Annotated in this window: 44 protein-coding genes and 2 pseudogenes (1 of these 46 running past the window's edge); 22 read left to right on the forward strand and 24 right to left on the reverse strand. The window is 70.5% G+C overall.

Going from position 1 to position 53,148, the window contains the following annotated elements; genetic code table 11:
• Positions 1-287, reverse strand: partial view of an FAD-dependent oxidoreductase gene (locus ACFZA0_RS18235; protein WP_391017467.1) — the 5' end (the start) only. 1,273 nt of this gene lie to the left of the window's left edge; the window shows 287 of its 1,560 coding nt (coding positions 1-287); it begins with the start codon at positions 285-287; the stop codon falls past the left edge of the window.
• Between the two features lie 322 nt (positions 288-609).
• On the opposite strand from ACFZA0_RS18235, the gene ACFZA0_RS18240 reads away from it, so the two are divergent.
• The gene (locus ACFZA0_RS18240) at positions 610-1,401 is read left to right on the forward strand and encodes a winged helix-turn-helix domain-containing protein (RefSeq protein ID WP_391017470.1); all 792 of its coding nucleotides are present in this window, start codon (positions 610-612) and stop codon (positions 1,399-1,401) included.
• A gap of 612 nt (positions 1,402-2,013) precedes the next feature.
• Here the strand turns inward: ACFZA0_RS18240 and ACFZA0_RS18245 are convergent.
• The 3 genes from ACFZA0_RS18245 to ACFZA0_RS18255 form a co-directional block, all read right to left on the reverse strand.
• On the reverse strand, positions 2,014-2,952 hold the full coding sequence (locus ACFZA0_RS18245; protein WP_391017472.1) for an alpha/beta hydrolase family protein: 939 nt from the start codon (positions 2,950-2,952) through the stop codon (positions 2,014-2,016).
• A 65-nt stretch (positions 2,953-3,017) separates the two neighbouring features.
• Positions 3,018-3,266 (reverse strand): hypothetical protein, encoded by a 249-nt coding sequence (locus ACFZA0_RS18250; protein ID WP_391017474.1) that lies wholly within the window; start codon positions 3,264-3,266, stop codon positions 3,018-3,020.
• A complete protein-coding gene (locus tag ACFZA0_RS18255) occupies positions 3,260-3,640 on the reverse strand; it encodes a hypothetical protein (protein WP_391017476.1) in 381 nt (126 codons plus the stop codon). Before ACFZA0_RS18255 ends, ACFZA0_RS18250 begins: the two co-directional genes overlap by 7 nt.
• Positions 3,641-3,787: 147 nt before the next feature.
• On the opposite strand from ACFZA0_RS18255, the gene ACFZA0_RS18260 reads away from it, so the two are divergent.
• Positions 3,788-4,195, forward strand: coding sequence for a MerR family transcriptional regulator (locus tag ACFZA0_RS18260; RefSeq protein ID WP_391017479.1), 408 nt, complete (start codon positions 3,788-3,790; stop codon positions 4,193-4,195).
• Positions 4,196-4,465: 270 nt separating this feature from the next.
• A complete protein-coding gene (locus tag ACFZA0_RS18265) occupies positions 4,466-4,798 on the forward strand; it encodes a hypothetical protein (protein WP_391017622.1) in 333 nt (110 codons plus the stop codon).
• A 1,056-nt stretch (positions 4,799-5,854) separates the two neighbouring features.
• Here the strand turns inward: ACFZA0_RS18265 and ACFZA0_RS18270 are convergent.
• Complete coding sequence (locus ACFZA0_RS18270) at positions 5,855-6,070, reverse strand: hypothetical protein (RefSeq protein ID WP_391017481.1); 216 nt, start codon at positions 6,068-6,070, stop codon at positions 5,855-5,857.
• 655 nt (positions 6,071-6,725) lie between these two features.
• On the opposite strand from ACFZA0_RS18270, the gene ACFZA0_RS18275 reads away from it, so the two are divergent.
• Positions 6,726-7,073: a hypothetical protein gene (locus ACFZA0_RS18275; protein ID WP_391017483.1), complete on the forward strand. Its 348-nt coding sequence runs from the start codon at positions 6,726-6,728 to the stop codon at positions 7,071-7,073.
• Between the two features lie 442 nt (positions 7,074-7,515).
• Here ACFZA0_RS18275 and ACFZA0_RS18280 read toward each other — a convergent pair whose 3' ends face one another.
• The 3 genes and pseudogenes from ACFZA0_RS18280 to ACFZA0_RS18290 all read right to left on the reverse strand — a co-directional run bounded on the left by ACFZA0_RS18280 (position 7,516) and on the right by ACFZA0_RS18290 (position 9,557).
• Positions 7,516-8,079, reverse strand: coding sequence for a GNAT family N-acetyltransferase (locus ACFZA0_RS18280; RefSeq protein WP_391017624.1), 564 nt, complete (start codon positions 8,077-8,079; stop codon positions 7,516-7,518).
• 22 nt (positions 8,080-8,101) lie between these two features.
• A pseudogene (locus ACFZA0_RS18285) lies at positions 8,102-8,602 on the reverse strand (IS5 family transposase); the annotation flags it as partial.
• 94 nt (positions 8,603-8,696) lie between these two features.
• On the reverse strand, positions 8,697-9,557 hold the full coding sequence (locus ACFZA0_RS18290; protein WP_391017486.1) for an NAD(P)H-binding protein: 861 nt from the start codon (positions 9,555-9,557) through the stop codon (positions 8,697-8,699).
• A 202-nt stretch (positions 9,558-9,759) separates the two neighbouring features.
• On the opposite strand from ACFZA0_RS18290, the gene ACFZA0_RS18295 reads away from it, so the two are divergent.
• Positions 9,760-10,611, forward strand: coding sequence for a helix-turn-helix domain-containing protein (locus ACFZA0_RS18295; protein WP_391017489.1), 852 nt, complete (start codon positions 9,760-9,762; stop codon positions 10,609-10,611).
• 156 nt (positions 10,612-10,767) lie between these two features.
• Here ACFZA0_RS18295 and ACFZA0_RS18300 read toward each other — a convergent pair.
• Positions 10,768-10,950, reverse strand: a pseudogene (locus ACFZA0_RS18300) (IS5/IS1182 family transposase); the annotation flags it as partial.
• Between the two features lie 42 nt (positions 10,951-10,992).
• On the opposite strand from ACFZA0_RS18300, the gene ACFZA0_RS18305 reads away from it, so the two are divergent.
• The gene (locus ACFZA0_RS18305) at positions 10,993-11,469 is read left to right on the forward strand and encodes a hypothetical protein (protein WP_391017491.1); all 477 of its coding nucleotides are present in this window, start codon (positions 10,993-10,995) and stop codon (positions 11,467-11,469) included.
• Between the two features lie 477 nt (positions 11,470-11,946).
• Positions 11,947-13,149 (forward strand): helix-turn-helix domain-containing protein, encoded by a 1,203-nt coding sequence (locus ACFZA0_RS18310; protein ID WP_391017494.1) that lies wholly within the window; start codon positions 11,947-11,949, stop codon positions 13,147-13,149.
• A 96-nt stretch (positions 13,150-13,245) separates the two neighbouring features.
• On the opposite strand, the gene ACFZA0_RS18315 is transcribed toward ACFZA0_RS18310, so the two are convergent.
• Genes ACFZA0_RS18315 through ACFZA0_RS18325 form a run of 3 tightly spaced genes read right to left on the reverse strand, consistent with a single transcriptional unit; the run spans position 13,246 to position 16,510 of the window.
• Complete coding sequence (locus ACFZA0_RS18315) at positions 13,246-14,154, reverse strand: ABC transporter permease subunit (RefSeq protein ID WP_391017497.1); 909 nt, start codon at positions 14,152-14,154, stop codon at positions 13,246-13,248.
• On the reverse strand, positions 14,151-15,164 hold the full coding sequence (locus tag ACFZA0_RS18320; protein WP_391017500.1) for an ABC transporter permease subunit: 1,014 nt from the start codon (positions 15,162-15,164) through the stop codon (positions 14,151-14,153). Before ACFZA0_RS18320 ends, ACFZA0_RS18315 begins: the two co-directional genes overlap by 4 nt.
• Positions 15,161-16,510 carry an extracellular solute-binding protein gene (locus ACFZA0_RS18325; RefSeq protein WP_391017503.1) on the reverse strand — a complete coding sequence of 450 codons (1,350 nt, stop codon included), beginning with the start codon at positions 16,508-16,510 and terminating at the stop codon, positions 15,161-15,163. Before ACFZA0_RS18325 ends, ACFZA0_RS18320 begins: the two co-directional genes overlap by 4 nt.
• Positions 16,511-17,197: 687 nt before the next feature.
• Here ACFZA0_RS18325 and ACFZA0_RS18330 point away from each other — a divergent pair.
• Positions 17,198-18,949 carry an RICIN domain-containing protein gene (locus tag ACFZA0_RS18330; protein ID WP_391017505.1) on the forward strand — a complete coding sequence of 584 codons (1,752 nt, stop codon included), beginning with the start codon at positions 17,198-17,200 and terminating at the stop codon, positions 18,947-18,949.
• A 139-nt stretch (positions 18,950-19,088) separates the two neighbouring features.
• On the opposite strand, the gene ACFZA0_RS18335 is transcribed toward ACFZA0_RS18330, so the two are convergent.
• The gene (locus ACFZA0_RS18335) at positions 19,089-20,084 is read right to left on the reverse strand and encodes an amidohydrolase family protein (RefSeq protein ID WP_391017508.1); all 996 of its coding nucleotides are present in this window, start codon (positions 20,082-20,084) and stop codon (positions 19,089-19,091) included.
• 1 nt (position 20,085) lies between these two features.
• Complete coding sequence (locus ACFZA0_RS18340) at positions 20,086-20,742, reverse strand: nuclear transport factor 2 family protein (RefSeq protein ID WP_391017511.1); 657 nt, start codon at positions 20,740-20,742, stop codon at positions 20,086-20,088.
• A 59-nt stretch (positions 20,743-20,801) separates the two neighbouring features.
• Here ACFZA0_RS18340 and ACFZA0_RS18345 point away from each other — a divergent pair, with 59 nt between their 5' ends.
• On the forward strand, positions 20,802-21,689 hold the full coding sequence (locus ACFZA0_RS18345; RefSeq protein ID WP_391017514.1) for a LysR substrate-binding domain-containing protein: 888 nt from the start codon (positions 20,802-20,804) through the stop codon (positions 21,687-21,689).
• A 30-nt stretch (positions 21,690-21,719) separates the two neighbouring features.
• Here the strand turns inward: ACFZA0_RS18345 and ACFZA0_RS18350 are convergent, their stop codons facing one another.
• Positions 21,720-22,367, reverse strand: a complete 648-nt coding sequence (locus ACFZA0_RS18350; RefSeq protein WP_391017517.1) for a TetR family transcriptional regulator — start codon at positions 22,365-22,367, stop codon at positions 21,720-21,722.
• A 117-nt stretch (positions 22,368-22,484) separates the two neighbouring features.
• Here ACFZA0_RS18350 and ACFZA0_RS18355 point away from each other — a divergent pair, with 117 nt between their 5' ends.
• On the forward strand, positions 22,485-23,183 hold the full coding sequence (locus ACFZA0_RS18355; RefSeq protein WP_391017519.1) for a hypothetical protein: 699 nt from the start codon (positions 22,485-22,487) through the stop codon (positions 23,181-23,183).
• A gap of 189 nt (positions 23,184-23,372) precedes the next feature.
• The gene (locus ACFZA0_RS18360) at positions 23,373-24,410 is read left to right on the forward strand and encodes a hypothetical protein (protein WP_391017522.1); all 1,038 of its coding nucleotides are present in this window, start codon (positions 23,373-23,375) and stop codon (positions 24,408-24,410) included.
• 59 nt (positions 24,411-24,469) lie between these two features.
• Here ACFZA0_RS18360 and ACFZA0_RS18365 read toward each other — a convergent pair whose 3' ends face one another.
• Positions 24,470-25,111, reverse strand: coding sequence for a TetR family transcriptional regulator (locus ACFZA0_RS18365; protein WP_391017524.1), 642 nt, complete (start codon positions 25,109-25,111; stop codon positions 24,470-24,472).
• A 122-nt stretch (positions 25,112-25,233) separates the two neighbouring features.
• On the opposite strand from ACFZA0_RS18365, the gene ACFZA0_RS18370 reads away from it, so the two are divergent.
• From ACFZA0_RS18370 to ACFZA0_RS18380, 3 genes are all read left to right on the forward strand, one after another.
• Positions 25,234-26,976: a CocE/NonD family hydrolase gene (locus ACFZA0_RS18370; protein WP_391017527.1), complete on the forward strand. Its 1,743-nt coding sequence runs from the start codon at positions 25,234-25,236 to the stop codon at positions 26,974-26,976.
• Between the two features lie 214 nt (positions 26,977-27,190).
• Complete coding sequence (locus ACFZA0_RS18375; protein ID WP_391017530.1) at positions 27,191-29,290, forward strand: CocE/NonD family hydrolase; 2,100 nt, start codon at positions 27,191-27,193, stop codon at positions 29,288-29,290.
• A 96-nt stretch (positions 29,291-29,386) separates the two neighbouring features.
• Positions 29,387-30,199: a TetR family transcriptional regulator gene (locus ACFZA0_RS18380; RefSeq protein WP_391017533.1), complete on the forward strand. Its 813-nt coding sequence runs from the start codon at positions 29,387-29,389 to the stop codon at positions 30,197-30,199.
• Positions 30,200-30,445: 246 nt separating this feature from the next.
• Here the strand turns inward: ACFZA0_RS18380 and ACFZA0_RS18385 are convergent, their stop codons facing one another.
• The 5 genes from ACFZA0_RS18385 to ACFZA0_RS18405 all read right to left on the reverse strand — a co-directional run bounded on the left by ACFZA0_RS18385 (position 30,446) and on the right by ACFZA0_RS18405 (position 37,705).
• The gene (locus tag ACFZA0_RS18385; protein WP_391017536.1) at positions 30,446-31,612 is read right to left on the reverse strand and encodes a flavin reductase; all 1,167 of its coding nucleotides are present in this window, start codon (positions 31,610-31,612) and stop codon (positions 30,446-30,448) included.
• A gap of 62 nt (positions 31,613-31,674) precedes the next feature.
• Positions 31,675-33,891: an ABC transporter permease gene (locus ACFZA0_RS18390; protein WP_391017539.1), complete on the reverse strand. Its 2,217-nt coding sequence runs from the start codon at positions 33,889-33,891 to the stop codon at positions 31,675-31,677.
• A gap of 5 nt (positions 33,892-33,896) precedes the next feature.
• Entirely contained in the window at positions 33,897-35,444 is a 1,548-nt protein-coding gene (locus ACFZA0_RS18395; RefSeq protein WP_391017542.1) for an ATP-binding cassette domain-containing protein, read from the reverse strand.
• The gene (locus tag ACFZA0_RS18400) at positions 35,441-36,625 is read right to left on the reverse strand and encodes a substrate-binding domain-containing protein (protein WP_391017544.1); all 1,185 of its coding nucleotides are present in this window, start codon (positions 36,623-36,625) and stop codon (positions 35,441-35,443) included. Before ACFZA0_RS18400 ends, ACFZA0_RS18395 begins: the two co-directional genes overlap by 4 nt.
• Before the next feature lie 405 nt (positions 36,626-37,030).
• Positions 37,031-37,705: an FCD domain-containing protein gene (locus ACFZA0_RS18405; protein WP_391017547.1), complete on the reverse strand. Its 675-nt coding sequence runs from the start codon at positions 37,703-37,705 to the stop codon at positions 37,031-37,033.
• Positions 37,706-38,025: 320 nt separating this feature from the next.
• On the opposite strand from ACFZA0_RS18405, the gene ACFZA0_RS18410 reads away from it, so the two are divergent.
• A complete protein-coding gene (locus ACFZA0_RS18410; protein WP_391017549.1) occupies positions 38,026-38,895 on the forward strand; it encodes an NmrA family NAD(P)-binding protein in 870 nt (289 codons plus the stop codon).
• 185 nt (positions 38,896-39,080) lie between these two features.
• On the opposite strand, the gene meaB is transcribed toward ACFZA0_RS18410, so the two are convergent.
• The 3 genes from meaB to ACFZA0_RS18425 are packed head-to-tail and all read right to left on the reverse strand — an operon-like array spanning position 39,081 to position 44,090.
• Positions 39,081-40,079, reverse strand: coding sequence for a methylmalonyl Co-A mutase-associated GTPase MeaB (gene meaB, locus ACFZA0_RS18415; protein WP_391017552.1), 999 nt, complete (start codon positions 40,077-40,079; stop codon positions 39,081-39,083).
• Positions 40,080-40,095: 16 nt separating this feature from the next.
• On the reverse strand, positions 40,096-42,282 hold the full coding sequence (gene scpA, locus ACFZA0_RS18420; RefSeq protein WP_391017555.1) for a methylmalonyl-CoA mutase: 2,187 nt from the start codon (positions 42,280-42,282) through the stop codon (positions 40,096-40,098).
• Positions 42,282-44,090: a methylmalonyl-CoA mutase family protein gene (locus tag ACFZA0_RS18425; RefSeq protein WP_391017557.1), complete on the reverse strand. Its 1,809-nt coding sequence runs from the start codon at positions 44,088-44,090 to the stop codon at positions 42,282-42,284. The genes scpA and ACFZA0_RS18425 overlap by 1 nt, the downstream gene beginning before the upstream one ends.
• A gap of 849 nt (positions 44,091-44,939) precedes the next feature.
• Here ACFZA0_RS18425 and ACFZA0_RS18430 point away from each other — a divergent pair.
• The 7 genes from ACFZA0_RS18430 to ACFZA0_RS18460 all read left to right on the forward strand — a co-directional run bounded on the left by ACFZA0_RS18430 (position 44,940) and on the right by ACFZA0_RS18460 (position 52,898).
• A complete protein-coding gene (locus ACFZA0_RS18430; RefSeq protein ID WP_391017559.1) occupies positions 44,940-45,317 on the forward strand; it encodes a cupin domain-containing protein in 378 nt (125 codons plus the stop codon).
• Positions 45,314-46,516, forward strand: coding sequence for a CoA transferase (locus tag ACFZA0_RS18435; RefSeq protein ID WP_391017562.1), 1,203 nt, complete (start codon positions 45,314-45,316; stop codon positions 46,514-46,516). The genes ACFZA0_RS18430 and ACFZA0_RS18435 overlap by 4 nt, the downstream gene beginning before the upstream one ends.
• A 228-nt stretch (positions 46,517-46,744) precedes the next feature.
• Entirely contained in the window at positions 46,745-47,950 is a 1,206-nt protein-coding gene (locus tag ACFZA0_RS18440; protein WP_391017565.1) for a zinc-binding dehydrogenase, read from the forward strand.
• Complete coding sequence (locus ACFZA0_RS18445) at positions 47,947-49,554, forward strand: bifunctional 3-(3-hydroxy-phenyl)propionate/3-hydroxycinnamic acid hydroxylase (RefSeq protein ID WP_391017567.1); 1,608 nt, start codon at positions 47,947-47,949, stop codon at positions 49,552-49,554. Before ACFZA0_RS18440 ends, ACFZA0_RS18445 begins: the two co-directional genes overlap by 4 nt.
• Before the next feature lie 100 nt (positions 49,555-49,654).
• On the forward strand, positions 49,655-50,788 hold the full coding sequence (locus ACFZA0_RS18450) for a DUF3500 domain-containing protein (protein ID WP_391017570.1): 1,134 nt from the start codon (positions 49,655-49,657) through the stop codon (positions 50,786-50,788).
• A 145-nt stretch (positions 50,789-50,933) separates the two neighbouring features.
• Positions 50,934-51,854 (forward strand): fumarylacetoacetate hydrolase family protein, encoded by a 921-nt coding sequence (locus ACFZA0_RS18455; protein WP_391017572.1) that lies wholly within the window; start codon positions 50,934-50,936, stop codon positions 51,852-51,854.
• Positions 51,855-52,169: 315 nt separating this feature from the next.
• Complete coding sequence (locus ACFZA0_RS18460; RefSeq protein ID WP_391017575.1) at positions 52,170-52,898, forward strand: FCD domain-containing protein; 729 nt, start codon at positions 52,170-52,172, stop codon at positions 52,896-52,898.
• Positions 52,899-53,148: the final 250 nt, after the last annotated feature.

Consider the following 53,148-nt stretch of genomic DNA (forward strand, 5'->3'; position numbering starts at 1 on the left):
GCCCCGAACAGTCGGAGTTCGCGGATGGTCTGACCGGTCGTCACCAATTCCTCGGCGACTCCGCGGGCGTCGAGGAGTTCGAGGGTGCGGGCGTGCACGCCGAAGGCGCGGGTCAGATTGCTGATGCCTTCCGCGCGCTTCTCGACGACGACCACGTCAACGCCGGCCGCCGCGAGGTCGCCGGCGAGCAACAGTCCGGTGGGGCCGGCTCCGGTGACGACGACGGAGTGCGGACCCGGGGACGCGCCGGGGTTGTCGTCGGCCAGGGCCCGAGCGGTGCTGGACATCCTCAACTCGCTTTCTGCGATGGGGAATTGAGCGTCGACACCATCGTGCACCCCGGGTGTGAAGCCGGTACTGCGGCAACATGTCGGCGCCGGCCCGCACCTCGCGCCGAGAGGTCCGGACGATCCCCGGAAGCCGGGGACGATAAACCCGGTGGCGTGCCGGAGGGCCGTGCCGAACCATGGATTCATGAAATTGCAATACGCCTTCATAAGCCCGCAACGATTTATTTATGGCCAAAATCTATGAATCGACGACCGGCAGACGATAAATTATTCGAGCGTGGGTTCGACGTCATGCTGATCGGATGAGTCGGGGTAGATCATGGCTACACATTCGCCGGCGGCGAAGTCGGGGAACCGCCCATCGATCGAGCTCGTCCCGCGGGGGCCGCAGGCGGTGCTGGAGGACCTGCCGGGGCCGGCGCGGACGGTGGCCGGGCCCGAGGGCGGCTGGCGGGTGCTCCTCGTGGAGAACGACCCCGCCGACGCCGAGTCCCTGGCCGGAGGGCTGCGCAGGCAGGGCCACGAGGTCATCCACGTTCCCCTGGGGCGCGCCGCACTGGAGGCGCACCAAGAGGTGGACCTGGTCCTCCTCGACCTCGAACTCCCGGATCTCGACGGGCTGGAGGTCTGTAAGAGCATCCGCGCCGTGAGCTGCGTACCCCTGATCTTCGTCACCGGCCGCAGTTCCGAACTCGACTGCGTGCTCGGGCTCCAGGCCGGGGCTGACGACTACCTCGTGAAGCCGTACGGATTCCGAGAACTGACAGCCCGTATGGAGGCCGTCATGCGCCGCATCCGGTCCGCGCGCACCGTCGAACGGGAAATCACCCACGGTCCGCTGCGCATCGATGTGAACGCGCGGGAAGTCAGCCTGGCGGGCCGCGGCGTGGAGCTGACGAAAAAGGAATTCGACGTCCTCTGCATTCTCGCCTCGCACCCCGACACCGTGATTCCCAGAAAGCGACTCCTGCAACAGGTGTGGGGCGATTCCTGGTCCAGGCGCACGGTCGACACCCACGTCAGCAGCCTCCGCACCAAGCTCGGCGACAGCGAGTGGATCATCACGGTCCGGGGTGTGGGCTTCAAGCTGGGAAACAGCCTGGCGGCGTAGTCTGTGGCCGGGACCACCTCGATGCCGCCCTGCGACTGCCCTGCGGGCTCGTCGCGCGATCTTGTCGAGGTGTCCTGGTCGTGCGCGACCGATGCGGCATCCCCGCCGGGCGGCAGGTGGCATCTCAGGTGCGGCACCAGAACAGGCCTGATGCGTTCTCAGTCGGCGAGACGAGCCGATCGCCCGCGTCATCTCCCCCACCCACGGTCGACCACGGTCCCGATGATCCGTTACCTGCGCGCTGCGGGCCCAGCGTCGCGTGCCATGCGCGTGGTGGTGCCCTGTTTCGAGGGCGGGCGAGCAGCTCCGGCCCATGGCGGGCACCGCCCGGTGCCTGTGGATCGTCTCCGAGGAGGTGACCGGCTTTACCTGGCCCGGATCGGTTGCGAACCGAACCCGACAACGACTCTGGCACCGCCCCGGCCGATGTCGCCCACCGCGGACCCGCAAGACCGGAAGCCTCCCCGCCTCAGCGGGCCCGGAGCGCTCTCACGCTACCGATCGTCCGTCGGCAGCCTCGCCTGGTCCTCGAAGGAGGCAGCTGCTGCGACGCCGGGCCCGGACCGGCGTCGCGAGACCGGTCCGTGCGGAAGAGTGCCCGAGAGCCGACGGTCACTTGGATTCCAGTCGCCCCAAGGGGTGGTCATCCGCGAGGACGGATCGGGCCTTCTCCCAGTCGGTCTCGTCGATGCCGGTGACGTACCTCAGATAGGCGAGAGTCACCTGCTGGACGAGAGCGACGCGGCGGGGATCCTCGTCGGTCGTCTCCGCCACTCGATAGCCGGAGATGCCGCCGAGGAGGTGCTCGCCGCCGAAGACGGTGAGCAGGCTCTTGCTGGCGCGGCTGAGGGTGTAGGGGTCGCTGGTCCAGGCCGGGCCTCGAGTAGAGAGCGGGAGGTCGTCCTTGTCCCCGGCGACTACCAGCCCGGGTGCGGTGATGTAGGAGAAGTCCTGGTCCCGCAGCCACGGGAGGTTCTCGTGGGCGAAGGGGGTCAGTTCGTCGCCGCCATTGCCCGCAGTCGCCAACTGGATGCTGGCCATGACCCGGGAGTCGGACAGGTCCTCGGCGATGCCGGTCTGTGGGTCCGTGACCCGCAGACTCACCAGGATGCCCGCGGTCTGCCCGCCGAAGGAGTGCCCAGCAGCGACGATCCGACCGTGGTCGACCCGGCCGGCCAGGCCAGGCACGGACGCCTCCAAAAACATGAGCTCGTCCAGGATGCGCCGCATGTCCTGCACGCGGTAACGCCACATCTGGGGGCGGCGGGGATCGTCCGCAGGCAGGGCCAGCCGCTTGGAGTCGAGGTGGGTGGCCTGCACGACGACGAAGCCGTGGGAGGCCCAGTGGTCGACCAGGGGTGCGTAGCCGTCGAGATCAGAGCCGAATCCGTGCGCGAACAGCACGATCGGCAGGTCGCTGCCGGTGACCGGGGCGGATACACGTACGTGCAGGTCCTCGCCGCGCTCCGGCGCGGCCAGCACGAGCGGCTTGACCGCTACGGTCGGGGTGGAGGCGGGGCCGGTGAGACCGGTCGTCTGGTACGTGGTCATGGGCGTGCTTCTTCCAGGTGTGGGGTGGTGCGTGCGGGTGGGTGGGTGGTGGTGCGTGCGGTGTATCAGGCGGTCCTGAGGCTGAGGATGCGTTCGGCATTGAGGTGACCGAGCTTCGCCCCGCCCTGCTCGTCCGGCGGAGCGCTGTCGGCGAAGGCGCGGGCGCCGCCGACGTCGGCGAAGGAACCGCGGGAGTCGACCCCACTGAGCCCAGGACTCTTTGTGTCGTCAGCGGCGGTGGGGGCGCGGTAGGGGGAGTGGGCGCCGAACATGACCCGGTCGGGCCCCAGCACGTCCACCGCCGCGGTCAGCATGCGGTGGCTGCCTCCGGATCGGGCGTGGGCAGCGTGGCGAAGGCCGCGAAACGGTTGGGGTGACGGCGCACAGCATCCGCGAGCACGTCGTTGGCCTCCCTGGCGAGCGGGACTGCCACCTCCGTGGGCAGGGGCTGCGTACCGGGGGTGGTGATGGAGAGGACCTCCATATCCACACCGCTGGCCCTCATCCGTGCCGGACGCTCCTCGCCGACGTCGAGCAGACGGAGGTTCAGCTCCACCTGGCTGCTCATCCTGTTGACGGTCTCGTCGCCGCCCCACTTGAGCAGGGTTTCGCGGAGTCCGGGGGGGGGGGGCGAAGCGTGCTCTTCGACGCCGATGACGCGCCGGATCGGGGTGATGTCCTCACACATGGGGTGCTCCATTTCGTTCGAGCCGTGACCTGTCGGTACGCACCGGCGGGAAATCCCCGGGGAAGCTGATGTCGGCTACGCTAAAACTTGACGTTGACGTCAAAGGCAAGCGGCAGTGACGCACGACACATGTGTGGGGAGACGGCGGTGCGTATCGGAGAACTCGCCAGGCGGACCGGAGTCAGCACTCGGGCTCTGCGGTACTACGAAGAGCAGAACCTTCTCGTCTCCGAGCGCAGCGACAGCGGCCAGCGGCACTACTCGGAAGCCGCGGTCGATCGAATCCGCGTGATCCTGGAGCTGTATGCCGCAGGTCTGTCCAGCAAGACCATCGCCGAGCTGACGCCCTGCGTCATCGACGGCAAGGCCACACCGGAGCTTCTCGACCGTCTGGCTGTGGAGCGCGATCGCCTGTACCAGCACATCGCCGACCTCGCTCGAACCGGGGAGCGGCTTGACTCGGTCATCGCTGGCGCCTCCGCGAACATGCACACCGGTGCTCTGTGCCGTCAGGGCGCAGACGCCGCGCCAACGCTCAGGACCGAGACGGCCTGACCCCGGCACGGAGGAGATCGGTGAGCAGGCAATCCTGCTGAGGAGAAGTGAGGATGGCCGACCCCGGTCGGTAGACGCGACGAGGCGGTTGTCATCGGTGATCCCCTCAAGCTGATGCGGCTTCTCGGGATCACCGCGCAGACCGCCATGGCGGTACCGCGTGCCCGGAGCGCACCGTGAGACTGACCATGCGGTGGGGCCAGCTCCCAGTCCAACTCCATTTGAAAGCCTGTGGCGGTGTAGCGGTGGGTCCGGCATCATCCCCGTGTGATGGTGATGCAACCCGTTCTGGAGATCTCTGCTGTCGACGACTTCGCGCTCTGGCCGGTGGGACGGCACGAGCCGTATGGCTACCTCGCGGTGAACGGGGATCTGACTCGGGCGGAGGTCGGCACCGCGGTCATGCAGATCGCCGACTGCAACGGCTTCGGGCCGATCGAGCTGTCAGTGGAGCAGGTGCGGACGCTCGTCGCAGGCGCCCAGCAGGATGTGCGGGACTTCCTCGGCCTTGCCGAAATCTGGGCTGAACAGCACCTGCCGGCCCAGGCTGCGGGCGTCGCTGCCACCCTGGCACGGGCGCTGGACCTGGCGCCTGCGTCATGAGCAGCTTCCTGACCCACCGAGCGCGGGTGCACGACGCCCGGCTTCCCCTCCATCGGCGGCACAGCGCGTTGCGCACCTGCCTCACTGTTTTTGCTCCTTACGGCTTGCGGGCCACATACCACCACCTCACGCTCAGCGCCGCGATCCCACGTCGGTTGGAGGCGGACCCGGACGCGCTGGCGAGGGCGGTGGAGGAACTGCACGAGGCCCGGGTGCTGTGGCTCGAGCGGGCCGACGAGTACGCGGCGCAGCGCCGGGCGGAGAAGCAGGCTGGGCGGCGGGCTGTACCGAACCCTCGACCGTGGTGGCTGTGGAACTGGTGGGAAAACCCTGACCGTGCCTGGTTCGAAGACCCGGTTCGCCACCCCTCGCTTCGACTGTCCGAGTACGTACGGCGGCAGAACGCGATTTTGGATGGTGCCGAGCTGCCCGGCTGCCCGGCTTGCGGGGATGAGGGACCACGAGAGCTGAGCTCGACCGGGCATGGTTGGGTCGAGCTGTGTCGTGGGTGTGCGCGGGTGCTTGCGCCATGTCCGTGCGGGCAGCGGCACCGGTTCGTACCGGAGACCCCGATCCGCTGGGTAGGAATCTGGCAACGGGCGCACATGAGCGATGACGGCACGCCGAACCCACATTGGCCTGCCGGTCACTGAGATTGACTCGGAGTGTCCCAAGGGCTGCCGAGGCGCGGTTGGTGCGGTACGGCCGTTGTGCGCGCTACCAAAGGGTGGTGGGCTGACTGCCGAACGGCAGTCGTTGCGTGGGGAGTACCCGGCGCCGGTGGCCCGGCCTCTGCTCGCCGCACCAGCACCCGTGACCAGCAACTCCGTTTCGTCAGGCTGCTTTTGTCGACGTTCCTCCGCGCGGGTCGGCGAGCTGCGCGACACGTCAGCCGCCTGCACTTCGAAGAGCGATGCGAACATGTTCAGGAGGCACTCGTTGGTCCCTCAACGGTTCGCATCTTTGGTCGGAACGATGTCCTGCCGGGTTGCTCATCTACGCGCTGACCTGTGCGGATGAGGATTTCCGGCACGCGCAGCGTCGGCATGCACGGCATCACATCCGGTCAATGAGTCCCTCAAGGTCCCGCTCGCCTTCGCGGGTCTGAACTCCTGCGGCGAGCTGCTTGTGGGCGAGTTCGACGAGATCTTCGCTGAACAGGGAGTAGAGCGAGGCGTTCTCGACGGCATACGCCTCCTGCGGGATGCCTGGTGACACGGTGTTGACCGTGGCCTTGATCGCCACGATGACCTCCGGCCGAACCCTGGCCATCCGTCGCGCATGGGAGTCGACGAAGGTGTCGAGCTCGTCGGCGGACAGCGCCCGGTTCACCAGGCCTTAGCGCTCAGCCAGTTCGGCCCCCACGAGTTGGCCGCCTATGAGCAACTCCAGCGCACGGGGCCGGCCCAGGAGGCGGGTCATGTTCGGGGTCTCGCCGGGCCCAGGGCCGCTTCGCGCAGTCACGCCCGTTCGGCCGTGGCGATCCCCATCGGCTCGCCACGATCCGTGCCAACTGCTGGCCGAGCAACTCGGCCTGCTCAGCCGGCGCCGCCCGATGGGCGGCGACCGCTCAAGTATTGGATCCACCCAACTCCCTCCCACCTGTGTGCACTTACCGCGCAGTGATCGGGTGGGGCCGGCCACCATTCGGGCCCCTCGGCACCCCGGCTGAGAACCGATGCAAACCAGCCCGGTGCCCGGCGATGCCGCGCCGCGCACATCGCCCTGACAGGGTTCGACAAGATCGCAGCCGCGGTCACCGGTGACTTCGGTCTTGCCAACCGTGCCGCCGGGAGGTGTGACGCCCCCGGGCGGGTGAGAGGGAATCGATTCTGTGGGCATTGCCGCGTTGCTTTGCGTCGCCCCGGCGGTCGGCGGGGGCAGCGTGATGCCGTCCCCGTACCCGTCCTTTGGAGGACCCGTACCTATGCGTATTCGTCACAGTGTCGCCGCCGCCCTGGGCGCGCTCGTCCTCGTCGTCACGCTGCCCGCATCGGCGCAGGCCGCCACCGGCCAGTTCCGCTACACCTACACCACCACCGAGGGCTACGAGGCCACAGGTTTCCTCAACGACCCGCCCAGTGGGCAGTGCATCAACCTGTACGGCGTCGGTTCCGAGGACCTGGCCCCCGCCCACTCGCCGAAGAACCGGACGGACGCCACCGCGACCGTCTTCCTCCACGCCGACTGCCAGGGCGAGAGCTACTTCACCCTGCGTCCCCACACCGGCGCAGGGTCCGAACGCCTGCACGTGCGCTCGGTCGTCTTCAGCTGACCCGCCCGCCACGGAATCCGTACCGGGCCGGCCCGACCCCGCGCCGCGCCCGGTGCGCCGCATGCGCCCACCGCCGGGCGGTGGGCGGTGGGCGGCCTGTTGAAGGGCATTCTGCTGCGGACATCCTCCCTTGCGGAGCAGTCGGCATGCAGGGTTACCGGCACGGTCGTCAGCATCCCGAGAAGCACGCTGCCGATCCGATCCGATCCGGTCCTGTCCTGTCCGGCCGTGTCGGGGTCTGGCCGGTCTGCTGGGCTCCGGAGGAGGAGTTGGCGGCCGTTTGGCAGGTCATGATCTGCGCCGCCGGGCGGTTCCCGGACCGCTTCGTCCCGACCGGTTCGACCTCGAACAGTCCATCCTCACCAAGCACATCGTGAGCATCTCGCACGAACGACTGCGAAGCGTCGGCGGGGCGCCATCGGGCCCTCGTGCGCGGCAGTGGTCAGCTTTGCTGACGGAAGTCCAGCATGCAGAAGACCTTGTCGTAGCGGTGTTCGCCGACGGCGACGAAGTCGGGCAGACGGCCGTATTCGGTGAAGCCCAGGGACCGATAGAGATGCAGGGCGTTGGTGTTGTCGCCACGGGCGTCCAGGGTGAGGACCTCGATACCCGCCTCCCGGGCGTCAGCGATCAAGGCAGCGGTCAGCGCCCGACCGACGCCACGGCCATGGGCAGCTCCAGCCACCGCGATCTTCTCCAGATCGGCGTGTGGCCGATGGGTCGGCCGGACGTAGCGGAGCCAGTACCCCAACCCGACGAGCCGACGGTCGAGGTAAGCGGTCCGCAGAGCCGCATCCCCGGCCTGCACGGCAGAGACGACGTGGTCGAGAAGTTCCGCCACCTCGTCCTGCGAGGGTGGTTCGACCCAGCCCAGCGCGGCACCTCCACTGACCAGCTCCGCCAGGATCTGGTGGGCCGACTCCGCAAACCGGCCCCCCAGCTCCGGATCGGCAGCCAGCTCCACGGCGTCGAGGATGGCGGGCTCAGGGGTCACACCGCTGGTCATGGCCGCGTTCATGACCCGCAGCCTAGACCAGCCCAGGACCCAACCGGAGGTGGTGTTTGGAGCCGGACGGGCTCGGTCGATGGGCTAGGTCGTTCCTTTCGGATCGCCTCGCCGACCAGATGAAGATTGCGGCGAGGTGGAGTCCGGCGAGGTAGATGGTGGCGGTCTTGTCGTAGCGGGTGGCCAGGCCGCGCCACTGTTTGAGCTTGTTGATGCAGCGTTCGACGGTGTTCCGCTGTTTGTAGGCCGTGCGGTCGAAGGCCGGCGGACGGCCGCCGAACCGGCCGAGCCGCGTGCGGTGGGCGGCCTGGTCGGCGGGCTGCGGGATCACCGCCCGGATCCCGCGCCGTCGCAGATGACGACTGATCGCCCGGGACGAATACGCCTTGTCGGCCAGGAGCATCTCCGGCGTGCCCCTGGGACGGCCGACCGGCCGAGGCACTCGTAACCGGGCCATGACCTGTTCCAACGCGGGTGCGTCACCGGCCTGGTCCCGCGTGAGCACGAAGGCCAGCGGTCGGCAGAGCCATCAGCCACCCGGAAGCAGCGGTCCCGCGCCGAGCGGCAACGGTTGAGGAGGACGGCCCGGGGCGGGTGCGGCCCGCATCCTCTGGTGGTCAGGTGCGCAGGGTCTGGGCGACGGTGACGGACAGCGGTGTGGCGGGTCGGCCCAAAAGGTTGCTCAGGTCGCTGGTCACGTGGGCCAGGGCGCCCTGGGAGATCTGTACGTCCGCGTCCACGATCAGGTCGACGGCGGCTTCGGGCAGGCCGGCCTGGTTCAGGATCTGCCTGTAGCGCTCTGCGGGGAGATCGGTGTAGCCGAGAGGCGTGCCGGATTGTGCCGCGGCCTCGGCTGCGAGCTCGGACAGCGTCCAGGCGGTGTCGCCGGTGAAGTCGTAGGTCTTCCCGGCCTGCTCGTCAAGGGTGAGGACGGCGGCTGCGGCTTCGGCGAGGTCGGCTCGGCTTGCGGAGGCGATCCGGCCGTCGCCGGCGCTGCCGGTGAGGGTGCCGCGCGCAATGGCAAGAGGAAGGGCGGCCGTGTGGTTCTCGGTGTACCAGCCGTTTCGCAGCACGACGGCGGGCAGGCCGGCGTCGGTGACGGCGCGCTCGGTGGCACGGTGTACTCGTGCCAGACCCATCGGGTTGGTGGGGGCCTGGGTGACCGAGGTGTAGGCGAAAAGGCTCACGCCGTGCTTGGACACAGCGTCGATCACCGCGCGGTGCTGGGCGACACGCGCAGCGTCCGGACCGGTGGAGGAGACCAGCAGGACCTTGTCGGCCCCCGCGAAAGCCGCGGGCAAGGTCTCGGGGTGGTCGTAGTCCGCAGTGCGGACTACGACGCCCAGGTCGGCGACAGCAGCCGCCTTGGCCGGGGTGCGAACGGCTGCGACGACCTGGCCGGCCGGCACACCGCGCAGGAGCAGGTGCTCGATGACCTGGCGGCCGAACTGGCCGGTGGCCCCGGTGACGACGATCATGAACGGGTTTCCTTCTTGCAGGAGCGGTTGAGGCGGATGCGACCACCAGGAACTGGAACTGCCGGCGTCGAACATGTGCCGACGCCCAGTGCGATGGTCGTGGTCGTCAGCCTGCCGCGCGCTGCCGGCCCCGGCCAGAGACCTTTCTTCCTGGTAACCGGAGTACCAGGCTGTTCCCGGCGTGTGCTGCGACCATGTATCCATGAGCGACTCCGGTGAGCTGGCCGCGGTCCTGCGGGTGTGGCGCGAGCGGCTGACCCCGCATCTGGCGGGCCTGCCGACGAACACGACCCGGCGCACCAAAGGGCTGCGACGCGAGGAGCTGGCCGTGCTGGCGGGTGTCTCCGTCGACTACATCGTGCGCCTGGAGCAGGGGCGGGCCTCGGCGCCCTCGGCACAGGTGTGCGCCGCGCTCGCCCGAGTGCTCCAGCTCAACGACACCGAACAGGAGCACCTGTTCCGTCTCGCCGGGCACGCCACCGGCAGCGGGCATGTCAGCCAGCTGGTGCCCGCGAGCATCCGCCGCCTGGTGGAACGCACCGGCGAACGGCCCGTGGCCGTCTTCGACGCGATGTGGAACCTCTTGCTGTGGAACCCTTTGTGGGCGGCGCTGGCGGGCGACCCCCTTCAGCTGAGGGAAGCCGACCGCAATCTGGTGTGGCTGCACTTCACCAGTACCTCGGACTGCCATATGTACGGCCCCGGCAGCACCGAGGCTCTCGACGCGTCGCTGGTCGCCGACTTGCGGCGCACCACGGGCCGCTACCCCGCGGACCCCCAGCCCCGGCAGCTCGCCGCGCGGCTGAACGAGACGAGCCCGCAGTTCAGGGAACTCTGGCAGCGCCACGAGATCGCCGAACACGGCCCGACCATCAAGAGGGTCGTCCACAGCGATGTCGGGATCCTCGAACTGGACTGTGACATCCTCACCACCCAGCGCCACGACCTGCGCATCGTGCTGTACACGGCCGAACCCGGCAGCGAATCAGACAGTCGACTCGCCCTGCTCGCCACCATCGGCGCTCAATACGTCAGGGACGCCACCAGGTCGTAACCGCAACGCCGGGAGACAGTCGAACGAGCGGCTCCGTCTCGTGCGCGGTGGTTACCGAGCGTGCTGCCTGTGGAGAAGGATGCGGTGCCGGAGGAGCGTGCAGTCCGCCCTGCGCTGCTTCCATCGCGGACGCCTTGGTCTGGCGCATGGTCGGGTGGTGCGCCGGCGCGCGGCGACCAGCAGGGGCCGCTTCTCCGACGGCAGGCCCCACGGCGGTCCCTTGCGGACCGCGTCCGCACCCGCCCCCGCGCGTCGCGGGAAGTGTCACCGGCTCTCCGAACTGCCGCGGGCGCAGCCCGGTGAACGGGGCGAGCAGGACGGCTCGGACGCCGTGATCACCTGTCACGGTGGGGTCGTTGCGAAAATCGACGGCATGGCACCATGACCGGCATGTCGGGTCAGGTCTGGGTGTCACTCATATCGTTGGGCGGCGTTGTCCTCGGCGGGTCGCTGTCCTACCTCGTCCAGCACAGAACGCAGCTCTCGGCGGAACGCGCTGAACAGCAACGACAGCAGCTCGCCCTGTCGGAGGCGCGGCGCGGGGAGCGGCTGGCGCTGCTGGAGCGGTTCGTCGAGGTGGGGGCCGAGGCAGAACGTTCCGCCTTGAGTCGGCCTTCCGAATGGGAGGACACGGACGCCTGGTTCCTCACGACCCGGGACGTCATGAACAGGCTGTGGGTCGCGGAGCGGCTCATCCGCATCCAGTTCCCTCTGCCGGTGCACGACGCGGCCCGCGCGTACTTCCTCGACCTCAACCGGACGGTGTGGGAAGGCTTGTCCGACGGTGAAAGCGTGCGGGACTACCTGGAGGACAACCGGCTGGCGTTCCTGGACGCGGCTCGCGCGGTCATGGGGTAGCGCACCGCCGCCCCCGTTGTCTTCTTCGCGGTCCTGCAAGGGGGCCGTCGGCCTTCCGGCCCGGCATGGCCTGGGGGTGGTGTCACCGGGGCCGGGGATGTTCGTCGGAGATGCTGATCAGAGGTCCGGCCACCGCATGGTGCGGCGCAATGCCGGACGGTCCGCGGGCGGCAGGCTGCCTGACGTGGATGCGCGAGCGCGGCACCCGAGCCGAGGCAGGCACCGCCAATGCCCGTGAAAGGGCGCGATGTTCGGGATCGAGGACGTGGGCGTGTTCCTCGGCCTCGACGTCGGCAACTCCGTCCATCGGCGCCCCCCGGTGACCGTGGCCCGGGACGCTGTTTGGAGTGGGGGACAAGAGGGTGCGGTAGGCGCGACCCGGTGCGTCTCTTCCGTGAAGGAAGCTTCACGCGCGTCGAGTTGGCGCATGCCTCAAGCTTTGTTCCCCGGGACAACCCCGGTGTATAGGCTGCCGCCATGGAGACCGAGATACCCACGGCCTGGCCGGTGCTTCGGCGGATGCCGGACCTCGCGGCACTCGACGGTCCGACCCGTGCCGCGGTTGTCGCGGCCGTCGACCGGCTGCGTGAGTCGCGTGATGTCTTCACCGACCGGTACCTGGCACTCGTACGTCTTCACGTGCCGAGCTACGCGGGGCTCTCGGACGGTGAACTCCGGTCCTCCGCGCGACGGTTCATGGACGTCATGCTGTCGGAACTCTCGTCGTTGCGCGTTCCGGACGCGGCGCTGCGGGAGATGCTCCGGGAGTACGCGCGCGAGAGGGCCGCGAGGGGGATCCCGCTCGACGATCTCGCACTCGGCTACAAACTCGGGTCCCGGGCCATGCTCTCGCTTCTGGACGAGGTGGCCGTCGACGTGGCGTTGCCTTCGGACTTCTTGCTCGCTGTACACGACAGCACCTGGGAGTTCGCGAACGAGGCGGCTGCCATTTTCGCCGGGGTCCAGCACGAACTGGCCCTGGAACGAGTGCACTTCGACGCGGAGCGCCGTTCGGCATTCGCCGCCGGCGTGCTCAGCGGGATCATTCCGGCGGAACGGATCAACCATGACGCCCAGGTCTTCGGGCTCACGCCCCAGTCGCACTACGTGGCACTGGCGGCACGGTTCGCGTCCGCCGACGAGGGCGACACGGTCCGCCGTGCGGTCGCCTCGGCGGTCGGTGTCCCGGCGGACCGGCTTCTGATCACCCGGGTCGGCGCGGTGATCGGTTTCATCGTGTCGAGAGTGCCCGAGTCCGTCGGCGACCACTTGGTGGCGGTCGGGCCGCCGCTTCCGCTCGATCAACTTGCCCACGGATTCGAGGAGGCGTTGCTGACGCTGGAGACCGCACGGCGTTTCGCCATGTCCGGCGTGGTCCGCCTCGTCGACCTGGGGCCCCGCCCGCTCGTGCTCTCCCAGACCCGTACGGCCGAGGGCCTGACCGCTCGCCACCTGGCGGCGCTCAAGACCGCCGGGCGTTCGAGCACGGAGATCGAGGGGACCACCCGGCTGTATCTCGAATGCGATCAGGACGTGGGCGAGGTCGCCCGGCGTCTGGCGGTGCACCCGAACACCGTCCGGTACCGGGTCAACCGTTTCCAGCAGCTCACCGCGTTGGACCTGCGCCGCACGGAGGACCTGGTGATCTCCTGGTGGCTGCTGAACCGGCGGCGTGAGTGAGGCTCCGGTGGGCGGGGCGGGGCACCGGAGAGCGGCGGTGCAGCCGCTCCCTCCCGGCTCCACCGCCGCATACGGCCCTTCCGTCCTACGGTCGGCTCACCCCTTGCTCGAACCGAGGGAGAGACCGGCGATGAACTGCTTCTGCAGCAGGATGTAGACCACCAATGTCGGGATCGCGGCGATCATCGCGCCGGCGGCGATGAGGTTCTGATTGCTCACGAACTGGCCCTGGAGGTTGGCCAGGGCGGAGGTGACCGGCCGCTTGTCCCCGGACGACATCAGTGTGATGGCCCAGAAGAAGTCGTTGTAGATCCAGGTTGTCAGCAGGGTCGCGAGCGCGGCGAGCGCGGGGCGGCACAACGGGATCGTCAGCTTCCAGAACCGCGTCCACAGGTTCGTTCCGTCCACCAGCGCGGCTTCGTACATCTCGGCGGGTACGGACCTCATGTAGTTGCTCAGCACGAAGATGCAGAAGCCGAGCTGGAACGCGACGTTGATGGTGATGATGCCGAAGGCGGAGTTGTACATCAGACCGCTGTCCGCGAGGAACGACGGCAGCGGGATCTTGAGGTACATCCGGAACAGCGGCGTGATGATCACCTGCTGCGGCAGGAGGTTGCCCGCGGTGAACAGGATGAGCAGGGTCACGTTCACCCGTACGTTCACACGGGTGAGGACGTAGGCGGCGCCGGACGCGAGGGCGAGTACGACGACGACCGCCGGCACCGTGATCACGACCGAGTTCCAGAAGAAGCGGCCCATGTCCGCCTGGGACCACGCGTTGCTGAAGTTGTCCAGGGTCAGGGTGTGCGGCAGGGAGACGTAACCGTCCCTGCTGGTCTCGGAGTTCGGGCGCAGGGCGATGTACAGCGCGAACAGGATCGGCAGGAGCCACAGCACGGAAGCGCTGATCAGGAAGGTCTGCGCGAGCACCTGTCCACGGGGGCGCGCCCCGTCCGCGACGCCGGTCGGTCGTGTGCCTGTCGGCACTCCGGTCGTGCTCACGGTGTGTCCTCCCCGCGGAAGGTCTGGCGGAGGAAAAGGGAGATGGGGACCAGGGAGATCAGCAGCAGTACGACACCGAGGGCGGAGCCGAAGCCGACCCGCTGGGTCTCGCCGACGATGTTGGCGGTCACCAGGACCGACAGCAGTTCGAGACCGTTGATGCCCTTGTTGGTGATGTAGACGAGGTCGAACGCCCGCAGCGACTCGATGACGGTGATGACCATGATGACGACGTTGATCGGCCTCATGACGGGGAAGATCACCCGCCAGAAGGTCTGCCAGGCGTTGGCTCCGTCGATCAGGGCGGCTTCCCGCAAGGTCGGGTCGATGGCCTTGAGTCCCGCCAGGTAGAGCACCATCACGTAGCCGGCCTGTCGCCAGGTGGCCTCCAGGAGAACGGCCCACAGGTTCAGGTGCGGGTTGCCCAGCCAGTCGATGGCGTTGCTGTCGCCGTTGCGTCCGAGGACGGTGTTGATGACGCCGAAGTCCTGGGAGTACATGAACTCCCACATGATGCCGACCAGGGCGAGCGAGAGCATGACGGGCAGGAACAGGATGCTCTGGTACATGCGGCTGCCGCGGATGCCCCGGTCGATGACCACCGCGAACAGCATGCCGAGCGGGGTGGCGATCGCGACGAAGACGGCGAGCCAGATCAGGTTGTGCTGGACCGCGGGCCAGAACTCCGGGTAGTTGGTGGCGGCCTGGTGGTAGTTCTGGACGCCGTTCACACAGCCGTTGTTCAGGATCGGCGGAAGGGTCGGGTCGCACGCCTTGGTGTGCAGGTCCCCGACGCCGTTCCAGCGCGTGAACGACAGCAGCACGGTGCCCAGCGCCGGGATCCAGACGAATGCCAGCGCGAGCAGCAGGGGAACGCCGAGGAGCAGGCCGGCGACCACGCGGTCGCCGGCCGTCAGGTGCCGGAGGCGCCTGCTCCGGCGGGCGGGCCGGGGCGCGGCCGGTGCGCCGGCCGGGGCGGGCGGCCGGCGGGATCGTGTTGCGGTGTTCATCCGGTGTAGATCGCCTTCGCCTGGGACTCCGCGCTCTTCTGGATGGCCGCGATGCCGCCGGTGCTCGGGTCGTCGATGAACTTCTGGATGAGGGAGATCATCGCGGTGGCCATCGCGGGGTCCGCGTCGCGGTCCATGAACTGCGCGACAGCCTTGCACTTGCCGATCTCGACGACCGACTTCTTCTGGATCGCGTTGTAGGTCGGGACCTGGAGGCCCTTGGCCAGCCCGACGTCCCACTGGTCGGTCCGCAGGTACTTGGCCTCGGCCGCCCCGGTGCCGATGTACTCCAGGAGCGCCTTCGCCGCGGCGGGGTTCTTCGCCTTCTTGCTCAGCATGAAGCCGTCGGTGGGCGCGTCCATGTAGTCCTGGCCCCACTTGGGGTTGATCGCGGGGAAGGGGAAGAAGTCGAGGTCGTCCAGGTCCGCCTTGTCGCTCACGAACTGCGCGGCCACCTGGTTGGTGCCCTGGAACATCATTCCGGCCTTCTTGGACTCCAGCGTCTTGGCGGCGTCCTGCCAGACGCGGCCGTTGGCACCGCTCTGGACGTACGGCATGAGCTCGGCCCAGTGCTGGAAGACCGTGTGGACTCCCTGGTCGGTCCACGGGATCTCGTGCTTCATCAGCTTCGTGTGGTAGTCGTAGCCGTTGATCCGCATGTTGAGGATGTCGAACGTGCCGAGGGCCGGCCAGCCGTCCTTGTCGCCGAACGCGATGGGGACGAGCCCGTCGCTCTTCATCTTCTTGCACAGGGCCACGTACGCGTCCCAGGTGGCCGGGACGGCGTAACCCTTCTTCGCGAAGAGGCTCTTGCTGTAGAAGACGACCCACGGATAGTTGTAGAGCGGCACCAGGTACTGGTGACCGTCCAGGCCCGTGGAGAGCTTCTTGGCGACGGCGCCGAAGTTCCCGCCGATCTTCTCCCACACGTCGTCGAGCGGCTCCGCCAGTCCCTGGGCGGCGAAGTACTGCATGCGGTAGCCGGCGAACCAGGTGAACAGGTCGTCCGGGGTGCCCTGCAGGTAGCTGGTGATGTTCTGCTGGAAGGTGTTGTGGTCAACGGTGTTGATCTTCACCTTCACCTTGGTGGACGCCGTCGCGGAGGAGGTGAGCGCGGCGAACGCCGACCGCGTGGCGGGGTCGGAGTAGTTCGAGCCGAACGTCACCGTGCTGCCCGCGACGGGTCCCGAGGCCGCGCTCGGCTTCGAGGAGTCCCCGTCGTCCCCGCAGGCGGAGAGGAGCCCGCCCGCAGCGACGGCCACTCCGGCCGCACCCGCGCCCCTGAGCAGGTCCCTGCGAGTGTGCCCCGAACCGCCCTTGGCCTGGCGCGGGTTGACGAGCGACATAGTGCCTCCACGACGTGATTGACGGGGCCGGACACGACAGCTGTCCGGGCCCGGCCGGAGTGGTCCTCGACGGATCCAGCTCCGGCGTAATTCCAACAGAAGTCACCAAGTTGCAACGCCGGTGACCGCAGGCGTAGTTCTACGCCCGGTCCGCGATGCCGTCTATGTTCCCGGCGACAAACAACGTTGGACTTCGCGTCGGCGCGACTCGTGGACGCGCGGTGTGACGCCGTCGCGCGCAGGGCCGCGATGTGCCGGTCAAGTCTGCTACCTGGTCCGGAAGTTGTCGTCGAGGCTCATTTCAAGGTCGCGCGCGGCCGCCGGGACGTCATGCCCGGAGGCCGGGGAGTTCATGGTTCCGGGCCCGATCGCGCCCTCGGCGGTCGGCCGTGCGACTTGGTTTTATGTTCATTCATGTGCGGAGCGTTGACACTCAAATGAACACGACATAACACTGTGCGCCACCCCCTTACGGGTGACGGGCCACTTGCCCACGACCGTGCCTCGGACCTACGACCGCGACACCACCCGCGTCCGGAGGCGGCGAGACCGCCCCGCCGGAAGCCCGGCAACCCCAGCGGCCCACGCCTGGAGTTGTGGGGGTGCGGCGGCCGGAACCAGCAGTGGAGCCGCCCCTGATCCAACACCGACGGCTACGCACACACCCGCACCGGCACTGGAGGAATGATGAGATCGCGATGGATGGTGGTGGGCCTGGCGGCCGCCGTCAGCGTCGGCCTGGCGGCCCCGCAGGCGACGACGCCGAAGGCCTTCGCCTCGGACAACGGAATCGCCGTCAACGCCCCCTTGATGGGATGGAGCGGCTGGGGCTTCCTGCAACGGGACCCCTCGGCGGCCAAGTTCAAGGCCCAGGTCGACGCTTTGGTGTCCACCGGGCTGAAGGACGCCGGCTACGTCTACGCCAACATGGACGACTTCTGGTACAAGTGCCCCGGCAGCCAGGGTCCCGACGTGGACGCCAACGGCCGCTGGGTGACCGACGGTTCCCTGTTCCCGGGCAGCGGCGGCAAGGACGGCATGGAAGTCCTCGCGGACTATGTGCACAGCAAGGGGCTGAAGTTCGGGCTGTACGTGACGCCCGGCATCTCGGCCCAGGCCGTGGCCAAGAAGACGAAGATCGCGGGCACGTCGTACACCGCGGACCAGATCGCGACGTCGAGCAGCGCCAGCAACTTCAACTGCAAGGGCATGCGCAACATCGACTTCGGCAAGCCCGGCGCGCAGGAGTTCATCGACTCCTGGGCCGACGAGTTCGCCGACTGGGGCGTGGACTACCTCAAGCTGGACGGGGTCGGCCCGTCGAAGACGGCCGACGTCACGGCCTGGTCCAAGGCGTTGCGGCAGACCGGCCGTCCGATCGCACTGAACCTGTCCGCCAGCCTGTCCGCCTCGAACGGCGCCACCTGGTCGTCCCTGGCCAACTCGTGGCGCATCGACGGCGACATCGGCGCCAGCCCCAAGGGGTACAGCTTCCCGCTCACCAGCTGGACCAACGTGTCCAAACGGTTCGACGACGCCGCCACGTACCAGCCGTACGCCGGCAAGGGAGGGTGGAACGACCTGGACTCCTTCGGTGTCGGCAACGGCGACGACGACGGCATCACCCCGCCGCAACGGCAGACGAACATGGCGCTGTGGGCGCTCGCCTCCTCCCAGTACATGCTCGGTGCCGACCTCGCCGACCTCGACCCGGGCGACAAGGCGCTGCTGACCAACAAGAGGCTCATAGCGATCGACCAGGACGGCATCCCGGCCTCCCGGGTGATCAAGGACGGTGACGAGCAGGTCTTCGCCAAGCGCGAGAAGAACGGGACCTGGTACATCGGCATGTTCAACACCGACACGTCGTCCAGCCACACCTTCAGCCTCCCCCTGGCCCAGCTCGGACTCAGCGGCTCCGCCAAGGTCACCGACATGATCAACAACGACAAGCCGCTCGGCACGATGAGCACCTACACCACCAGCGTGGCCGCAGGGGGAGTAGCCCTCGTCTCGGCGGTCCCGGTCTCCGGGACGGGCGGTACCGGAGCACTGGTCAGCGCCGACTCCGGCAAGTGCGTCGACACCGACGGCGGCAGCTCCTACCTCCAGGGCACCAAGGAGCAGATCTGGACCTGCAACGGCGGCCTCAACCAGCAGATCACCCCGACCTCCACCGGTGAGCTGCGCACGATGGGCGCCACCGAGTGCCTCGACGTCCACGAGAACGGGACCAGCCCGGGAACCGTGGTCTCGCAGTGGAACTGCCACGGGGGCACGTCCCAGAAGTGGACCGTGAAGAGCGACGGCACCATCGTCGCCCAGCACTCCGGTCTGTGCCTGGACGTGGTGGGCGGGAAGACCGCGAACGGCACCGGCCTGCAGTTGTGGACCTGCAACGGCGGCGCCAACCAGAAGTGGTCGTGGTCCTACAACTGACCCCGTCGCGTACCTGCTGACGTCGTCACTGCCCGTGCCCGCCGGCCGAGTCGGTCCGGCGGGCACGGGCAGCCCTCGTGCCCCGGCGCGAGCGCGGCCGGGAACACGCGTCAGACCTGGCCGCCGGGCCGGGCCGAGGTCACAGCCCGAGGAGCCTTTCGGCGTTGCGGTGGGCGATGTCCAGCTTGGCGTCGGCGGGCAGGTCGCAGTCCTCCAGGAATCCGCGGGCGCCGGCGTTGCCGACGAACGGATAGTCGACCGAGTAGATCATCCGGTCGGTACCCAGGACGTCGGTGCAGAAGCGCAGGTGCGGCGTCGTGAACATCCCGCTGGGGGTGTAGTAGACGTTCTGGCGGACGTAGTCGCCGATGGTGCGGTCGAGACCCGTGGCGCGCTGGGGGAGCGCCTCGTCGAGGCGGTCCAGGAACCAGGGGATCATCTCGCCCCAGTGCCCGAGGACGAACTGCAGGTCCGGGTAGCGGTCCAGTGCTCCGCCGAGTACGAGGTGGAGGAAGTGGATGCCCGATTCGTTGTGCCATCCCCATCCGGCGGTGGCGAACCGTGTGGCCACCACTGGATCGAGACCGGCCTCGTAGTTGGCCACGCTGGTGCCGCGGGTGGGCGGGGCCGGGTGGAGATAGACGGGAACCCGAAGATCGGCCGCCGCCTTGAGGATGGGGTCGAACCGCTCGGCGGACAGGAACTCGTCGTCCGTGCGGCCGTGGATGAGCGTGCCGACATGACCGAGTTCCTCGACGGCGCGCCGCAACTCGGCCGGCGCCTCCTCCGGTGCGGACGTGGGGAGCGAGGCGAACGCGGCGAACCGGTCGGGGTGGCGTTCGCGGGCCGCCGCCAGCCGGTCGTTGACTCGACGCACCAGTTCGGGTGCCACGTCGGCCGGCAGGAACTGCGTGGTGAGGTTGGACAGCACCTGCATGTCGATGCCGTGCTCGTCCATGTCGGCGATGCGCCCCTCGTCGAGGTCTTCCAGTTCCTCGGGCGTGGGGGAGTAGGGCAGCCCGCCGGCCGGCGAATAGGCCGACCCGAAGTGCGGGCTCACCTCGGCCGCCCGTCCCGCGGAGGCGCGGGCCACGGCGGTGTCGAGCGTGTGTTCCTCGATGGTGATCAGCTTCATGTCACTTCCGGGCATCGTGAGCGGTGGGAACGTGCTTCGTCATGCCCGCTTCGCCGAGCCAGGCGAACGCGGTCTCCAGGACGTCGCGTTCCAGATCGCTTCCCTTGGTCGCGAAGACGCGGCGGACCGGGAACCCGCTCCTGTCGAGCAGGTAGGCGAGTGCCCCGTACTCGCGGGGGTACCTGGCCACCACCTCGACGTCGATCTCGGGGATTCCGGCGGGGAAGGTGAAGCCGGCGAAGTCGTACACGCTCTTGCGGTCGGCGATCCGCCAGACGCCGTCCCGGCGTTCGAGCCGGTCGATGAACCTGTTGTGGCCGTTGCAGCCCAGGTGGAGGCTGCCGTTCTCCGCGACGATGACCGCGTTGGTCTCGCTGACGGCGCGGTTTCCGTCGGCCGAGAAAGTCACGAACGGAGCTGTGATGAGGTGCTTGGTGCGGAGGTCGGTGGTGGCCATGCCCGCGGAGGCGTCGACGAAGTCCGACGCCGGTCCCTCGAACCAGGTGATCTCGATGCGGGCGTCGGGGTGGAACAGTTCGCGGAGCCGGTCCCACCGCCCCTGGTCGCGGTGGATCCAGCCGGTCATGAGGTCGGCGATGTCCTGACGGTCCTGAAGACCTGTTGATGTCGGCATATATACATCCTCCGGCCTGTTCATCGTTCGGTCCAATGGTTAGATCTGATCCATTGTTCGTTCTGACCGATCGGAGCCCGCCCGTGGAACTACGTCACCTGCGCTATTTCGTGGCCGTCGCGGACGAGAGCCACTTCGGCCGCGCCGCGGCACGGCTGCACGTGACCCAGTCGACCCTGAGCGCCCAGGTGAAGGCCCTCGAACGTGAGGTGGGCGGCCCGGTCTTCGTCCGGACGAGCCGTCGCGTCGAACTGACCGAGGCGGGAGAACTCCTCCTCGTGGAGGCGCGCCGCACCCTTGCCCAGGCCGATCGGGCCCTCGACGTCGCCCGGCAGTCGGTCAGGGGAGAGATCGGGGCGGTGCGGATCGGGTTCTCCGGAATCGCCGTACTGGAGGGCATCCTGCCCACGGACCTGAGCCGCTTCCACGAGGCTCACCCCCGGGTGGAACTCCACGTGAGCGAACTCCCGCCCGCCGCCCAGGTGCAGGGCGTTCGCGACGGCACGCTCGACATCGCGTACTGCCCCGACAACGGGCTGGGCGACGTGGACGGCCTCGCGACGAGGCGCCGACGGCGGACGGCTCTGTCGATCGCCGTGCGCCGGGACCACCCGCTGGCCTCCGCCGCCTCGGTCGTCCCCGCCGACCTGGCGGGCGAGAACCTCGTCGTGTACGCCGCCGACCACGGTGACCGCAGTGTGCTCGACCGCTTCGAGGCAGGGCACGTCACCCATGAGGGGCGCGTCCATCTGGTGACCGGCACCCTCGGCGTGCTCGCGCTCGCGTCGGCCGGCGCGGGTGTGGCGGTGGTGCCGGGGGCCGCGGAGTGCATCGGGCTGCCGGGCATCGTCTACCGGCCGCTGCGCGACGCGGCGTTCGACGTGGAGGTGGTCACGCTCCACCGGGCCGACGAACTCGCCGGTCCGGTCCGCGCGTTCGTCGGATCCTGGGATCCGTCCGAAGCCGCTTGATCCGGACGGGGGACTGCCTCGGACCGTGGTTCAGGTGCGCGGAGCGCCCCGGTCCGGTGTGCTGAGGTAGGCGACGGCCATGTCGCTGAGTTCGTCCGCGTAGCGGCGTTGCGCGTCCTCGCCCGTCGCCGGGTCGGGGCGGACGGAATTGTGGAAACAGGCGCCTAGCAGGGCGCGGGCGGCGGTGTCCAGGGCTCTCTGCGGGTCGGAACGCCGGATGTCGTCCGCGTAGGGGGCGGCGGCTTCGAGCAGGAGCTGGTGGATCCGGGTGATGGTCCGGCCACCGCGGTCCAGGGGCTTGGCCCCGCGAGCCCGCAGGAGTTCGGGGAAGAGGCTGCCGCTGTCGGCGAAGGACTGCAGCAGGGCGTGCGCGTAGGCGTCCATGACGCCGGACAGCGACGGCTCCGCTTCGTCGAGCCGCTCGGCGACGTACTCCTCGCGCCGGTCCAGCATCCGCTCCGTGAGGGCGTACACCAGCTGCTCCTTGTCGTCGAAGCGCCGGTAGATGGTGCCCACCGAGACGCCGGCGCGCTCCGCGACACCGGTGATCGTCATCTCCTCCAGCCCGCCCGAAGAGGCGATCTCCTCGGCGGCGCGCAGCACGCGGGCCAGGGTCGCCGCACTGCGGGCCTGCTGGGGCTGCTTGTAGGGCGCCGGGTTGCCGTGCTGGTCGGTCATGCTCCGCATCGTATCGACGGGGGTACCGGCAGAAACGTTTGACAAGGTGTCCTCCTCCGTGCCTAACCTAGTGAAAGCGAATGTGAACTCACTTTCGCATACTACGGAGGTATGAGCATGACGGACAACCGGACGACCACGGCTGTGACGGTGACGCTGGAGTCGGGACCCGCCGGCTCCGGAAGCATCGACGACTTCGAGCTCTTCTACGCCCGCCGCGCGCTGGACCGCTTCAGGACGCGACTGGGCCGCCAGGGCCTGCTCGATCTGCTGGCCGCGGACATCGAGGAGGGCAACGCCTTCCTTCGGGAGTGCGCACGCACTTCCGGCGGTGCGTTCAACGGGGGCACGACCGTGCTCCGTGCGCGGGGACTGACGTCGGGCGAGTTCCTGGAGTGGATGGACGCGGCGTTCGCGGGCAAGGACGAGCGGCCGCTGCTGGCGGCCCACCCCGAGCACTACGCGATGGGTACCGACACCATCGGTGCGCGCGTGGTGGAGAACATCGGCCCCCACGTGTGCTCCTTCTACATGGGCGGCTGGGGAACGGACGCGATGGCCTGGGCCGCGGACGCGGCCGAACTCCTCCCGGAGTCGGAGTTTCCGCGGAAGATGTCGTCGAACCTGTTCCTGGAGGACGGCACCGTCGTCGGACGGGCCCTTATCCAGTTCGGCGACACGGCCGAGGGCTTCACCGCCAGCCTGACGGTCTACTTCCCCGTGTCCTGTCCGCAGGACGTCCTGGACCACCACCTTCGGCACTACGCCGTCGAATTCAGGAACTGGATCGTCGCCGCCGCGGCGGCCCGCGCCTGAGCGCGCGGGAGACGCCCGCCCCCGGCCCGGCGCAGCCGCCGCGGCCGCGACCGCCCGGCGTGTTCACCGGGCCACCGGCCGATCCCGGCCCCGCCCGACCCGGCGCGAACACGTCGGGCCGGCACCGGGCCCCCGCCCGTCGGCGGTGGGCCTTCCTCCCCTGCGCGACACATGGATGAAGGAACCCCCATGACCCGCTCCTCCGCGGCGCCCGGCATCGGGCGCAGGCTGACTCTGGTCGTCCTCGGGCTGGCGGCCCTGATCACGGCGATGCTCTGTGCCTTCGCGCTGCCCTCGCTCCACAGCGGTCCCCACGACGTCCCGATAGGCGCCACCGGGCCCCGGCAGGCCGTCGCGGAGCTGCAGAAGAAGCTGGACGGCCCGCAGTGGGACCTGCGGCTCTACGAGACGTCCGCCGCTGTGGAGTCGGCCGTCGGCGACGGAGACGTCGCGGGCGGTCTGGTCGTCGGCGCCCAGGGCGTCGACGTCTACACGGCCACGGCCGGAGGCCCGTCCGCCACCGGTGCGATCACCGCCCTCGGCGACGGCGTCGCGGCCCGGCACGGGACGAGGGCGACGGTCCACGACCTGGTGCCCTTCACCGAGGACGACCCGCGAGGAGCGGGACTGACCGCGGCGCTGATGCCCATGATCTTCGGTGGGATCTTTCCCGCCCTGATCCTCAGCAGCGTCTTCGCCGGTCACCGCGGGCTGCGGATCCGGGTGGCGGGAGCCCTTCTGTTCTCCGTCGTGGCGGGCGTGGCGATCGCCGCCGTTCTGCAGTTCGGCACGCACTCCGTCGACGGCACCTTCGTGCTCACGGCCCTTGGCGTCGTCCTCGGCCTGGCTGCCACGTCCACGCTCCTCCTGGGCCTGCAGGCTCGCCTCGGAGTCGCGGGATTCGCGCTCGGCAGCGCCCTCGTGATGCTGCTGGGCAACCCCCTCTCCGGTCTGGCCACCGGTCCGCACTGGCTGCCGGACGGATGGGCCACGGTCGGACAACTGCTGCCACCGGGAGCCTCGGGCAGCCTCCTTCGAGCCAACGCCTTCTTCGACGGATCGGGAGGCGGCCGGCCCGTCCTGGTCCTGGCGGTGTGGACGGTCGTCGGGATCGGCCTCGCGCTGCTCGCCGACCGGCGTGGCAGGCGTACGACGGGGGCCGCGTCCAAGGTGGTCGCGGCGTCCACCACCGCGGACATGGCGCCTTCCGGGGTCTCGACGTCCTGAGAGCGCGGGGCGCCCACGCGCCGGGGGCACCGGGGTCGCCCCGGTGCCCCCGGTCCGCGTCATCGGCCCGCGTCGCCGTCGCCCGGAGGCGCCGGCGGGGCCAGGAGGCTCTGGACCGCCGGTCCCACCATCCTGACCAGCGTCTCCCGCTCGGCGTCGGCGAGCGTCGGGACGCCGACGATGCCTCGGCCGACCATCAGTCCGACGAGCATCGAGGACACGAGACCCGCCCGCAGGGTCGCCTCCTCGACCGATCGGGACGTGACGGCGTTGACGACCATGCGCTCCTGGAGGAACTCGCGCAGCTGCTGGTTCGCCTGTTCGTTGGTGATGGCGCTCCGGAGCATGGCCATGAGCGGCTCGGACGTGCCGGCGTCCACCTCCCAGATCTCGATGAAGGCCCGCACCACACGCTCGCCCAGCAGGTCGTCCGTGCCCTCGAAGGCCGCGCTGAAGCGTGTGAAGGCGTCCGGCGGGACGGACATGACGGCAGCGAACAGCTCGTTCTTCGACCGGAAGAACTGCATCACCAGCGACGCGTCCACGCCGGCGTCCGCCGCGACCCCCCGGATCGTGGTGGCCGCGAAGCCGTCGGCTGCGAACCGGGCGCGGGCCGCGTCGAGGATCGCCCGTCGGGTCGTGCTGGTACCCGGTCGCCGTCCACGGCGCGCGGGGGCGGGCGGATTCGAGTGCGCGTTCATACCGCGAATTTACCTCGCCGACATTAATATCAACGGGGGTTGAGTTACGGGAGCCGCAGACGTACGGTCCCCCTACCGCCAGAGACTGTTGGTGCGCGGACGACGACACGCGAGGAATCACCATGAGCGATGACAAGAAGGTCTTCACACCGTCCCAGCCGCTGGAGCCGGGCCCCCGGTACGGAATCCTGAGCGGCTTCGAACCGGGAACGCGCACGCTGGAGGCGGGCTTCCAACTGGCCCCGCAGTTCTGTCCGGTGCCCGTCGACATCGTCTTCGAGAAGGACGTGGCCGTCACCTTGCGGGACGGCGTGACGATCTACGTCGACGTCTTCCGTCCCGCCGGGGCGGAGCGGGTCCCGGTCATCGTCGCGTGGAGCCCGTACGGGAAGGGCCAGGGCTCGTCCGCCAGCGTGATGGGCATCTTCGGCATGGTCGGCCTGGACAACGGCGCGGTCTCCGGCCTGGAGAAGTTCGAGGGCCCCGACCCGGCGTACTGGTGCGCCCAGGGCTACGCGATCTGCAACCCGGACATCCGCGGTGTGGGGGACTCGGAGGGCGACAGCGTCATCTGGGACCGGCAGGAGGGCCGGGACTGCTACGACCTGATCGAATGGCTGGGCGTCCAGGACTGGTGCACCGGCAAGGTCGCGATGAGCGGCACGTCCTACCTCGCGGTCTCGCAGTGGTTCACCGCCGCCGAACAACCTCCGCACCTGGTGGCGATCAACCCCTGGGAGGGCGTCAGCGACGTCTACCGCGACCTGGTCCTTCGCGGCGGCATGCCGGACACGGGCTTCGCCCGCCAGCTCCAGGACAACAGCTACTACGGTCACGGGCGACGGGAGGACATCCTCACCGAGGCGGAGCACCACCCGCTCATGGACGACCTGTGGGAGGAGAAGACCCCCGTCTTCGACCGCGTCACCGTGCCCGCCTACGTCGTGGCCAGCTACTCCAACACGCTGCACACCGCCGGCACCTTCCGCGCCTGGCGCCGGATCGCGTCCCAGGACAAGTGGCTGCGCGTTCACAACAGCCAGGAGTGGCCCGACTACTACGACGAGGACAACCGGGAAGACCTGCGCCGGTTCTTCGACCGCTACCTCAAGGACGAGGACAACGGCTGGGAGCAAACGCCGCGCGTGCGCTACTCCCTCCTCGACCTGCAGGGCGGCGACCAGGTGAACGTCCCGGCCGACCAGTTCCCCCCGGCGGACGTCACCTCGACGAAGTTCTACCTCGACGGCCGCACGAGGTCCCTGTCGACCGCGGCGCCCGCCGACGGCGCGACGGCGGGCTACACCGTGGGGGCCAACCCCGACGCCGTGTCGTTCGTGACCCGCTTCGACCGGGAGACCGTCCTGCTCGGATACCCGAAGGCGCACCTGTGGGTCGAGGCCCGGGGCTCGGACGACATGGACCTGTTCCTCCTCGTGCAGAAGCTCGACGCCCACGGCACGCCCCTGCAGCAGTTCACGGCGCGCAACCACGGCGCGATGGTCCAGGACGTCACGGAGCGGGGAGCCTCCATCCTCCGGTACAAGGGCTCCGACGGCCGGCTGCGCGTCTCCATGCGCCACTTGGACGAGAAACTGTCCGTGGACGACATCCCCGTCCACACCTTCGACCGGGTGGAAAAGCTCTCTCCCGGCGAGGTCGTCGACGTCGAGATCGACCTGCTCCCGATCGGGCTGGTCTTCCACCCGGGTGAGCAACTGCGCCTCGTCGTCAGCGGCCGGTCGCTCCTCGGCACGATGATGCCCGGGATCCGCGAGTACACCCCGGCCAACAGCGGGCAGCACGTCGTCCACACCGGCGGCGACCACGCGTCCTATCTGCAACTTCCCGTCAAGGCCGGCTGACCCTGCCGGTCGGCGGGGCAGCGGGCGAGGAGCCGGCCGGACACGTGTCCGGCCGTGCCGGCCGGCACCTCGGACGCCCGGCCCCGCCTCTCCTCGGCCACCGCGGGACCGACCGGCACGCTCCAGCCGTGTCCCGGCCCGCGGCGGAAACGCCCCGCCGGCCCGCCCGGTCGACGCCGGGACCTCACCGCCCTGATCGGGAAGGCCGAATCCCATGCTGCGCACCGGAAGATTCGCGGGGCCCGTCGCCGGTCTGCGGTACACGACCCCCAGCTGCTCGGGCTTCACGGGTGAGGACGGGTCCTTCACCTTCCGGGACGGTGAGGTGGTCGCCTTCTCCGTGGGCTCGGTCGTGTTCGGCGCCGCACGGGGCGCGCAGCGGATCACCGTCGCGAACCTCGTCGCCCGAGTGGACGGCGACCTCCACAGAGTGGCTGATCCGGAGCTGACGAACATCGCCCGGCTCCTGCAGACGCTCAACCGGAACGACGGCTGCGACGACGGGATCCGGCTGACGCGCCGGACGCACGACACGGTGGGGGATCGCACCGTCGACTTCCGGCAGGGCTTCCCCTGGCTTCCGGGCGCCCCGGACGACCCCGTCCAGGCGTTCGGAGAGGACCCGGTCGTCATGCGCCTGGTCCGTGACCTGAACCGGGCCGACAGCCGTTCCGGCGCAGCACGGCGCAGACTCGTCACGCCGGCCGCCGCCCGTAACGAGGTCCGCCGGAACATCCTCGGTGTCCGCCGGTTCCGGGACGTGAGGATCCCGCTGTACGACGGCTCGTTCGTGTACGCGGACGTCTTCCGCCCGGAGGGCGAGGAGCCGGTTCCGGTGGTGATGAGCCGGAGTCCCCGCGGCAGGGTGTCCCTCCGCCGCGGCGCCGGTGACGACTGGGACGCGGAACGCCACGAGGCCCTGGAGGACGGGTACTTCCTCGGTGATCCGGACGGTTGCGCGTACCGGAGCCACTTCGGCGTCGACCCGGCGTCGTGGGTCCCGCGCGGCTACGCCGTCGTCCTGGTCGACCGCCCCGCTGCTGCTGGACGGCGGGGCGCACCCGATGCCCCGGGGAGCGAAGAGGCCGGGGCGTACCGCGACGCGATCGAGTGGGCCGGCGTCCAGCCGTGGTCGAACGGAGCCGTCGGCCTCTGGGCGGGGTCGCACCACGCGGTGGGCCCGCACGCGCCGGCTCGCCCCCGCCCCGTCCACCTCAGGGCAATGATCGTCTTCGGTCCGGAGACCGACCCGCGGGAGGAGGCGGGCCACACCGGCGGGACCCCGGACCCGGGGCTCGGCGAGTGGTCCCGGCACGTGGCGCCGACGCGTACCGATCCCTCTCCCGAACCGGTGCCGGTGCCGGTACCGCTGTGGGCGGTCGCCTCGGCGTCCCGCCCCGGCGGCGTCCCTCAACCGGGCGGCACCGAGGCCTACGTCGACGCACCCACACCGCACAAGAAGCTCGACTTCTGGAACGACGACTGGCGCACGACACCCCACTCGGCGACGGCGGCCGACGACTACGCGGCCTTTCTCGACCACTGGCTGAAGGGGATCGACAACGGGATCATGGACAGGCCCCCGGTGCGCCTGGAGATACGTACGGGCGAAGGCACCTCCTACGTGCAGGAGGAGGACGAGTGGCCGATCGCACGCACGGAGTACCTCCGCTACCACCTGGACGCCCTGCCCTCCGACCCGGTCCACCCGACGCCCGGCAACGCTCTGCGCCTCACACGCTCGGTCCCCCGCGCCGGGCGGACTCTGAGCTGCCCGGCCGAGGAGCCTCCGGCCGGGCCTCAGGAGCAGGAGCCCCGGCGGCCCTCCGCGGCCGTCGCGGGGCGCGGACCCGGAGCCACGTTCGTCAGCGAACCGCTGACCGAGGACGTCGTGCTCGCCGGCCGCGGGAAGGCCCGGCTGTGGGTCTCCGGCACCAGCGACGACATGGACGTTCACGTCACGGTGCGTGTGCTCGACGAGCAGAACCGGGAGGTCGACTTCGGCGGGTCGCCGACCGTCTCCGGTGTCGTCCCCCAACCGTTGGCGGCGGGTTGGCTCAAGGTGCCGAACCCCGGTCCGGACCGCGAGCGTCCGACGGCGGTGGAGGTCGAGATCCCGCCGCACACCGGCCGGGTGCGGCGGGGGCAGCGCATCCGCGTCGACGTTCAGCCCCGCGCCGGAGGCAGAGCCGTGCCCGGAACGGCGCTCTCCGACGACCCGACGGGTGGCGCCGGCGCGCGGACCACGCTGCACACCGGCCCGGCTCACCCGAGCCATGTGTGCCTGCCCGTCGTACCGCCGCCGGAGGCGTGAACCGTCCCGTCCGTCCCGGACAGGACGGTGCCGCAACGGACCCGGCAAGTCCGCTTCTCTTGGACGGACATGTGAATACGCAATAGGTTGACCTGCATGTCACGCGCCCGCGAGGTCACGGATGGCCATGTCCCGCAAGAGATCGTCGAGGCCACCGTGCGGGCCGCGAGGGCACGCGGCCTTGCCCCCGCCGACGTGACGCTGCGGGACATCGCTCTGGAGGCCGGAGTGTCCCGGAGCACCCTGCTGCGTCGGCTCGGCGGCACCCGCATGGCCCTGGACGAGGCGCTGCGCGCCGCCGGGCTCGAATCGGGGGGACGCAAGCCGGTCAGGGAACGCGCCATCGAGGCAACGGGGCTTCTGATCAGTCAACAAGGCCTGGGAACAGTGACCTTCGAGCGGGTCGCGACGTGGGCCGGGTGTTCCGTCCCCAGCCTCTACGCGACGTTCGGCAGCCGCGACGAACTGCTGCGCACCGTGTTCGAGCGCTACAGCCCCATCGTCGACGTCGAGGCGTTCCTGGCCGCACCGCACCGAGACCTGGAGGACACGGTACGGGGGCACTACAAGCTCCTGGCCGAGGCGCTGAAGAGCGAGCCGCGGGTCTTTCCCGCGCTGCTGGCCGAGGTTTTCGCCCGGCCGGGCGACGCGAACGTGCAGACCGTCTTCGAGGCGCTCACGCCCCGTCTGCTGGCCGGCGTCGGGAGATGGCTCACGGCGGAGGTCGCCGCCGGCCGTATCCGTGACATGCCGCCGCTCCTGCTCACGCAGCAGATGGTCAGCCCCCTCTTCTTCCACTTCCTGCTGCGCCCCGTCACGGGACGGGTGACCTCGGCGGAACTGCCCACGGAGGACGAGGTCATCGACACGTTCACGCAGAACTTCCTGCGGATTGTCGCTCTGCCCTGAGCGACGACCCGGCTGCGTGGCCGGGCAGGCGCCGCCTTCACGACACGGGGGTGTCGGCCGCCGACCCGGTGCGGGCGCTCCGGCCCTGCTTCCGCGGCCGCCGGATTCAGGCGCACGCGGTGCCACCGCGACGACCGCAATGCCGTGGGCAACCCGGCTCACAGTCCTGGACGCGGTGCGCGACGGGCCGCGCGCCCGCGTTCAGGAACGACGGTCACGACGACGTCGAGCCTCGCGAAACGCCGGTCACCCGCCGGTACCCGTCATGGCTTTCCCGGCGGAGGCCGCGACCTGCCTGAGCCGGGCGACCCAGGACTCGATCAGCTCCGTCGACGCCGAGGCCGGCATGCCGGTGATCCGGATCGCCATCGCGGGCAGCTTCGGATCCGTGGGGACCGGGGCGACGATCGACGCCAGGTCGTAGCGCTCGCCCGGAAGCAGATCGGGGCAGAACACCTCGGTCAGTTCGGACGTCGCCTCCGCCACCGCGCGTTCGTGCCGCGGCAGGCGATCGGAGAGTTCGAACGCGGACAGGGCCTCCTGCTGGCGCCGCATCAGGTGGGGCTCGGCGGCGAGGAGGGAGTACCCGCACTCGCGCACCTTTTCCAGCCGGGCGCGGTAGACCGCACGGCGTTCGTCGCTGTCGTCCACGGCACGCCGCAGCCAGTCCTCGACGTCCTCCGGGTCCGAGTCCACCAGGAAGGCCGCCCCCAGCGGCGGGATGATCGGCTGCCGGTGCCCCAGGGGGAACGGCTCGGTGACGGAGCCTCCGTTCGCGGCCAGCACCTGCACCGCGTCGCCGCGGATCTTGACCAGGATGCCGCAGTTGACCGCGAGTTCGGCGCTGAGATCCTCGACCTGGGACCGGACCGTCTCGGCCAGTTGCGCGGCCTGGATCAGTTCGGGGTCCGGTGTGGCGAGCAGGGAGCCGGGAGAGAAGCGACCGTAGCCGCCCTGGAAGAACAGCAGCGGCAGCGTCGACCGTTCCACCGCGAGGTCGTGGACGCGGCCGAGGACGATGAAGTGGTCACCGGCCTCCCGCACCTCCTCGAAGGTGCACTCGACCCACGACACGGCGTCCTCCAGGACGGGCGAACCGAGCGGGCCGGGCCGCCAGCGCACACCCTCGAACTTGTCCTGTCCGCCGGTCGCGAAGCGCCGGCACAGCAGCTCCTGGTCGGCAGCCAGGACGTTGACGCAGAAGGAGCGGGCGGTCCTGATCCGCTGGAAGCTCCGGGAACTGACGGCCGGGAAGAACGCGACCATCGGTGGGTCCAGAGAGACCGAGGAGAACGTCCCGACGACCATGCCGACGGCGTCGCCGTCCTCGGCGACGGCGGTCACCACGGCCACTCCGGTCGGGTAGTGGCCCAGCGTTTCGCGGAACGACGCGGGGTCGATGGCCTCGGACATGAGACCTCCTTCAACTGTGTCTTGGTCTCGCGGGCGCCGGGTGAACCGGGGCGCCCGCGGGGTCATTTCGGTTGCGGGGTGCCGGATCGCGGACGCCACGGGCGCCCGCGTCCGGAGGTTCGGGCGGTGGGCGTCCTGCGCCATGCGGCGAGGCCGACGGCGGCGAGGAGGGCGGTGCCGTTGAAGAGGTCGGGGATCCAGACGGGGAGGCCGGCGAGTTGGAGGCCCTTGACTCCGACGGCGAGGGTGTAGGCGGCGAGGACGGTGCCCCAGATGTTGAAGCGGCCGCCTCTGAATTGTGTTGAGCCGAGGAAGACGGCGGCGATGACGGGGAGGAGGTAGCCGGGTCCCACGGTGGGGTCGCCGGTGGAGAGTTGTGAGGTGAGCAGGAGACCGGCGAGACCGGCGACCGCGCCCGACGTGACCAGCGCGAACAGGATGATCCGGCCGGGTCGTATGCCCACGAGGGTGGCGGCCTGGGCGTTGCCGCCGGTGGCGTGGATGTGCCGTCCGGTGGGGGTGTGTTCGAGGAGGTACCAGAGGAGGAGGGCGACGGCGAGGGTGATGTAGACGGGGTAGGTGATGCCGAGGAGCTGGCCGGTGCCCAACTTGCCGTAGGCGGTGGGGAGGTTGACGATCTGTTGGCTGTGGGAGATCCAGGCGGTGGTGGCGGCGAGGAGGGAGCTGATGGCGAGGGTGGCGATGAAGGAGGGGATGCGGGCGCGGGTGATCATGAGCCAGGAGAAGAGTCCGACGGCGGCTCCGGCGAGGAGTGCGAGGAGGATCGCGATCGGGACGGGGACGTGGCCGACGAGGAGTCGGGCGACGAGGATTGCTCCGAGGCCGACTTCGGCGCCGATGGCGAGGTCGATGACGCCGGCGGCGGTGGGGATGACGAGTCCGACGGCGACGAGGCAGGTGACGGCCTGGTCGGAGAGGAGGGAGCGCCAGGTGCCGGAGGTGAGGAAGGTGTCGGGGACCCAGAGGGCGAAGACGGCGGTCATGAGGGCGAGCAGGTAGAGCGCGGAGACGTTGCGGAAGGCCAGCGCCCGGCGCAGCCCGTCCGTCGGGAACCTCTTGCGCGCCGTGTCCCGCGACGGATCGCCCTCCACGACCCGCTCCGAGGGCACCGGGACGGCCCGTGCGAGCAGCTCGCTGCGGCGGGCCCGTCGATCCGCCCACGCGGTCGTGCTGTTGTTCCGGACCAGTCGGCGGAGAGCCTCCCGTCGGGACATCGGTGGCCTGCGCCATGCGGCGAGGCCGACGGCGGCGAGGAGTGCGGTGCCGTTGAAGAGGTCGGGGATCCAGACGGGGAGGCCGGCGAGTTGGAGGCCCTTGACTCCGACGGCGAGGGTGTAGGCGGCGAGGACGGTGCCCCAGATGTTGAAGCGGCCGCCTCTGAATTGTGTTGAGCCGAGGAAGACGGCGGCGATGACGGGGAGGAGGTAGCCGGGTCCCACGGTGGGGTCGCCGGTTGAGAGTTGTGAGGTGAGCAGGAGACCGGCGAGACCGGCGACCGCGCCCGAGGTCACCAGCGCACCGAGAACGACCCGGGAGACCCGGACACCGGCCAGCGCGGCGGCGTCGCTGTTGCCGCCCATGGCATCGGGTTTGCCGCCGGTGGCGTGGATGTGCCGTCCGGTGGGGGTGTGTTCGAGGAGGTACCAGAGGAGGAGGGCGACGGCGAGGGTGATGTAGACGGGGTAGGTGATGCCGAGGAGCTGGCCGGTGCCCAACTTGCCGTAGCCGGCGGGGAGGTTGACGATCTGTTGGCTGTGGGAGATCCAGGCGGTGGTGGCGGCGAGGAGGGAGCTGATGGCGAGGGTGGCGATGAAGGAGGGGATGCGGGCGCGGGTGATCATGAGCCAGGAGAAGAGTCCGACGGCGGCTCCGGCGAGGAGTGCGAGGAGGATCGCGATCGGGACGGGGACGTGGCCGACGAGGAGTCGGGCGACGAGGATCGCTCCGAGGCCGACTTCGGCGCCGATGGCGAGGTCGATGACGCCGGCGGCGGTGGGGATGACGAGTCCGACGGCGACGAGGCAGGTGACGGCCTGGTCGGAGAGGAGGGAGCGCCAGGTGCCGGAGGTGAGGAAGGTGTCGGGGACCCAGAGGGCGAAGACGGCGGTCATGAGGGCGAGCAGGTAGAGCGCGGAGACGTTGCGGAAGGCCAGCGCCCGGCGCAGCCCGTCCGTCGGGAACCTCTTGCGCGCCGTGTCCCGCGACGGGCCGGCCTCCACGACCCGCTCCGACGACGAGGCGGTCTCGGTCGTATTCATGGTTCTCACTCCGGGTCGCTCGTACCGCTGAGGCTGTCGGCGGTCCGCAGTCCCAACTCGTCGCGGATCAGCCGTTCTTCGGTCAGGTCGGCCCGCTGGACCTCGCTGACCACCCGTCCCTCCTTGAGGACCAGGACCCGGTCGCACAAGGTCACGAGTTCCTTCGTGTCCGAGGAGCACAGCAGAATGGCGGTCCCTTCGTCCCGCGCGGCAAGGACCAACTCGTAGATGGCGGCGATGGCGCCCACGTCGACCCCCTGGGTGGGCTCGTCGAGGAGCAGTACCCGTGGACGGACGCGCAGCCACTTGGCCAGGACGACCTTCTGCTGGTTGCCGCCGCTGAGCAGTTTCAGCGGCTTGTCGGGATCGGGCGGGCGCAGCCCGACGGTCTCGATCCACGACCGGACCTGCGCCCGCTCGGCCCGCCCGTCGAGGCGTCCGAGCAGCCGCCGCAACGGGCGCAGCAACGGCAGGGTCAGATTCTCCCGGACGTTCATGTCCATTACGACGCCGCTGCGGCGGCGGTCGGCGGGAACGTAGGCCATCCCGCTCTCGATCGCCGCCCGGACGTCGGAGGGGCCGAGTTCCCGGCCGCCCACCTCGATCCGGCCGCCGCTTCGGTGCAGCGCACCGAAGAGCAAGGGGGCGAGCCGGTCCCGTCCGGACCCCAGGATGCCGCTGACGCCGACGATCTCGCCCGCCCGCAGGTCCATCGAGAAGTCGCTTATCCCCGTGCCGCTCGCGTCGCGCACGGTCAGCACCGGCTCGCCGGGGACGTCCCGTGGCGCCACCGCCGCACCGGCGATCTCGCGCCCGGCGATGAGCGTCACGATCTTGTCGTGGTCGAGCTCGCTCGTGGCCTGCTCGGCGACCACGCGGCCGTCGCGCAACACCACCACGCGGTCGGCCAGTTCGAGGACCTCGTCGAGCCGGTGGGAGATGAAGACGACGCCGGCCCCGGAGGAGGCGACCCGGCGGATCGCTTCGAACAGCACCTGCACCTCGTCGCCGTGCAACGCCGTCGTGGGCTCGTCGAGCAGGAGCACGTTGTCCGGGCGCGTCCAGCCGTCCAGGGCGCGGGCGATCGCGACGATCGCCCGCTGCGCCGGCGACAGCTTCCCGACCGGGACCGTCACGTCCAGGTCGGCGCCGAACCGGGCGAGGAGCAGTTGCGCGTGGCGTCGCTCGGCGGCGTTGCGGACGGGGGCGAACCCTCGGCCGCGGGCCGAGCGGCCCAGGCCCAGGTTCTCCACCGTCGTCAGGATGTCGGCCAGCCCCAGGTCCTGGTGGATGAAGTGCAGGTTCTCGCGCGCGTCGGGCCCCGCGACCAGTTCGCCCCCGGTGTCCCGAACCTCGACGACGGTCCCGGGATCGGCTTGGTGCACCCCGGCGAGGATCTTGACCAGCGTCGACTTACCGGATCCGTTGTGCCCGAGCACGGCGACGACTTCGCCGGCCCGGACCTCCAACGACACGTCGTCGAGCGCCTTGAGGCCCGGGAACGTCTTCGACATGCCGCGGATCCGGAGGAGTGGCGCGGCCGTGCCGGTCACGAGGACACCTTCCACAACTGCGCGAACCGGTTCGCGTAGTCGGGGAAGGCCGACCAGCCGCGCGTCGGGTCGAAGGTGATGTCCTTCTGCTCCAGGAACTGCTCGGGCACCTCTCCGGCCTTCTCGCTCGCCGTCGGCTCATCGCCCTCGATCAGGCGTGCGGCCGCGTCCACGGCCGTCCACGTCGACACCGGGAAGTCGATGTTCAGGGCGGCCGTCAGCTTGCCGTCCTTGATGTCCTGGAGGTTGTTCGCGGTGGGCCCGAAGCCCAGGGTCGTGACGGACAGACCCGCGGCCTTCATCGCCGCCGGAAGGCCCGCGGCCGCCGAGAGGCTCACGAACACCGCGGACTTCGTGTCGGGGTGGGCCTGGAGGTCGGTGACCACGGTGCGCGGCGCGGTCGTTCCGATGGTGGCCACGTCGATGGGGACGACGCGCACCTTGCACGAAGGGCAGTTCTTCTTCATCTCGTCCTGGAAGGACTTCTGCACCGGGGCCGAGATGTCGAGGGCGGGCTCCGTGTAGAGCACCGTCTCGACGCCCGCGCCCTTCTTGGCGATCACCCAGTCGGCCATGAGCTTGCCGTTGCGTCGACTCAGGTCCTCACCCAGGTAGTTGAAGGTGATGCCGTACGGCGCCACGTCCTTGGCTATCTGCAGGGAGACCAGTTTGACGCCGCTCGCGGACAGCTTCTTCAGACCGTCGCCGAACAGGGCCGGATCGATCGCGCCGAGGATGACGGCGTCCGGCTTCAGCGCGTTCACGCTCGACGCGGCCGCCTGGGCCGTCTGCGCCGTCGAGCCGGCGTTCACCACCGTCGTCGTCCCGCCGATCGCCTGGACCGCCTGCTTCACGATGGAGCCCACCGCGGCGCAGATGGGTGTCGAGCACTGCAGGTAGGCGAACTTCTTGCCGGCCGGGAGCCGTTGCCCGAGGGCGTCGGTCACCGGGAAGTCGGTGGGCGGGACGGTGTAGTCGCTCAGGGCCGCCTTGGCCGCCGCGGTGTTCGCCGGCTGCTTGGCGGCGGAGCCGTCCGAGTCCGACGAGGAACCGCAGGCCGCGACCGACACGAGGGCGATCACCGAGGCGCAGGCCGCGGCAGCCTGTCCGGCGCGACCGGGGCGCGGGCGACGTACGCGCACGGCGCCGCGGGGACCGGGATCACTGAAATTGGCGAGCATCTTTGCACACTCCTGGTGATCTGCGGAGGAAGGACCTGATGCGAAGAAGGGGTTCGGTCCCGGGCTGCCGTCGCGCGTTCCGCGTGGTGCCCCATGAAGTAAATGGGCCGAACCAATAGGCCGAACCCTGCATCGTGGCGGTTTGTGTGTCAAGGGTTTTGCGGCCTGATGAAGTTCAGGTTCTACGACCTTCCGCCCGGTGCCATCGGGTTGAATGGTTAGGTCTGATAGGCGGGCCGAAGCAGTGGCCGTGTGTCCTGGGTGCCGGACCGCGCCCTGCGCTCTCCTGGTCGTGCGGCAGTGCTTCCTCCGCCGACGCCGGGCCGCTGCCGACGAGGGGCTGCGCGTCGGCCGACGGCCGCGTGGGACGACGAACGGGTCGCCCCCTACCGGGGACGGCCCGGCTCAGGCGGTGTGCCGGTGTGCTTCCCCGGCCTGCCGCGCGGCGGCGACGTCACCGGCGACGATGGCGGCCACCAGGTCGCTGTGAACCTTCAGGCGCTGCGCGAGGTACTCGCTGTCACGGGGCTGGGGGTTCACCAGTGACACGTGGTTGACGAACTCGTAGAGGCCGACGTAGGTGCCCCGGAGCACGGCGTTCGGGGAGATGGCCGCGATGCGCACGTGCAGGTCCCAGTTGAGGGAGACGAACTGGAAGACGTCGTCCAGGCTTCGCCGCATCGCGGTGATCAACGACTTCAACTCGCGCACGTCGGTGGCAGAGCGGTGCTCCGCCGCGTGTGCGGCGACGAGCGGTTCGAGCTGCTCCCGGACCTCGATGGCGCCGGCGACGGCCATGGGTTCGCCGCGCACGGTCAGCAGAGTGCGCCCGAGGCGCACCACGGGGTCGGTCGCCGCGACGAACAGTCCGCCGCCGGGGCCGGGCCGCAGGACGATCCGTCGGCGTTCCTGGAGCAGCCGCAGGGCCTCGTTGACCGTCGCCTTCGCCACCCCTGTCTGCTCACGCAGGTCGGCGCGGGTGCCGATGTGGTCCCCGGGCCGCAGTCCGCGCTTCTCGATGGCGTCCTCGACGAAGACGACGACTTCCTCGGCGCGCGTTCGATGGGCAGGCAGGACCATGGGCGAAGCGTAACGGATGGCCTTGACCGCTGGTCAGGGGCCGGAACGCGGGCTCGGACCGGCGGAGCTCGGGCGAGGCGATCGGCCGTCGGGCCGCACGACGGCGGCCCGCGCGCCGGCTTCGGCCGACCCGCCGCGATCGGCGAACCTCCCGCCCGGTCTGTCGACACTCTGCAACGGGAATCCCTCCTACCTCGCATATTTCGCCCGTGAATCCACAACGCGGCTCGCAAAGTGTTGACATTTATCGCCAGGTGCTCGGAGGATGAGGCGCGGTCCGCGGACCGTCGACACCTGAACGTCTGCAAGGGGATGGCTTCGTGATACTGGTGACTGCGGCCAACGGCAACCAGGGCAGGTACCTGGTTCCGCGACTTCTGGCCGATGGCCAGGCCGTCCGAGCGTGCGTGCGCTCCGAGGAATCGGCGCGGTCCCTCCGGTCCGCCGGTGTGACGGACGTGGTCGTCGGCGACGTCACCGAACCCGGCCTGCTGGCGCGGGCGATGCGAGGCGTGGACAAGGTCTACTACGTCGGGCCCACCCTGCATCCCCACGAGCGGGAGATGGGGTTCGCGGCGATCGACGCAGCGCGTGAGGCCGGGGTGGAGCACTTCGTCTTCAGCTCTGTGCTCCACGCGATCCTCACCGACCTCGTACAGCACGAGATCAAGCGCGACCTGGAGGAGTATCTGCTCTCCTCCGGCCTGGAGTTCACGATTCTCCAGCCGGCCAACTACATGCTGCGCCACCGGCTCAAGGCGCCTGTCGAACAGGGCGTCTTCCTGCTCTCCTGGGCGCTCGACAGGTACCAGTCGATGGTGGATCTGCCGGATGTGGCCGAGGCGGCCGCCACGGTCCTCCGGGACCGCGAGCGGCACACGGGAGCGACCTACGAACTCGTCGCTCCCGGCCGCTACACCGCGCACGACCTGGCGAGGGTCGTTTCCGAGGTGCTCGGTCGCGAGGTGGCCGCCCGGCACATCGACGCCGACACGTTCACCGCGGCGTCCCACGGTGCCGACCACGAGCGGCTGTTTCCGTACCACACCCGTGCGGCGCGGGCCATCAGCAAGCGCTACAGCAGCCACGACTTCGTCGGCAATCCCAACGTGCTCACGTGGCTGCTCGGTCGAGAGCCCACCGGTTTCCGGGAGTTCGTGCGGCGAGAGCTCGCGGATCTCCCGCGCTGACGGAGCGTGCACCCGGAGCGGAACCGGGCGGACCCACCGCGCCGGGGGCACTGCCGACGTGTGGCCGCAGCGGGGCCGCGGGAGCCACAGCGGGCTCCCGCGGCCCCGCTGTCGGTGTGCCCGTGAGGGCCGGCGGCGAGGGCCGTCCCACCCGCGGGGCACGGAACACCTCCCCGCGCCCGCACTCACGGAGAGCCGGCGGCGTCGGGGCCGCCGCGGAACGTGTCGAGCACGCGCTGCGCGGCGGTCGTGGCCGTCAACAGGCCGTCCCTCACCTGCTGTTCCAACGCGGGCACGAGAGCACGGACGGCCGGGTCGCGGTGCAGGCGCCCCAGCAGTTCCTCGTGGACCAAGTTCCAGGTCCAGTCCACCTGTTGCTCGCGGCGCCGGGCGGCGAGTCCGCCGGTCGACTCCAGCAGGACGCGGTGCTGATCGAGACGCTCCCACACCGTGTCGAGGCCGGTGGACTCCCGGGCACTGCAGGTGAGCACCGGCGGCGCCCAGACGGCATCCCTGCCGTGCATCAGCCGCAGAGCGCCCGCCAGTTCACGCGCGGCGGCCCCGGCGTCGCGTACGTGCGGTCCGTCCGCCTTGTTGACGGCGATGACGTCGGCCAGTTCCAGGACGCCCTTCTTGATGCCCTGCAACTGGTCCCCGGTGCGGGCCAGCGCGAGCAGCAGGAAGGAGTCGACCATGTTCGCCACGGCCGTCTCGGACTGGCCCACACCGACGGTTTCGACGAGGACCACGTCGTGACCTGCCGCCTCCATCACGATGATCGCCTCCCGGGTGGCCCTCGCGACCCCTCCGAGGGTGCCGGTGGAAGGAGAGGGGCGCACGAACGCCGCCGGATCGGCGGCGAGCCGGGCCATCCGGGTTCTGTCCCCGAGGATGGAACCGCCGGTCCGGCTGGAGGAGGGATCGACGGCGAGGACGGCCACCCGGTGCCCGCGCCCGGTGAGCATCGAGCCGAAGGCGTCGATGAACGTCGACTTGCCCACCCCCGGCACGCCGCTGATCCCGATCCGCCGGGCCCCGCCGCTGTACGGCAGCAGAGCGGTCAGCAACCGCTGCGCCGCCGCCCGGTGCTGCGGCCGGGCGGACTCGACGAGGGTGACGGCGCGGGCGACGGCGGACCGGTTGCCGGCGACGACCTCGCCGGCACAGTCTTCCGGGTCGATCACCACGGCTTCCCCGCCCTCACAGGTCCGTGTGGCCGAGCGCGGCCGCGAGGCGCGCCAGGAGGTCGTCGGCCGCGTCGGGAATCACCGTTCCCGGGGGGAACACGGCCGCGGCGCCCATATCCAGCAGCACGGGAACGTCCTGAGGGGGGATCACCCCGCCGACGACGACCATGATGTCCGCGCGGCCCTGCGCGGCGAGCTCGTCGCGCAGCGCCGGGACGAGGGCGAGGTGACCGGCGGCCAGCGACGACACCCCGACCACGTGCACGTCCGCCTCGACGGCCTGCCGCGCCACCTCCGCCGGCGTCTGGAACAGGGGGCCGACATCGACGTCGAAGCCGAGGTCGGCGAACGCGGTCGCGATCACCTTCTGACCCCGGTCGTGGCCGTCCTGACCCATCTTCGCGACCAGGATGCGCGGCCGTCGGCCCTCGGCCTCGGCGAAGTCGGCCACGAGCGCTCGGGTGCGCTCCACGGCCGCGGACCCGCCCGCCTCGTTGTGGTAGACCCCGCTGATCGTCCGGATCTGGCCGGAGTGGCGGCCGTAGACCCTCTCCAGCGCGTCGGAGATCTCCCCGACGGTGGCCTTGGCCCGTGCGGCGGCCACCGCGTGTTCGAGGAGGTTGCCATCGGCTCCGGCGGCCCGGGTGAGCGCCTCCAGCGCGTTGCGGCACGCCTCCTCGTCCCGCTCGGCACGCAGTCGCCGCAGCTTCTCGATCTGCCGGGCGCGCGTCGAGGAGTTGTCGACCGCGCGTACGTCGATCCGCTCGTCGGTCTCCACCCGGTACTTGTTGACGCCGATGACCGGCTGGCGTCCCGAGTCGATGCGGGCCTGGGTGCGGGCCGCCGCCTCCTCGATGCGCAGCTTCGGTATCCCGAGCTCGATCGCCCTGGCCATGCCGCCCGCCCGCTCGACCTCCTGGATGTGCCCCCAGGCGCGGCGGGCCAGCTCGTACGTCAGTCTCTCCACGTAGGCGCTGCCTCCCCAGGGGTCGATCACCCGGGTGGTGCCGGACTCCTGCTGGATGAGGAGCTGGGTGTTGCGGGCGATGCGTGCCGAGAAGTCGGTGGGCAGCGCGAGCGCCTCGTCGAGCGCGTTCGTGTGCAGGGACTGGGTGTGGCCCTGCGTCGCGGCCATGGCCTCCACACAGGTACGGGTGACGTTGTTGAACACGTCCTGCGCGGTGAGCGACCAGCCCGACGTCTGCGCGTGGGTGCGCAGGGAAAGGGACTTGGCGTTCTTCGGATCGAACGGCCGAACCAGTTTGGCCCACAGCAACCGGGCCGCGCGCAACTTCGCGATCTCCATGAAGAAGTTCATGCCGACCGCCCAGAAGAAGGACAGACGGGGTGCGAACGTGTCCACGTCCAGACCGGCGGCCATCCCCGCCCGCAGGTACTCGACACCGTCCGCGAGGGTGTACGCCAGCTCCAGGTCGGCCGTGGCTCCGGCCTCGTGGATGTGGTAGCCGGAGATGGAGATCGAGTTGTACCGGGGCATCCGCCGCGAGGTGTACGCGAAGATGTCGGAGATGATCCGCATCGACGGTTCGGGCGGATAGATGTAGGTGTTGCGGACCATGAACTCCTTGAGGATGTCGTTCTGGACGGTCCCGGCCAGTTTCTCCGGGGGCACCCCCTGCTCCTCGGCCGCCACGATGTACAGCGCCAGCACGGGCAGCACCGCGCCGTTCATCGTCATCGACACGGTCATCCTGTCCAGCGGGATCCCGTCGAAGAGCCGGCGCATGTCGTAGATCGAGTCGATCGCGACACCGGCCATGCCGACGTCACCGGTCACCCGTGGGTGGTCGCTGTCGTAACCGCGGTGGGTGGGCAGGTCGAAGGCGACGGACAGGCCCTTCTGGCCGGCCGCGAGGTTGCGCCGGTAGAAGGCGTTGGACTCCTCGGCCGTGGAGAACCCCGCGTACTGACGGATCGTCCAGGGCTGGTTGACGTACATCGTCGGGTACGGGCCGCGCAGGAAGGGGGCGATCCCGGGGCGGGTCTCCAGGAAGTCCAGGCCCTCCAGGTCCTGCCCGGTGTACAGCGGTTTGACGGTGATGCCCTCCGGCGTCTCCCAGAGCGAGTCGCCGCCGCCGGTGGCCTTGTCGAACGCGGCGCGCCAGGCGCCGTCGTCGGCGTCGGCCGTCGGCGTGCCGAGGTCGACAGTGGTGAAGTCGGGGATCGGGGGGACAGCCATCAGGACACTCCCAGGCGGTCGAGGGCGGCGGAGAGCGACGCGACGGCGTCGCTGCCCGTGAAGAGACAGGTGTCGACACCGGCGTACGCGCCGGGGCCGCCGGCCAGGTAGACGTGCTCGGCGCCCGCCGAGCGGAGGGCCGCGGCGTGGGCCTCGGCCTCCTCGGCGTAGTTCCTGTCGTCGGAGCAGAGACAGACGTGCCGCGTGCCGCTCGCAGCGAAGTCGCCGTCCGTGACCGGTTCTATTCCGCCCGCCCGGAAGAGATTCGCCGCGAAGGCGAGCCGGGCGGTGTGCGCGGCGGCGGGGCCGAGGGCGGCGAGATAGACGCGCGGCCGGGCGCCGGTGGCGGCGAGGTGGGTGTCGGAGCGGGCGCGCAGCTTCTCGAACGCCTCGTCCCTGCGGACCCTGGGCAGCCCGCCGGAGCGGGGTGCGGGTGCGGCCTCGCGGACGACCGCCTTCTCCCCGAGCAGCGGGAACTCGCTGACCCCGGTGATCGGTTCGCCCCGCTCGGCGAGCCTCGCGGAGCGCGCGGACCAGGTCGCCGCGAGCCGCTCACCGATCATCGACGAGCGCAGTGCGGCCGCCTGGCCCCCCTCCCTCTCGATCTCCTGGAAGAACTCCCAGGCCGCGCAGGCCAGTTCGGCGGTGAGCCGTTCCACGTACCAGGAGCCGCCGGCCGGGTCGATCACCCGGGACAGGTGGGACTCCTCGATCAGGATGGCGGAGGTGTTGCGGGCCGTCCTGCGCGCGAAGGCGTCCGGCAGGCCGAGTGCGTGGTCGAAGGGCAGCACGGTCACCGAGTCCGCCCCGCCGACCCCGGCGGCCAGTGCGGCGACGGTGGTGCGCAGCATGTTCACCCACGGGTCGCGGCGCGTCATCATCACCGGCGAGGTCACGGCGTGCTGCCGCTGCGCGCCGGCCCGGGGAGCGCCGCACGCCTCGCCGACCCGCGCCCAGAGACGGCGCGCGGCCCGCAGCTTCGCCACCGTCAGGAACTGGTCCGCGGTGGCCGCGTAGCGGAACTCCAGCTGGTCGCAGGCCGCTTCGACGTCCAGTCCCGAGGCGGTCAGTTCGCGCAGGTAGGCGACCCCCGTGGCGAGCGAGCAGGCCAGCTCCTGGGCGGCGGACCCACCGGCCTCGTGGTACGGCAGCGCGTCGACGGTGAACGCCCGCAGCCCCGGATACCGGGCCGCGCACAGCCGGGCCGTACCGACCGAGGGCGCGAGCGGGTACGGCTTCCCGGTGCGGGCCTCGTGGCCGAGGGGGTCGGCACCCAGGTTGCCCCGCGCCGCGTCGTCCGCGACGCCGTGTTCCGCGTAGAGGCGCAGCAGTTCCCGGGCCGCCGCCTCGCTCTCCTCACCCGCGTCCAGGACGACGGGGGCGAGGTCGAGCAGCACGCCTTCCAGCGCGCGGTCCAGCGCGGACACCGGGCCGGCGCCGTCACCGATCCGCAGCCAGAGCGAGGTGACGCCGTTCTCCAGGTCGGTCAGGATCGAGTCGTTGCTGAGCAGCGGGTGCCAGGCGCGCACGTCCCAGCCGTCGGCGCCGTTGCCCTCCGCCCGGCTGCCGCGCACGAACGGCGCGAACCCCGGCAGACCGGGGTCGGGGGCGGCGTCCCCGGGCGTGTAGAGGGGCCGTGTTGTGATGCCGTCCTCCAGCGCGGTGGCGAGGGCGTCCTCCACCTCGGTCATGGGCGTGTCCGTGCCCGACCTGTGCAGCACCTTCTGCACGAGCGCCTGCCACTGCTCGTGGGAGGCGTCGGGGAAATCGGCGGCGAGTGTGAGGCCGTCGTCGGGCTGCACTGTCATGGGGGCCTCAACCAGGTAGGCGGACGGGCTGTTCGACGCGGCGCAGGGCCGGCGTGGGGGAGCGGATGACGTCGGGCATGAGGCGGCGGGTGGATCGAGGCCGCCCCCGAGGAGCACGTCGGGGCTGCGCCCGTGGGCCCGCTCGCCGCGGCCGGTGCGGACGCGGCAGGGAGCGGCCTCCTGCGGCGGGGAAGCCTCGAACCAGCGGTGTCGTGACCGCCGGCTGGGTGCCCGACGAGCGGTGCGCACGGAAGGGGCGCGCGGTTCCGAGCAGCATAGGGGCACCTACCATCAAAGTGTCAACACTTTGCGGCACCTTCTTCTGTGCCGTCATGGCGCCCCGTCTCTTCCCGTCAGGGCGTCGGCAGGGTCCGCTGCGTGCGGGCGAGGTGCTCACAACGGGTGGGCCCCTTCGCTCGGCGCTTCGCGGGGAAGGCTCGGCCCTGTCATTCCGGTGGGGGTTCCAGCAGGTGTGATGGGGGATTTCCGGCGCTGCGAAAGGTGGCCGCCATGGTGCCGCGGGCGGGCACGGTGGTCCGCCCGCCCCGTCCGTGCGCGGATCGCGGCTGCGGGAGTGACCGATCTCCACGGAACAGCCGCACGGCAGAATGTTGACAGAATTGCCTCGGGGCCCGTTATGGTGCTCCTGGCTGCTCCTCCTTGGCCGAACGGCCGCGGCCTCGCCCGCGGTTCAGGGCGCTCCGGGAAGCTCCGGGCGCCGCCACGCGCCGCCCCATCGCCCGTCCTCACCTCGGGTTCCCCGGGGGCCGGTGCTCGTGCGAGCCCTCCGCGGGGCCGCTCGGTTTCTCCGCGTCATCCCTACGCCAAGCCAGAATCGAGTGCTCTACCGTGCCGACAGACATCAGTCGCCTCTCGCAGGCCGAACGCTTCGAGCCCGTGGGGCACCACGGCGTGGGCCCCGTTCATCTCTTCGGGGGTGAGCACTACGACGGCGCCGTGACGGCCGCCCTGTCGCACTACGTCCCCGGGGGCCGGGCGGACCTCTCACCCGTCCCGATCGAGACGCTCTACATCGTGCTGACCGGGACCCTGACCCTCGTCGACGGCGACGGCGCGACCCATGTCCTGAACCCCCTCGACTCGGCCCGCCTGACCGCCCGCACCGTGCGCGCGGTCGAGAACCGCACGAACCTCGCCGCCAGCATGCTCGTCATCCGCCCCAACCCGGCGAGCCCCTCGTTCCAGGCCGCGGACGACCCGTCATGAGCGGCGCGCTGGACGACCTCCTCGTCGTCGACCTGACCCGCGCCCTCGCCGGACCGCAGGCGGCCATGATGCTCGGTGACTTCGGCGCCCGCGTGATCAAGGTGGAGAGCCCGGCGGGCGACGACACCCGTTCCTGGGGCCCGCCCTTCGTCAAGGACGACCAGGGCACCGCGCAGTCGACCTACTTCCTGTCCTGCAACCGCAACAAGGAGTCGATCACCCTCGATCTCAAGCGCGCCGAGGACGCCGACGTCCTCGCCCGGCTCGTCGAGCGGGCGGACGTACTGATGGAGAACTACAAGCCCGGCGCTCTGGAGCGACTCGGCTTCGGCGCCGCGCGGCTGATGGAACTCAACCCCCGCCTCGTCGTGCTGTCGATCAGCGGCTTCGGACACGACGGCCCCGAGTCCGCGCGCGCGGGATACGACCAGATAGCACAGGGCGAGGCCGGCCTCATGTCCCTCACCGGCCCCGGGCCGGACCAGCCCCAGAGGGTCGGAGTGCCGATCGCGGACCTGATGGCCGGCATGAACGGCGCGTTCGGCGTGCTGGCCGCGCTGCGCGAACGGGACCGCACCGGCCGCGGACAGATCGTGCGCACCTCGCTGCTCGCCTCCGTCGTCGCGGCCCACGCCTTCCAGGGCACCCGCTGGACCGTGGCCGGCGAGGTCGGCCGCGCCCAGGGCAACCAGCATCCGTCGATCGCCCCGTACGGACTGTTCCGCTGCGCGGGCGGAAGCGTGCAGATCGCGTGCGGCAACGACGCCATGTGGCAACGGTTGTGCGCCGGGCTGGACATCGTCGCCCCGCAGCCCCAGCTGTACGCGACGAACGCCGACCGGCTGGCCAACCGCGACAGCCTGACCGAGCTGCTGGAGGGGGTGTTCGCAGGCTTCGAGCCGGACGAGCTGCTGCGACGGCTCGCGGACGCCGGTGTCCCGGCCGGCCGGGTCCGCACCCTCGACGAGGTCTACGCGTGGGAGCAGACCCGCTCCCAGCGCCTCCTCGTCGACGTCGAGCACCGGACCCTGGGGAAGATCACCCTGCCGGGGTCGGCGCTGCGGACGTTCACCCTCGACGACGCGGGCACCGAGACGGAGACGACACGCTCCGACCACCTGTCGCCGCCCGTGCTCGACGCCGACGCCGACGCGATCCGCGCGTGGCTGGACACCGGGACGGTGCCCTCGCGACCCTGAGGCCGCGTGCCCGGCGGCGGGCGGGCAATTCCGCCGGGGCGCGCGTCGGCAGCGGAAGCTCTCCGGACCGGGAGCGTCCCGAACACCTCGTCCGGGGACCACGGGGCGCCGGCGAAGGACACCGGTGTACATCACGAACGCGTCGGCAGGACGAGCCGCGCGGGCAGACGACGCGACGGCACCGGCCGCGTGCGTCGACCAACGGCTGTGAGGAATCGAGGCTGAACGATGCAGAGCACGCAACCTCCGGACGGCGCGCGCCACCCGGGCGCCGCGGGAGGGCACCCGGACCGCCCCGAGCCGAACGCCGCCGCGGGGGCGGCGGGTTCCGGACCGACGGCCGACGAGATCGCGGCAGCGATCGTCGACGCGCCGGGCGCGGAACCGCGGTTGGGCACGGTCGTGCCGCGACCGCGAACTCCCGGCACCACGCTGGTCGCCGTGGTCGCGGCACCGCTGAACCCGCTGGACCTGGCGATCGCCTCCGGGACGTTCCACTCCGTACGACACGAAGGACCCTACGTTCCGGGCAGTGAGTGCGTGGGTGTCGTGATCGAGTCCGACCGCCACCCGGCCGGCTCCTGGGTCTACGGCGAGTGCGACGCCGCACCGGACAACCCGGGCTCCTTCGCGGACCGGACCCTGCTCCCCGACGAGAATCTCCTGCCGCTGCCCGAGGGAATCGACCCGGTGGCCGCCGCGGCGGTGGGCAACGCCGGTGTCGCGGCCTATCTCCCACTGCTCGAACAGGGCCGTCTCGGCGCCGGTGAGACCGTGCTGGTGCTGGGGGCCACCGGCGCGGTCGGGCAGCTCGCCGTCCAAGTGGCCCGCCTCCACGGCGCGGGCCGCGTGGTCGGCGTGGCGCGGGACGGGGCGGCGCTGACCCGTCTCGCCGGCCTCGGCGCGGACGCGGTCGTCGAACTGCGCGCCGAGGAGGGCGTCGACGATCTGGCGGCCCGGATCCTGGCAGCGGCCGGCCCGGTGGACGTCGTCCTCGACGGCGTCTACGGCGCCCCGCTGGAGGCGGCACTGCGGGTGTGCGCACCCCGGGCCCGCGTGGTCAACATCGGCAACCCCGCCGGTGCGACCGCGCAGGTGCCGGCCGGACTGCTGCGCGGCAAGCAGCTCACCCTGTCCGGCTTCGCCGGGCTGCACACCCCGATGCGGGACAAGCGGGTGGCCCTGTCGTGGCTGTGGTCCGCCCTCGGCCGTGGTGAGCTGAGAACGAGGATCCGCACCGTGGACCTGGCGGAGCTTCCCGCCGCGTGGCGGGCCCAGGCGGCTTCACCGCACCACAAGTGGGTCGTCCTTCCCCAGGGAGAACACCGGCTTCCGCACGGACGACCGCAGAGCGCGTCCAGCGCGCTCGACGCCCGGCGGCCCCTGTCGGGCACCGCCGCTGACGACGCCCGGACCGGGGAGGCCCGCGCATGACCGTGGAACCGGAGCCGACGCCCACGCCGGCCCCACCGTACGAGGTCGACTGCACCATCGTCGGCGGCGGCCCCGTCGGCCTCCTCGCCGCTCGCTTCCTGGGCCGGTCCGGCTTGCGCGTGGCCGTCGTGGAGCGCTGGCCGCAGCGGTATCCGCTGCCTCGCGCGTGCACCATCGACCACGAGGCACTGCGCATCCTTCAGGCGGCGGGCGTCATGGAGGGCCACGCCTCCCTTTTCGAACCGTCCCAGGGCGAACGGGGCGGCTACGAGTTCCGCAACGGCGCGGGCGAACTCCTCCAGGCCATCGACTGGAACCGGACGGCCGAATCGGGGTGGGCGAACACCAACGGCTTCCACCAGCCCGACCTGGAGGCGGTCCTGGAGGAACTGGCCCTCGCGACGCCGGGTGTGAGCGTGCACCGCGGCTGGTCGTTCGAGGGCCTGACGCAGGATCGGTACAGCGTTCTGGCACGTGTCGCGCCGACCGGATCCACCTCCGGGAGCACGGAGATCCGCTCCCGGTGGCTCATCGCCGCGGACGGCGCCAACAGCCCGGTCCGGACCCACCTGGGCGTCGAGGTCGGTGACTCCGGGTTCCAGGCCGACTGGCTCGTGGTGGACTACCAGCCGCTGGCCGAGGAGCAGTGGAGCGCCTTCGTCACCCAGTACTGCGACCCCGCCCAGCCGGCGACGGCCGTCAACAGCGGTCCCGGCAGGCGGCGCTTCGAGTTCATGCGGCGCGCGGACATGACGGTCGAGGAACTGGGCCGGGACAGCACGGCCTGGCGGCTGATGGCGCCGTGGGGCGTGACACCCGAGACCGCCCGGCTGGAACGGCACGCCGTGTACACCTTCCGCGGTCGCTGGGCGCGCGACTGGCGCGTGGGGAACGTGTTCCTCGCGGGCGACGCGGCCCATCTCATGCCGCCGTTCCTCGGGCAGGGGCTGTGCTCGGGGCTGCGGGACGTCAGGGCACTGACCTGGCGCCTCGGCATGGTCCACCGCGGTTTGGCGGAGGCCGCCGTGCTGGACACGTACGGCCCCGAGCGCACCGGACACGTCCGGGAGATCATCGACGAGGCGGTGTCCGCCGGACGGGTCATCTGCGAACTCGACGTCGAGAGGGCGGCCGCCCGCGACGCCGCGATGAAGCGACGGGCGAGCGATCCCGACGCCGTCACCCGCAAGCCCCCGCATCCGCGCCTCGGCGAACCGTCCCTGACGGTCGCGAGCAAGGGAGCCGACGGCCAGCTCGCCCCGCAGGGGCGCGTCCGGTACGGCGACCGGACCGGCCTCTTCGACGATGTCGTCGGGGGCGCCTGGCAACTGGTCTGTCTGACGGGCGATCCCGCGGCACTCCTGGACCCGGAGGATGCCTCCTGGTTCCGGAGCGTCGGCGGTGTGATGGTGGACGTGTCCGCCGACGGCGCCGTCCAGGACCTCGACGGCGCCTACGCACGCTGGTTCGCCGAGCACGACTGCGAGGCGTTCCTCGCGCGGCCCGACTTCTACGTGTTCGGCTCCGGCGGGCACGGCGACATCCCGCTCCTGGTCTCCCGGCTGCGACAGGTGGTGCGGCCGGTGGCGCCGAAGGACCGTTGACCGCACGGGACAGGGCATTGTCCTGCTCACCACGCCACATGCGGACGTCCCGGCTCCGCACCCGCCCGCCACACCCCTACGAAGAAGGGCCCGGAACGCCATGACGGCACTGCCCCCTCCACACCAGAGCGGCCACCTCCCGCCGGCCCACCGGCCGCGAACCGGTGGCTCGTTCGACGCGACAGCCGTCACCTTCGCGGCCATGGGGCTGTTCGACGGGCTGAGCGCCTCCCAGCGGGCCCGCGTCCTCCTCCCGCACACGGACCCCGGCCGGACGCACTGGAACTTCCTGCCCGAGTCCGGCAGGCACGGGCTTCCGCTGGGCGAGCTGGACCGGCACCAGGAGGGGCTGGCGCACCGGCTGATCGCCGAGTCGATGTCGATCCCGGCCTACGCACGCGTGGTGCAGGTGATGACCAACGAGCATGTCCTGCGCGAACTCAACCTGCCCCTTTTCGGCCACATCGCCCCTGTCTTCCGTGACGCCCGCGGCTACTTCCTCACGTTCTTCGGCCAGCCCCAGCCGGACAGCACCTGGGGCTGGCGGCTGGTCGGCCATCATCTGTCGGTCAACGTCACCGTCGTCGACGGCGACCTGCTCAACGCGACCCCGTTCCTGCTCGGCGCGGAGCCCGCCCGCTTCGGTCCCTTCCGGATCCTGGGAGAGGAGGAGGACACGGCGTTCACGCTGCTGGACGCCCTCACCGGCGCGCAACGGGAGCAGGCGGTCATCCACCACAAGCCGCCGGCGGACTTCGTCACCCGTACGGTTCCGGTCGTGGGCGAGGAGGAGTACCCGGACTACCACGGCGTCGGCCGCCGCGACGCGATGATCACCGACGAGGACCGCGTGGCTCTGGCCTACTTCCGCGCGCATCCTCGGGGCGTCCGGGCCGGCGACCTGTCGCCCACCCAGCGGGCGCACTTCGACGACCTCCTGGCCCTCTTCGTCGGGAGGGCACGTCCGGGTGTGGTCGGCTTCGAGATGGACCGGATCGCCGCCGCCGGGGGAGTGGAGAACCTGCACTTCGCCTGGGCCGGCGGCACGTCCCTCGACCAGCCGCACTACTTCCGTCTCCAGGGCCCGGCCACCCTCGTCGAGTTCGACAACGCAGAGGACGACGCCAACCACGCGCACAGCGTCTGGCGGGACCCCTCCAACGACTTCGGCGCCGACCTCCTGATCGAGCACCACCTCGCCCACGACCACACGTCCGCGCGCGAGGACGTCTGACACCATCGGGTCACCCCGGGCCGGTCGTCCCGGTCGGGGCACGTACGGCCGACCAAGCGGACGGCCCGCGTTCCTGGAGCACAGGAACAGCCGCACAGAGGCATTTCCCGGGCTGAGTTCCGGGACCGAGGATGAAGGAATTCCCATGAGAATAATCGGTGTCAGGCGCCATCGGGGCGACACGGGTGTGGAGGTCGCGACCCTCGCCGAGGGCGGCGACGAAGTCACCGTCCTCGCGTCGCTCGAAGACTTCTGGGCCGATCCCGCGGGGCATCTGGCGCGCACACCCGCGGGACCGACCCTCGCCGTCACCGCCGTCGAGCGGGTCCCTCCGGTGCTCCCGGACGCGCAGGTCTTCTGTGTCGGACTCAATTACCTGGAGCACGCGGCGGAAGGCCGGTTCCGCGACCAGGAACTGCCCCGGTACCCGTCCCTGTTCGCCCGGTGGCCCCGCTCCCTGACGGTGGACGGGGCGACCGTCCCGGTTCCGTCCACCGAGGGCGGCCTGGACTGGGAGGGCGAGGTCGCCGCCTGGGTGGGAGCACCGCTGGTCGACGCCGACCCCGAGGAGGCCCTGGCGTCCGTCGTCGGATACTCGGCGTTCAACGACCTGACGTCCCGTACGGCACAGAAGTTGACGTCCCAGTGGATCCTGGGCAAGAACGGCGACCGGTCGGGGCCGGTCGGCCCCATGGTTCCGGCCGCGGAGGTCGGCGACCTGAGCCGCGGCCTGCGGCTGCGGACGCGCGTCAACGGTGTCACCGTGCAGGACGCCCGCACGGATCAGATGATCCACAAGGTTGGGGAGACGCTGTCCCTGATCTCGCACACCATCACGCTGCGGCCGGGCGACATCCTCGCGACCGGAACGCCGGCGGGTGTCGGCTACGCGCGCAAGCCTCCGCAGCTGCTCCAGCCGGGCGACACCGTCGAGGTCGAGGTCGAGGGACTCGGAACCCTGCGCAACACCGTGGTGGGCAATCGCCACCGGTACGAGGCGGCCACCGGCGCCGACGGCCATCGGCTGCCGACCGGGCACGATGCCGAGGTCTCCCGGGGGGCCTGAGCCCCTGAAGTGCGCCGGGCTCCGTCCGTCGGACGTGGCCTCGGCGCCGGCTCTCCGCGTCGCGTCCGCGGACGTCGCCCCGTCCTGCCGGGCCCTTCGGCCGCACTCGCACCTGTGGCACAGTGTCGACATTGGGGTCCGCTCGTGGAGAGGGAAGGGCCCGGGTGGCCGGTGGTGGGAGGGCGCCCGGGACTTGGAACCTTCTTCGCGGGCGAAGCGGCGCCGAAAGTGTCGGCAGAATGAAGGCCGGAACCGGTTACGGTTGAGCTCCCGGATGTCGGAGCAACGAGAACACAGGCGAAAGGTCGGCGGAGCATGACAGCAGGGTCAGCCGAGGTGGCGGACGCCCTCGCCCATCCCGACGAGGTGAGCAGGGCCCACCACACGCTGCGGCGCGCGATCATGCACGGCGACCTTCGCCCCGGCGATCCGCTGTCGCAGGTCGAACTGGCCCGGAATCTCGGGGTGAGCCGCGGTCCGCTGCGTGAGGCGCTGAGGATCCTCCAGCGTGAGGGGTTCGTCCAGCAGGAGTCCCAGCACCGTGCCCGTGTGGCGGCCTTCAGCAACGAGGACCTCGACGAGCTCTACGCGATGCGCATCAGCCTCGAGGCGCTCGCGATCGGTATCGCCGTTCCGCGCATGGGCGAGGAGCATCTGGAGAGAATCGATCAACTGCTCCAGGAAATGGACGACACGGCTCGCACGGGCGACGTCGAGCGCTGGGAATGCCCGCATGCCGAATTCCACCGCGCCCTGGTCCATCCGTCCGGCGTCCGCATAGAGCGGGAGCTGTCCCTCCTGTCGGACCACGCCACGCGTTACCGGCTGGCCTTCGTCTCGTGGAACCCGCTCGAATGGCAGGCCGAGACGAGCAGTCGGCACCGCCGGATCGCCGAGGCGGTGAAGGCGCGCGACGCGAGTGCCGCGTCCAAGGCGCTGGCGATCCACCTCGGCCGGACGGCTCTCGTCGTGCTCTCCATGGCGGCACCCACGTACGAACCCGTCCGCATCCGAAGGGCCATCGCCGTCGCGTGCGGTGAGTGACCCCTCCCCGCACGCGGCCGCTGTACCTCGGCCGGTGCGTGTGCCCGGTCCCGGTTCCGCCGGCTCGCGCGCGGGGCCTTCCTGTCCTCGTCGGCCGACCGGGCTCCTGTACGCTCCGGCCGGCCGACGAGTCGTCAGTCCGCCGTGTTCGCGCTCGGCAGCTTGGCCTGGATGAGGTCCATGACGCCGGAGTCGGTGAGCGTGGTGACGTCGCCGAGCTGCCGGTTCTCCGCCACGTCGCGCAGCAGGC

The sequence above is a fragment of the Streptomyces sp. NPDC008150 genome (assembly GCF_042956945.1).
Taxonomy (GTDB): domain Bacteria; phylum Actinomycetota; class Actinomycetes; order Streptomycetales; family Streptomycetaceae; genus Streptomyces.

What these genes read in the sequence shown, in the direction of transcription:
- ACFZA0_RS18440 (WP_391017565.1), top strand. Translation starts at nt 46,745, where the DNA reads ATGCAGAGCACGCAACCTCCGGACGGCGCGCGCCACCCGGGCGCCGCG.
- ACFZA0_RS18250 (WP_391017474.1), bottom strand. Translation starts at nt 3,266, where the DNA reads ATGCTGACCGCGGCGGTGGACGTGCTGGGGCCCGACCGGGTCATGTTC.
- ACFZA0_RS18335 (WP_391017508.1), bottom strand. Translation starts at nt 20,084, where the DNA reads ATGAAGCTGATCACCATCGAGGAACACACGCTCGACACCGCCGTGGCC.
- ACFZA0_RS18460 (WP_391017575.1), top strand. Translation starts at nt 52,170, where the DNA reads ATGACAGCAGGGTCAGCCGAGGTGGCGGACGCCCTCGCCCATCCCGAC.
- ACFZA0_RS18455 (WP_391017572.1), top strand. Translation starts at nt 50,934, where the DNA reads ATGAGAATAATCGGTGTCAGGCGCCATCGGGGCGACACGGGTGTGGAG.
- ACFZA0_RS18340 (WP_391017511.1), bottom strand. Translation starts at nt 20,742, where the DNA reads ATGAACAGGCCGGAGGATGTATATATGCCGACATCAACAGGTCTTCAG.
- ACFZA0_RS18265 (WP_391017622.1), top strand. Translation starts at nt 4,466, where the DNA reads ATGGTGATGCAACCCGTTCTGGAGATCTCTGCTGTCGACGACTTCGCG.
- ACFZA0_RS18310 (WP_391017494.1), top strand. Translation starts at nt 11,947, where the DNA reads ATGGAGACCGAGATACCCACGGCCTGGCCGGTGCTTCGGCGGATGCCG.
- ACFZA0_RS18370 (WP_391017527.1), top strand. Translation starts at nt 25,234, where the DNA reads ATGAGCGATGACAAGAAGGTCTTCACACCGTCCCAGCCGCTGGAGCCG.
- ACFZA0_RS18255 (WP_391017476.1), bottom strand. Translation starts at nt 3,640, where the DNA reads ATGTGTGAGGACATCACCCCGATCCGGCGCGTCATCGGCGTCGAAGAG.
- ACFZA0_RS18405 (WP_391017547.1), bottom strand. Translation starts at nt 37,705, where the DNA reads ATGGTCCTGCCTGCCCATCGAACGCGCGCCGAGGAAGTCGTCGTCTTC.
- ACFZA0_RS18355 (WP_391017519.1), top strand. Translation starts at nt 22,485, where the DNA reads ATGACGGACAACCGGACGACCACGGCTGTGACGGTGACGCTGGAGTCG.
- ACFZA0_RS18365 (WP_391017524.1), bottom strand. Translation starts at nt 25,111, where the DNA reads ATGAACGCGCACTCGAATCCGCCCGCCCCCGCGCGCCGTGGACGGCGA.
- ACFZA0_RS18385 (WP_391017536.1), bottom strand. Translation starts at nt 31,612, where the DNA reads ATGTCCGAGGCCATCGACCCCGCGTCGTTCCGCGAAACGCTGGGCCAC.
- ACFZA0_RS18350 (WP_391017517.1), bottom strand. Translation starts at nt 22,367, where the DNA reads ATGACCGACCAGCACGGCAACCCGGCGCCCTACAAGCAGCCCCAGCAG.
- ACFZA0_RS18330 (WP_391017505.1), top strand. Translation starts at nt 17,198, where the DNA reads ATGAGATCGCGATGGATGGTGGTGGGCCTGGCGGCCGCCGTCAGCGTC.
- ACFZA0_RS18270 (WP_391017481.1), bottom strand. Translation starts at nt 6,070, where the DNA reads ATGGCCAGGGTTCGGCCGGAGGTCATCGTGGCGATCAAGGCCACGGTC.
- ACFZA0_RS18375 (WP_391017530.1), top strand. Translation starts at nt 27,191, where the DNA reads ATGCTGCGCACCGGAAGATTCGCGGGGCCCGTCGCCGGTCTGCGGTAC.
- ACFZA0_RS18305 (WP_391017491.1), top strand. Translation starts at nt 10,993, where the DNA reads ATGACCGGCATGTCGGGTCAGGTCTGGGTGTCACTCATATCGTTGGGC.
- ACFZA0_RS18435 (WP_391017562.1), top strand. Translation starts at nt 45,314, where the DNA reads ATGAGCGGCGCGCTGGACGACCTCCTCGTCGTCGACCTGACCCGCGCC.
- ACFZA0_RS18445 (WP_391017567.1), top strand. Translation starts at nt 47,947, where the DNA reads ATGACCGTGGAACCGGAGCCGACGCCCACGCCGGCCCCACCGTACGAG.
- ACFZA0_RS18325 (WP_391017503.1), bottom strand. Translation starts at nt 16,510, where the DNA reads ATGTCGCTCGTCAACCCGCGCCAGGCCAAGGGCGGTTCGGGGCACACT.
- ACFZA0_RS18290 (WP_391017486.1), bottom strand. Translation starts at nt 9,557, where the DNA reads ATGATCGTCGTCACCGGGGCCACCGGCCAGTTCGGCCGCCAGGTCATC.
- ACFZA0_RS18400 (WP_391017544.1), bottom strand. Translation starts at nt 36,625, where the DNA reads ATGCTCGCCAATTTCAGTGATCCCGGTCCCCGCGGCGCCGTGCGCGTA.
- ACFZA0_RS18380 (WP_391017533.1), top strand. Translation starts at nt 29,387, where the DNA reads ATGTCACGCGCCCGCGAGGTCACGGATGGCCATGTCCCGCAAGAGATC.
- ACFZA0_RS18295 (WP_391017489.1), top strand. Translation starts at nt 9,760, where the DNA reads ATGAGCGACTCCGGTGAGCTGGCCGCGGTCCTGCGGGTGTGGCGCGAG.
- scpA (WP_391017555.1), bottom strand. Translation starts at nt 42,282, where the DNA reads ATGGCTGTCCCCCCGATCCCCGACTTCACCACTGTCGACCTCGGCACG.
- ACFZA0_RS18450 (WP_391017570.1), top strand. Translation starts at nt 49,655, where the DNA reads ATGACGGCACTGCCCCCTCCACACCAGAGCGGCCACCTCCCGCCGGCC.
- ACFZA0_RS18280 (WP_391017624.1), bottom strand. Translation starts at nt 8,079, where the DNA reads ATGACCAGCGGTGTGACCCCTGAGCCCGCCATCCTCGACGCCGTGGAG.
- ACFZA0_RS18245 (WP_391017472.1), bottom strand. Translation starts at nt 2,952, where the DNA reads ATGACCACGTACCAGACGACCGGTCTCACCGGCCCCGCCTCCACCCCG.
- ACFZA0_RS18390 (WP_391017539.1), bottom strand. Translation starts at nt 33,891, where the DNA reads ATGAATACGACCGAGACCGCCTCGTCGTCGGAGCGGGTCGTGGAGGCC.
- ACFZA0_RS18240 (WP_391017470.1), top strand. Translation starts at nt 610, where the DNA reads ATGGCTACACATTCGCCGGCGGCGAAGTCGGGGAACCGCCCATCGATC.
- ACFZA0_RS18425 (WP_391017557.1), bottom strand. Translation starts at nt 44,090, where the DNA reads ATGACAGTGCAGCCCGACGACGGCCTCACACTCGCCGCCGATTTCCCC.
- ACFZA0_RS18275 (WP_391017483.1), top strand. Translation starts at nt 6,726, where the DNA reads ATGCGTATTCGTCACAGTGTCGCCGCCGCCCTGGGCGCGCTCGTCCTC.
- ACFZA0_RS18320 (WP_391017500.1), bottom strand. Translation starts at nt 15,164, where the DNA reads ATGAACACCGCAACACGATCCCGCCGGCCGCCCGCCCCGGCCGGCGCA.
- ACFZA0_RS18360 (WP_391017522.1), top strand. Translation starts at nt 23,373, where the DNA reads ATGACCCGCTCCTCCGCGGCGCCCGGCATCGGGCGCAGGCTGACTCTG.